Annotated in this window: 53 protein-coding genes (2 of these 53 cut by a window edge); 25 read left to right on the forward strand and 28 right to left on the reverse strand. The window is 63.2% G+C overall.

Annotated features, from left to right (window positions below):
• The 4 genes from FJ953_RS16550 to FJ953_RS16565 all read left to right on the forward strand — a co-directional run.
• Positions 1–1,038, forward strand: the final stretch of a protein-coding gene (locus tag FJ953_RS16550) for a peptidoglycan-binding protein (protein WP_140624812.1). The gene continues 2,967 nt to the left of window position 1, outside the view; 1,038 of the gene's 4,005 nt are visible here — the last part of the coding sequence; the start codon falls outside the window, past its left edge; its stop codon occupies positions 1,036–1,038.
• A gap of 192 nt (positions 1,039–1,230) precedes the next feature.
• Positions 1,231–2,154, forward strand: a complete 924-nt coding sequence (locus FJ953_RS16555; RefSeq protein WP_140560874.1) for a sulfite exporter TauE/SafE family protein — start codon at positions 1,231–1,233, stop codon at positions 2,152–2,154.
• On the forward strand, positions 2,154–2,942 hold the full coding sequence (locus FJ953_RS16560; RefSeq protein WP_140496681.1) for a TIGR02186 family protein: 789 nt from the start codon (positions 2,154–2,156) through the stop codon (positions 2,940–2,942). The genes FJ953_RS16555 and FJ953_RS16560 overlap by 1 nt, the downstream gene beginning before the upstream one ends.
• Before the next feature lie 179 nt (positions 2,943–3,121).
• Positions 3,122–4,378 (forward strand): Hsp70 family protein, encoded by a 1,257-nt coding sequence (locus FJ953_RS16565; protein WP_140624813.1) that lies wholly within the window; start codon positions 3,122–3,124, stop codon positions 4,376–4,378.
• Between the two features lie 12 nt (positions 4,379–4,390).
• Here FJ953_RS16565 and FJ953_RS16570 read toward each other — a convergent pair whose 3' ends face one another.
• Positions 4,391–5,293 (reverse strand): LysR family transcriptional regulator, encoded by a 903-nt coding sequence (locus FJ953_RS16570; protein ID WP_140496685.1) that lies wholly within the window; start codon positions 5,291–5,293, stop codon positions 4,391–4,393.
• 277 nt (positions 5,294–5,570) lie between these two features.
• On the opposite strand from FJ953_RS16570, the gene FJ953_RS16575 reads away from it, so the two are divergent.
• Genes FJ953_RS16575 through FJ953_RS16585 form a run of 3 tightly spaced genes read left to right on the forward strand, consistent with a single transcriptional unit; the run spans position 5,571 to position 10,173 of the window.
• Positions 5,571–8,501 carry a molybdopterin oxidoreductase family protein gene (locus FJ953_RS16575; protein ID WP_140624814.1) on the forward strand — a complete coding sequence of 977 codons (2,931 nt, stop codon included), beginning with the start codon at positions 5,571–5,573 and terminating at the stop codon, positions 8,499–8,501.
• On the forward strand, positions 8,498–9,232 hold the full coding sequence (locus FJ953_RS16580) for a 4Fe-4S dicluster domain-containing protein (RefSeq protein ID WP_140496689.1): 735 nt from the start codon (positions 8,498–8,500) through the stop codon (positions 9,230–9,232). Before FJ953_RS16575 ends, FJ953_RS16580 begins: the two co-directional genes overlap by 4 nt.
• Positions 9,233–9,237: 5 nt before the next feature.
• Positions 9,238–10,173, forward strand: coding sequence for a DmsC/YnfH family molybdoenzyme membrane anchor subunit (locus tag FJ953_RS16585; protein ID WP_140513222.1), 936 nt, complete (start codon positions 9,238–9,240; stop codon positions 10,171–10,173).
• 5 nt (positions 10,174–10,178) lie between these two features.
• Here the strand turns inward: FJ953_RS16585 and pdeM are convergent, their stop codons facing one another.
• The 5 genes from pdeM to FJ953_RS16610 form a co-directional block, all read right to left on the reverse strand.
• Complete coding sequence (gene pdeM, locus FJ953_RS16590; protein ID WP_140496693.1) at positions 10,179–10,895, reverse strand: ligase-associated DNA damage response endonuclease PdeM; 717 nt, start codon at positions 10,893–10,895, stop codon at positions 10,179–10,181.
• The gene (locus FJ953_RS16595) at positions 10,892–13,426 is read right to left on the reverse strand and encodes a ligase-associated DNA damage response DEXH box helicase (protein WP_140523913.1); all 2,535 of its coding nucleotides are present in this window, start codon (positions 13,424–13,426) and stop codon (positions 10,892–10,894) included. Before FJ953_RS16595 ends, pdeM begins: the two co-directional genes overlap by 4 nt.
• Positions 13,427–13,525: 99 nt before the next feature.
• Complete coding sequence (locus tag FJ953_RS16600; protein ID WP_140523910.1) at positions 13,526–14,386, reverse strand: NlpC/P60 family protein; 861 nt, start codon at positions 14,384–14,386, stop codon at positions 13,526–13,528.
• A gap of 29 nt (positions 14,387–14,415) precedes the next feature.
• On the reverse strand, positions 14,416–14,766 hold the full coding sequence (locus FJ953_RS16605) for a MarR family winged helix-turn-helix transcriptional regulator (protein ID WP_140513216.1): 351 nt from the start codon (positions 14,764–14,766) through the stop codon (positions 14,416–14,418).
• A 77-nt stretch (positions 14,767–14,843) separates the two neighbouring features.
• Complete coding sequence (locus FJ953_RS16610) at positions 14,844–16,208, reverse strand: leucyl aminopeptidase family protein (protein ID WP_140624815.1); 1,365 nt, start codon at positions 16,206–16,208, stop codon at positions 14,844–14,846.
• 130 nt (positions 16,209–16,338) lie between these two features.
• Between FJ953_RS16610 and FJ953_RS16615 the strand changes: the two genes are divergently transcribed.
• Entirely contained in the window at positions 16,339–17,160 is an 822-nt protein-coding gene (locus FJ953_RS16615; RefSeq protein ID WP_140624816.1) for a tetratricopeptide repeat protein, read from the forward strand.
• An 82-nt stretch (positions 17,161–17,242) separates the two neighbouring features.
• On the opposite strand, the gene FJ953_RS16620 is transcribed toward FJ953_RS16615, so the two are convergent.
• The 9 genes from FJ953_RS16620 to FJ953_RS16660 all read right to left on the reverse strand — a co-directional run bounded on the left by FJ953_RS16620 (position 17,243) and on the right by FJ953_RS16660 (position 26,316).
• Positions 17,243–18,259: a type II secretion system F family protein gene (locus FJ953_RS16620; protein WP_140496706.1), complete on the reverse strand. Its 1,017-nt coding sequence runs from the start codon at positions 18,257–18,259 to the stop codon at positions 17,243–17,245.
• 9 nt (positions 18,260–18,268) lie between these two features.
• Positions 18,269–19,282, reverse strand: coding sequence for a type II secretion system F family protein (locus FJ953_RS16625; protein ID WP_140624817.1), 1,014 nt, complete (start codon positions 19,280–19,282; stop codon positions 18,269–18,271).
• 29 nt (positions 19,283–19,311) lie between these two features.
• On the reverse strand, positions 19,312–20,820 hold the full coding sequence (locus tag FJ953_RS16630; protein WP_140496710.1) for a CpaF family protein: 1,509 nt from the start codon (positions 20,818–20,820) through the stop codon (positions 19,312–19,314).
• 29 nt (positions 20,821–20,849) lie between these two features.
• On the reverse strand, positions 20,850–22,139 hold the full coding sequence (locus FJ953_RS16635) for a CpaE family protein (protein ID WP_140496712.1): 1,290 nt from the start codon (positions 22,137–22,139) through the stop codon (positions 20,850–20,852).
• A gap of 34 nt (positions 22,140–22,173) precedes the next feature.
• Positions 22,174–22,911, reverse strand: coding sequence for a CpaD family pilus assembly protein (locus FJ953_RS16640; RefSeq protein WP_140496714.1), 738 nt, complete (start codon positions 22,909–22,911; stop codon positions 22,174–22,176).
• Positions 22,912–22,925: 14 nt separating this feature from the next.
• Positions 22,926–24,446, reverse strand: a complete 1,521-nt coding sequence (locus tag FJ953_RS16645; RefSeq protein WP_140513208.1) for a type II and III secretion system protein family protein — start codon at positions 24,444–24,446, stop codon at positions 22,926–22,928.
• Positions 24,443–25,255: a Flp pilus assembly protein CpaB gene (gene cpaB / locus FJ953_RS16650; RefSeq protein WP_140624818.1), complete on the reverse strand. Its 813-nt coding sequence runs from the start codon at positions 25,253–25,255 to the stop codon at positions 24,443–24,445. Before cpaB ends, FJ953_RS16645 begins: the two co-directional genes overlap by 4 nt.
• A gap of 201 nt (positions 25,256–25,456) precedes the next feature.
• Positions 25,457–25,975, reverse strand: coding sequence for a prepilin peptidase (locus tag FJ953_RS16655; RefSeq protein WP_140513204.1), 519 nt, complete (start codon positions 25,973–25,975; stop codon positions 25,457–25,459).
• Between the two features lie 161 nt (positions 25,976–26,136).
• Positions 26,137–26,316, reverse strand: coding sequence for a Flp family type IVb pilin (locus tag FJ953_RS16660; protein ID WP_140496730.1), 180 nt, complete (start codon positions 26,314–26,316; stop codon positions 26,137–26,139).
• A 320-nt stretch (positions 26,317–26,636) separates the two neighbouring features.
• Between FJ953_RS16660 and FJ953_RS16665 the strand changes: the two genes are divergently transcribed.
• From FJ953_RS16665 to FJ953_RS16675, 3 genes are all read left to right on the forward strand, one after another.
• A complete protein-coding gene (locus tag FJ953_RS16665) occupies positions 26,637–27,059 on the forward strand; it encodes a pilus assembly protein N-terminal domain-containing protein (protein WP_140496732.1) in 423 nt (140 codons plus the stop codon).
• A gap of 127 nt (positions 27,060–27,186) precedes the next feature.
• Positions 27,187–27,768: a TadE/TadG family type IV pilus assembly protein gene (locus FJ953_RS16670; protein ID WP_140513202.1), complete on the forward strand. Its 582-nt coding sequence runs from the start codon at positions 27,187–27,189 to the stop codon at positions 27,766–27,768.
• 38 nt (positions 27,769–27,806) lie between these two features.
• Positions 27,807–28,427, forward strand: a complete 621-nt coding sequence (locus tag FJ953_RS16675) for a TadE/TadG family type IV pilus assembly protein (protein ID WP_140624819.1) — start codon at positions 27,807–27,809, stop codon at positions 28,425–28,427.
• 5 nt (positions 28,428–28,432) lie between these two features.
• Here FJ953_RS16675 and FJ953_RS16680 read toward each other — a convergent pair whose 3' ends face one another.
• Entirely contained in the window at positions 28,433–29,350 is a 918-nt protein-coding gene (locus FJ953_RS16680; protein ID WP_140624820.1) for a PhnD/SsuA/transferrin family substrate-binding protein, read from the reverse strand.
• Between the two features lie 135 nt (positions 29,351–29,485).
• Here FJ953_RS16680 and FJ953_RS16685 point away from each other — a divergent pair, with 135 nt between their 5' ends.
• From FJ953_RS16685 to FJ953_RS16725, 9 genes are all read left to right on the forward strand, one after another.
• On the forward strand, positions 29,486–30,727 hold the full coding sequence (locus tag FJ953_RS16685; RefSeq protein ID WP_140557604.1) for a phosphopentomutase: 1,242 nt from the start codon (positions 29,486–29,488) through the stop codon (positions 30,725–30,727).
• Positions 30,720–31,610, forward strand: coding sequence for a bifunctional DNA-formamidopyrimidine glycosylase/DNA-(apurinic or apyrimidinic site) lyase (gene mutM, locus FJ953_RS16690; RefSeq protein ID WP_140496743.1), 891 nt, complete (start codon positions 30,720–30,722; stop codon positions 31,608–31,610). Before FJ953_RS16685 ends, mutM begins: the two co-directional genes overlap by 8 nt.
• A 41-nt stretch (positions 31,611–31,651) precedes the next feature.
• Positions 31,652–32,425: an enoyl-CoA hydratase gene (locus FJ953_RS16695; protein WP_140564841.1), complete on the forward strand. Its 774-nt coding sequence runs from the start codon at positions 31,652–31,654 to the stop codon at positions 32,423–32,425.
• 207 nt (positions 32,426–32,632) lie between these two features.
• Positions 32,633–32,899, forward strand: a complete 267-nt coding sequence (gene rpsT, locus FJ953_RS16700) for a 30S ribosomal protein S20 (RefSeq protein ID WP_140496747.1) — start codon at positions 32,633–32,635, stop codon at positions 32,897–32,899.
• Between the two features lie 848 nt (positions 32,900–33,747).
• Positions 33,748–35,292: a chromosomal replication initiator protein DnaA gene (dnaA, locus tag FJ953_RS16705; RefSeq protein ID WP_140496749.1), complete on the forward strand. Its 1,545-nt coding sequence runs from the start codon at positions 33,748–33,750 to the stop codon at positions 35,290–35,292.
• 200 nt (positions 35,293–35,492) lie between these two features.
• Positions 35,493–36,611: a DNA polymerase III subunit beta gene (gene dnaN, locus FJ953_RS16710; RefSeq protein WP_140496751.1), complete on the forward strand. Its 1,119-nt coding sequence runs from the start codon at positions 35,493–35,495 to the stop codon at positions 36,609–36,611.
• 11 nt (positions 36,612–36,622) lie between these two features.
• Complete coding sequence (recF, locus tag FJ953_RS16715) at positions 36,623–37,765, forward strand: DNA replication/repair protein RecF (RefSeq protein WP_140624821.1); 1,143 nt, start codon at positions 36,623–36,625, stop codon at positions 37,763–37,765.
• Between the two features lie 39 nt (positions 37,766–37,804).
• Complete coding sequence (locus FJ953_RS16720; RefSeq protein WP_140496755.1) at positions 37,805–38,563, forward strand: molybdopterin-synthase adenylyltransferase MoeB; 759 nt, start codon at positions 37,805–37,807, stop codon at positions 38,561–38,563.
• A 2-nt stretch (positions 38,564–38,565) separates the two neighbouring features.
• Positions 38,566–39,054: a GNAT family N-acetyltransferase gene (locus tag FJ953_RS16725; protein WP_140513188.1), complete on the forward strand. Its 489-nt coding sequence runs from the start codon at positions 38,566–38,568 to the stop codon at positions 39,052–39,054.
• A gap of 30 nt (positions 39,055–39,084) precedes the next feature.
• Here the strand turns inward: FJ953_RS16725 and FJ953_RS16730 are convergent, their stop codons facing one another.
• Positions 39,085–40,086, reverse strand: coding sequence for a D-glycerate dehydrogenase (locus FJ953_RS16730; protein WP_140496760.1), 1,002 nt, complete (start codon positions 40,084–40,086; stop codon positions 39,085–39,087).
• 148 nt (positions 40,087–40,234) lie between these two features.
• On the opposite strand from FJ953_RS16730, the gene FJ953_RS16735 reads away from it, so the two are divergent.
• Positions 40,235–40,795 carry an SH3 domain-containing protein gene (locus FJ953_RS16735; protein ID WP_140496762.1) on the forward strand — a complete coding sequence of 187 codons (561 nt, stop codon included), beginning with the start codon at positions 40,235–40,237 and terminating at the stop codon, positions 40,793–40,795.
• Between the two features lie 43 nt (positions 40,796–40,838).
• On the opposite strand, the gene FJ953_RS16740 is transcribed toward FJ953_RS16735, so the two are convergent.
• Positions 40,839–41,198, reverse strand: coding sequence for a DUF4260 domain-containing protein (locus FJ953_RS16740; protein WP_140513186.1), 360 nt, complete (start codon positions 41,196–41,198; stop codon positions 40,839–40,841).
• An 85-nt stretch (positions 41,199–41,283) separates the two neighbouring features.
• Positions 41,284–41,715: an iron response transcriptional regulator IrrA gene (gene irrA / locus FJ953_RS16745; RefSeq protein ID WP_181165297.1), complete on the reverse strand. Its 432-nt coding sequence runs from the start codon at positions 41,713–41,715 to the stop codon at positions 41,284–41,286.
• Positions 41,716–41,957: 242 nt separating this feature from the next.
• Between irrA and fabA the strand changes: the two genes are divergently transcribed.
• From fabA to FJ953_RS16765, 4 genes are all read left to right on the forward strand, one after another.
• A complete protein-coding gene (gene fabA / locus FJ953_RS16750; RefSeq protein WP_140496768.1) occupies positions 41,958–42,476 on the forward strand; it encodes a 3-hydroxyacyl-[acyl-carrier-protein] dehydratase FabA in 519 nt (172 codons plus the stop codon).
• 49 nt (positions 42,477–42,525) lie between these two features.
• On the forward strand, positions 42,526–43,746 hold the full coding sequence (gene fabB / locus FJ953_RS16755; RefSeq protein WP_140624822.1) for a beta-ketoacyl-ACP synthase I: 1,221 nt from the start codon (positions 42,526–42,528) through the stop codon (positions 43,744–43,746).
• Positions 43,747–43,777: 31 nt separating this feature from the next.
• The gene (fabI, locus tag FJ953_RS16760; RefSeq protein ID WP_140624823.1) at positions 43,778–44,590 is read left to right on the forward strand and encodes an enoyl-ACP reductase FabI; all 813 of its coding nucleotides are present in this window, start codon (positions 43,778–43,780) and stop codon (positions 44,588–44,590) included.
• Positions 44,591–44,716: 126 nt separating this feature from the next.
• The gene (locus FJ953_RS16765; RefSeq protein WP_140523885.1) at positions 44,717–46,261 is read left to right on the forward strand and encodes a bifunctional diguanylate cyclase/phosphodiesterase; all 1,545 of its coding nucleotides are present in this window, start codon (positions 44,717–44,719) and stop codon (positions 46,259–46,261) included.
• An 18-nt stretch (positions 46,262–46,279) separates the two neighbouring features.
• Here FJ953_RS16765 and FJ953_RS16770 read toward each other — a convergent pair whose 3' ends face one another.
• From FJ953_RS16770 to nusA, 9 genes are all read right to left on the reverse strand, one after another.
• Entirely contained in the window at positions 46,280–47,299 is a 1,020-nt protein-coding gene (locus tag FJ953_RS16770) for a class I SAM-dependent methyltransferase (RefSeq protein ID WP_140624824.1), read from the reverse strand.
• Positions 47,300–47,368: 69 nt separating this feature from the next.
• Positions 47,369–49,516, reverse strand: coding sequence for a polyribonucleotide nucleotidyltransferase (pnp, locus tag FJ953_RS16775; protein WP_140624825.1), 2,148 nt, complete (start codon positions 49,514–49,516; stop codon positions 47,369–47,371).
• Between the two features lie 413 nt (positions 49,517–49,929).
• Entirely contained in the window at positions 49,930–50,241 is a 312-nt protein-coding gene (gene rpsO / locus FJ953_RS16780) for a 30S ribosomal protein S15 (RefSeq protein ID WP_281405124.1), read from the reverse strand.
• A gap of 139 nt (positions 50,242–50,380) precedes the next feature.
• Positions 50,381–51,475, reverse strand: coding sequence for a magnesium/cobalt transporter CorA (gene corA, locus FJ953_RS16785; RefSeq protein WP_140513174.1), 1,095 nt, complete (start codon positions 51,473–51,475; stop codon positions 50,381–50,383).
• A gap of 44 nt (positions 51,476–51,519) precedes the next feature.
• On the reverse strand, positions 51,520–52,491 hold the full coding sequence (truB, locus tag FJ953_RS16790) for a tRNA pseudouridine(55) synthase TruB (RefSeq protein ID WP_140496784.1): 972 nt from the start codon (positions 52,489–52,491) through the stop codon (positions 51,520–51,522).
• On the reverse strand, positions 52,491–52,904 hold the full coding sequence (rbfA, locus tag FJ953_RS16795) for a 30S ribosome-binding factor RbfA (RefSeq protein WP_140496786.1): 414 nt from the start codon (positions 52,902–52,904) through the stop codon (positions 52,491–52,493). The genes truB and rbfA overlap by 1 nt, the downstream gene beginning before the upstream one ends.
• A gap of 114 nt (positions 52,905–53,018) precedes the next feature.
• Entirely contained in the window at positions 53,019–55,592 is a 2,574-nt protein-coding gene (gene infB, locus FJ953_RS16800; RefSeq protein ID WP_140513170.1) for a translation initiation factor IF-2, read from the reverse strand.
• Positions 55,589–56,239 carry an RNA-binding protein gene (locus tag FJ953_RS16805; RefSeq protein ID WP_140497289.1) on the reverse strand — a complete coding sequence of 217 codons (651 nt, stop codon included), beginning with the start codon at positions 56,237–56,239 and terminating at the stop codon, positions 55,589–55,591. Before FJ953_RS16805 ends, infB begins: the two co-directional genes overlap by 4 nt.
• Positions 56,240–56,277: 38 nt before the next feature.
• Positions 56,278–57,671: the 3' portion of a transcription termination factor NusA gene (nusA, locus tag FJ953_RS16810; protein WP_140496790.1), read on the reverse strand. It continues 202 nt past the right edge of the window; the window shows 1,394 of its 1,596 coding nt (coding positions 203–1,596); the start codon falls outside the window, past its right edge — the gene reads right to left on this strand; the stop codon is at positions 56,278–56,280.

The following is a 57,671-nucleotide window of genomic DNA, read 5'->3' on the forward strand; positions in this document are numbered from 1 at the left end:
ATGGCTTCGGCAGAACCCATTTCCGCCGGTCCAGCGGCTCCTTCTTCTCCGGCACCTTCCGCTGCTGCCGGCGGAACGCAAACGACGGACAGCGGTATCCAACCGACAGTGGCTGCACCGGCCATGCCCAATGACAGCACCGGCGCCGTCGTGCCCGCCGGCGCTCCCGCGGCCCCGGCCAAATTCGACATTCCCGCCGATGCAGGCCCGGTCGCCCTGCGCGACGCCGCAGCCACCGGCGACGCCAAGGCGCTGTTCGAGATCGGCTCGCGCTATTCCGAGGCGCGCGGCGTCAAGGAAGACATGGCGGCCGCGGCCAAATGGTATGAAAAGTCCGCGGAACTCGGCTTCGCTCCGGCCGAGTATCGCATCGGCAATTTCTACGAGAAGGGCATCGGCGTCCCGCGCGACATCAAGAAGTCGAAGACCTGGTACCAGCTCGCCGCCGAGCAGGGCAACGCCAGCGCAATGCACAATCTGGCAGTGCTGTTCGCCATGGCCGCGGACGGCGTGACCGACAATGAATCGGCCGCGCACTGGTTCCAGGAGGCCGCCGATCTCGGCGTGAAGGACAGCCAGTTCAATCTCGGCATCCTCGCCGCCAAGGGCGTCGGCATGAAGCAGAACCTGGAGGAGTCCTACAAATGGTTCGCGCTCGTCGCCAAGACCGGCGACAAGGACGCTGCCGCCAAGCGCGACGAGATCGCCAACGCGCTGCGTCCCGAGCAACTCGAGCGCGCCCGCGCCGCCACCGAATTGTGGAAGGCCAAGCCGCTCGATCAGGCCGCCAATTCGGCCGACATTCCCGAATCCTGGCAAGATGGCACACCGCAGACCACGGCCAGCATCGATATGAAGAAGGCGGTCAAGAATATCCAACTTATCCTCAACAAGAACGGCTACGACGCCGGCGGCGCCGACGGCGTCATGGGCGCGAAGACCAAGAATGCGATCGTCGCGTTCCAGACTGACAACAAGCTGCCCGCGACCGGTGCGGTCGACGAAAAGCTGGTCAAGGCGTTGCTGGCGCGCAAATAGCGGCAGGAGCGTCGTATCCGCGACGCCCCTGCCACACATTTGCCTGTTAACTGCTTGAGATGTTTTTTGTTTCGGCGCGGCGGCGGGGTTTGACCCTGCCGCCGCTTCGGCGCAAGGAAAAATTGGCTTTTCGGTGCGATACTATCCGCAACGGCGGTATTCGCCGACTGGCAAACTGATCGAGACCGACGGGTGGGCATCTATCTCCCGATTGCGGAAATTTCCGTCAACGTCTTCGTGCTGCTGGCCATGGGCGCTGCGGTGGGCTTTCTGTCGGGCATGTTCGGCGTCGGCGGCGGTTTTCTCATCACGCCGCTCCTGATCTTCTACAACATCCCACCGGCAATCGCGGTGGCGACCGGCGCCAACCAGGTCATCGCCTCATCCTTCTCCGGCGCGCTGTCGCATATGAAGCGCGGCACGCTCGACTTCAAGCTCGGCGGGGTGCTGCTTGCCGGCGGCATCGTCGGCTCCACCGGCGGCATCTATGTCTTCGCTTTCCTGCGCAGGCTGGGACAGCTCGACCTGTTCATCTCGCTGCTCTATGTCGTGCTTCTGGGCACCGTCGGCGGGCTGATGCTGGTCGAAAGCATCAACGCGCTACGCGCCACGCGCAGCGGCGCGGCACCGGTGATGAAGAAATCCGGCCAGCACAACTGGATCCACCGCCTGCCGCTGAAGATGCGGTTCAGGGCCTCGAAGCTGTTCGTCAGCGTCATCCCCGTGCTTGGGCTGGGCGCGGCCATCGGCTTCCTGTCTTCTATCATGGGTGTCGGCGGCGGCTTCATCATGGTGCCGGCTCTGATCTATCTCCTGAAAGTGCCGACCAACGTCGTCATCGGCACCTCGCTGTTCCAGATCATCTTTACCTCGGCCTACACCACTCTGGTCCACGCCACCACCAACCAGACGGTCGACGTGATGCTGGCCTTTCTTTTGATGGCCGGTGGTGTCGCCGGCGCGCAATATGGCGCCAAGGCCGGCCAGCGGCTGCGCGGCGAGCAGTTGAGAGCGCTGCTGGCGATGTTGGTGCTGGCGGTGGCGATAAGGCTTGCCATCGACCTCTTCGTCACACCGCCCAATCTTTATTCGCTGTCCGGCGCGGGCTTCAACTGATGAATGGCCTGAAAGCGCTCGCAACCGCCGCTCTTCTGTCATTGATCGCCGCCGCACCCGCGAAGGCGCAGACGCCGCCGACCGAAAGCATCCAGATCGGCCTTTCCACCGACAAAGTCTCGATCACCGCCGGCTTTTCCGGCGCCGACCTGACCATTTTCGGCTCGCTGGAAAATCCCGATCCGCTGGTGGCGCGCCAAGGCCGCTACGATATCATCGTCGTGCTCGAAGGCCCACCCAAGCCGGTGGTGGTGCGCCGCAAGGACCGGGTGCTCGGCGTCTGGGTCAACCTGGAATCCGAGACCTTCGAAAACGTGCCGGTGTCCTATTCGGTGGCGACGACGCGGCCGTTGCAGGACATCACCGAGCCGAACAGCTACAGGCAATTGTCGCTCGGCGCCTCCAATCTCTACATGCAGCCGGCCGATGCCGGCGACAGCCCGGCCACGATCGAGGAATTCACCGCGGCGTTGCGCGAACGCAAGGCCGCAACCGGCCTCTACAGCGAGAATGTCGGCGGCGTGCAGTTCCTGTCACAGAACCTGTTCCGCGCCACGGTGCGGCTGGCGCCGAACGTTCCGGTCGGCACCCACAAGGCGCGCGCGTTCCTGTTCAAGAGCGGCCTGTTCATCAAGGAGAGCTCGGCCCAGCTCGAGATCCGCAAATCCGGTTTCGAACAGTCGATCTTCCGTGTCGCCCACGACTATTCCTTCCTCTACGGCGTCTTCGCCATATCGCTGGCCATGGTGACGGGCTGGCTCGGAAGGTTGATCTTCCGCAAGGACTAAAGCGGCTACAAAGGGGTTTTTCTTTCCCGGATCATGCTATAGACCGCCACCTCCCGGTCTACCGGGCAACACGCACAATTCAATTCGGCAGAGCGGTCCGATCACCCCGGACGACAGAGAGCGCACGCTTCACAGACGGCGCCGAACCGCTGCCTTAGCAGAGATGACAGGAGGCTGCGATGCGACCAGCATTCGCCGGCATCGATTTTGGCACTTCCAACTCCACCGTCGGCGTGGTCAGGAGCGGCCAGCCGCACCTCGTCGCGCTGGAAGGCGGCGAGGTCACGCTGCCAAGCGCCGTGTTCTTCAACTTCGAGGACAACCGTACCTGTTTTGGCCGCCACGCAATCGCCAATTACACCGACAGCGTCGAAGGTCGGCTGATGCGCTCGCTGAAGAGCGTGCTCGGCAGCGCGCTCGCGCAGGAAAAGACGCGCATCAAGGCGCGATCGATCGGCTTCATGGAGATCGTCGGCCTGTTCCTCGGCCATCTGCGAAAAAGACTGGAGGACGATGCCGGCAGCGCCGTCGAGAGCGTGGTACTCGGCCGGCCGGTGCAGTTCGTCGACGACCACGCCGAGGCCGATGCCAGGGCACAAAGCGAGCTCGAAGGAGCCGCCCGCGCCCAGGGCTTCAAGCATATCGCCTTCCAGTTCGAACCGATCGCGGCGGCCCTCGACTACGAGCAGAAGGTGACGCGCGAGGAACTGGCGCTGATCATCGACATGGGTGGCGGCACGTCGGACTTCTCGATCGTAAGGGTCTCGCCGCAGCGTGCCCGCTCGCTTGACCGCAAGGACGATATCCTGGCCAGCCGCGGCATCCATATCGGCGGCACCGACTTCGACCGATTGCTCAGCATCGCGCATGTGATGCCGGAACTCGGCTACCTCAGCCCGACCAAGGACGGCAAGCGCAACCTGCCGGCCAGCTACTTCATCGATCTTGCCACATGGCAACGCATCAACCTGGTCTACACGGCCAAGGCGATGACGCATCTGCGTCAGATCCGCTACGAGGCCGAGCGCGCCGATCTCGTCGACCGCTTCATCCATATCGTCGAGCACCGGTACGGGCACGCGCTGGCCGCTCTTGTCGAAAGGGCCAAGATCGAGCTGACCGACAAGGTCTCGGCCGATGTCGAGGTGAGGCTGCCGGAAGTCCAGTTCGCCGCCGAGATCACCCGAAAGGCGCTGGACGCCACGATCGCCAGGGACATCGAGCGCGTTGCCGCCACGGTCGGCCAGACCATCGGCGACGCCGGAGTCAAGTCGTCCGACATCACCGCCGTGTTCCTGACCGGAGGATCCACCGCGATCCCGCTGGCGAGACAAAAAATCCTGTCGCTGGTGCCTCAGGCTTCGGTCATCGAGGGCGACATGTTCGGCTCGGTCGGACTTGGCCTTGCGCTGGACGCGCAGCGAAAGTTCGGCTGATACCCGGACAATTCACGAACGCGCGGACGCCTTCTCGTCGGCCCCCAAATGCGCCTTGAGCGCCATCTGGGCCAGGCTTGCCTGGCGGTCGCGATGTGTGATCATGGCGAAGTCGCGTTTCGGCAGTTCTAGCGGCACAGACCGCAGGCTGCCTTCGGCGACGGCGCGCCCAACGACGAGCTCCGAAATGATGGTGGCGCCGGCACCGGCCTCGACCGCCTGGCGAACCGCCTCGTTGCTCGGCAGCACCAGAAATATCTGCAGGTCGTCAAGCGAAATCCCTTCGCGGCGCGCCAGATCCTCCAGCACCTCCCGCGTGCCGGAACCGCCCTCGCGGATGATCCAGCGCAGCCCTTTTATGTCGGGGCGGCCCGGCGCGATTTCGGCGATCTCGGGATGAGAACCGGCAACCACCAGCATCAACCGGTCGATATCGACCTTGGCGCGGCGCAATATGTCAGACTCGGTGCGCCCCTCGACCAGGCCGAGATCGGCGGTTCCATCCAGCACGCTGGCTTCGACCTGCCTGGTGTTGCCTATGCTGACGCTCAGCCTGACCGCAGGATAGGCTTCGTGGAAGGACGCCAGCCGGCGCGGCAGCCAATAGCTGGCGATCGTCAGGCTGGCGGCGATGGAGAGGCTGCCGGCAACCGTCTGCGAGACATGTTCCAGCACATTGCGTGCGGCGGCGGCTCGTTCCAGTACGGCCTTGGCTTCTGGCAGGAACCGGTGACCGGTCTGGGCAAGCTCGATGTTGCGGCCGACGCGGTTGAACAGATGGACGCCATGCTGCTCCTCAAGCGCGCGGATGGCGGCCGACGCGGCCGATTGGGAGATGCCCAGCAGCTCCGCCGCCTTGGTCATGTGGCCGCGCTCGGCGACGGCGACAAATATCCGCAACTGGTCAAGTGTCATAAGGCATTAAGAACCAATATCGATCGAATTTACAAGAACAACTGATTAGACGGGTTGATAGCTTTATTCTAAGTTTTCCATCGAAGTTAGAAAAAATTCGCTACCGATTGACAGAGAATGAAATGATCGGGCGGTTCAAGTCCCTGTTCGCGCACTGGACCCGCGGCCTGCGGCGGCGGCTGGCCGGCGATCGCTATCATCCGGAAGAGCATTACATGCGCGGTCCCGGGCCGAAAACCAGGGCCAAAGCCGCGAACCGCAGAAGCGCTCGGGGATCATGACCCAAGGATCTCCGCGCGGCGCGAATTCCGCCCCGTCCCAACGCCCGCTCGCCTACACGAACGCACCCGACGAGAACGATGGCGTCGACACCTCGCCCGCCGTCTCCGACCGCATCGCCAAGACCACATGCTATATGTGCGCCTGCCGCTGCGGCATCGACGTGCACATCAAGGACGGCAAGGTCCGCTACATCAACGGCAACAAGGATCATCCGGTCAATCGCGGCGTGATCTGCGGTAAGGGCAGCTCCGGCATCATGCAGCATTACAGCCCTGCCCGGCTGAAAAAGCCGCTGCTGCGCACCGGCTCGCGCGGCTCGGGAGAATTCCGCGAGATCGAGTGGGAAGAAGCGCTGACGATCGCCGCGGAGCGGCTTTCGTCCATCCGCCGCAGCGACCCGAAGAAACTCGCCTTCTTTACCGGCCGCGACCAATCGCAATCCCTGACCGGCTGGTGGGCAAGCCAGTTCGGCACGCCGAACTTCGCCGCGCATGGCGGTTTCTGTTCGGTGAACATGGCCGCAGGCGGGCTTTATACGATCGGCGGCTCGTTCTGGGAGTTCGGCGAACCCGACTGGGACAATACCCGGTATTTCATGCTTTTCGGCGTCGCCGAGGACCATGATTCCAACCCGATCAAGATCGGCCTCGGCAAGCTGAAGGCGCGCGGCGCCAAGGTGGTGTCGATCAACCCATGTCGCACTGGCTACAACGCCATCGCCGACGACTGGATCGGCATCCGGCCGGGCACCGACGGCCTGTTCGTGTTCGCCCTCATCCACGAGCTCTTGAAGGCAGGCCGCGTCGATCTCGACTATCTCCTGCGCTACACCAACGCCCATGTGCTCGTCATCCAGGATCCGGGTGCGGCCAATGACGGGCTGTTTGTCCGCGACAGCGCCGGCAACCTGCTCGCCTGGGACAGGGTGGCGAAGGTGCCTGTCCGCGCCACCGACGCCAGCGCCAAACCGGCATTGACCGGCAGCTTCACCGTCGACGGTCGTCGCTGCGTTCCGGTGTTCCAGCTGATCGCCGATCGATACCTCAATGAGAGTTATTCGCCCGATGCGGTCGCGGAGCGCTGCGGCATTGCCGCCGATACGATCCGCAGGATCGCCGCCGAGCTCGCTCATGTCGCCTTTGAGCAGACGATCGAACTGCCGGTGGCGTGGACCGACTGGGCCGGCCGCCGCCACGAGACGATTACGGGACGGCCTGTGTCGATGCACGCGATGCGCGGCATCTCAGCCCATTCCAACGGTTTTCATTCTTGCCGAGCCATTCATCTTCTGCAGGTGCTGCTCGGAACGGTGGACGTCCCGGGCGGCTTCCGCTTCAAACCGCCTTATCCGCGTTGCGCGCCGCCAGGACCGAAGCCTGCCGGCAAGAACGTCCGGCCGATGACGCCACTGGACGGCATTCCGCTCGGCTTCGTCTGCGGGCCTGACGACCTTCTGGTCGATGAGGCAGGGGTGCCGATCCGCATAGACAAGGCCTATTCCTGGGAGGCGCCGCTCGCTGCGCACGGCTTGATGCACACCGTCATCCGCAACGCCTGGGCCGGCGATCCATACAAGATCGACACGCTGATGATGTACATGTCGAACATGGCCTGGAATTCCTCGATGAACACCGTCGAGACGATTCGTATGCTGACCGACCTCGACGAGGCGGGCAATTACAAGATCCCTTTCATCATCTATTCCGACGCCTATTATTCCGAGACCGTGCCGTTCGCTGACCTCGTGCTGCCCGACACAACCTATCTCGAACGGCACGACTGCATCAGCCTGCTCGACCGGCCGATCAGCCATGCCGACGGACCGGGCGATGCTATACGCCATCCCGTGGTCGAGCCGGACCGGGACGTGCGCCCGTTCCAATCGGTGCTGATCGAGCTCGGCGCGCGCCTCGGCCTGCCGGGTTTCGTCAGAGAAGACGGGGCGGCCAAATATGCCGACTATGCCGACTACATCGTCAATCACGAGCGCACGCCCGGTATCGGCCCGCTTGCCGGCTGGCGCGGCAAGGACGGCAATTCGACCGGCAAGGGCGAGCCAAACCCGGACCAGTTGCAGCGCTACATCGACAATGGCGGCTTCTGGCACCACGATTTCGCTGAGGACCAGCGCTACTACAAGATGGCCAACCGGTCCTATCTCGATTTCGCGGTGCAGATGGGCTTCATCCCGAAGGCCGAACCAGTCGTCTTCCAGCTCTATTCCGAACCCTTGCAGCGCTTTCGTCTTGCCGCGCGCGGCCATGGTCGGGCCGTGCCGCCCGAGAGCGAACGCCAGCGCATCGAGACCTACATGGACCCGCTACCCTTCTGGTACGTGCCGTTCGAGGAAGCGGCCGTCGACCAGCAGAAATATCCGTTGCATGCGCTGACGCAGCGGCCGATGCACATGTACCATTCCTGGGGTTCGCAGAATGCGTGGCTGAGGCAGATCACCAGCCAAAACCGGCTGTTCGTGCATGAGAGGACCGCCGCAGGTCTCGGCCTTGCCGACGACGACTGGGTGTGGATCGAAAGCATCAATGGCAAGGTCAAGGGACAGATCAAGCTGGTCGAGGGCGTGAACCAAAGCACGGTCTGGACCTGGAACGCCATCGGCAAAAGGCGCGGCAGCTGGGGGCTGAAGGACGATGCCGCCGAGAGCAATCGCGGCTTCCTGCTCAACCACATCATCGGCGACCAGACCACGGCAGACACCAACGGCAGGCGGTATTCGAATTCCGATCCGGTGACCGGCCAGGCGGCATGGTTCGATCTCAAGGTGCGCATCGTCAAATGCGCGGCGGAGGAAGCCGGTTTCACCGAGCCGCAATTCGAGCGTTTCCACCAGCCGCCGCAATTCCAGCCATCGCCGGACACACTTCGCTTTGGCGCCGAATTCCGCATGAACAGGGAAGCCGCCAAATGACCTGCGTCCCCGCCCACACGGGCAAAAAACTAGGCCTGGTCATAGACCTCGACACCTGCGTCGGTTGTCAGGCCTGCGTCACCGCCTGCAAGGAATGGAACACCGGCGGCCACATGGCGCCGCTGACCGACATCGACCCCTATGGCGGCCATGTCGACGGCGTCTGGTTCAATCGCGTGCACAGCTACGAGCACACCACCGCGATGGGCGGCCGCACGGTGAACTTCCCGCGCTCGTGCCTGCATTGCGAGACGCCGGCCTGCGTCACTGTGTGTCCGACCGGCGCCTCCTACAAACGAGCCTCGGACGGCATCGTGCTGGTCGATGAGGACAAGTGCATCGGCTGCAAGCTATGCAGTTGGGCCTGCCCCTATGGCGCGCGCGAATTCGACACCGATGTCGGCGTGATGAAGAAATGCACGCTCTGCGTCGACCGCATCTACAATGACAATCTGGCCGAGGAGGACCGCGTGCCGGCCTGCGTCGCGGCCTGTCCGACCAGCGCACGGCATTTCGGCGATCTCGGCGACCCCGCCTCGGCGGTGTCGCAACTGGTTGAGGAGCGTGGCGGCGTCGACCTGATGCCGGAACTCGGCTACCGCCCGACCAACAAATACCTGCCGCCGCGCGCGCATACCGAACGCGCCGCAAAGATTTCTGCGCCAACCCTGGAGCCGGTGAGGGCCGAGGGTGGGTTCCTCGGCTGGGTCGACCGCATGCTCTCGAACTAAACCCCATGCATCCAGCCTTCTCGGTCGTCTTCTTCACCACCGCCACCGGCGCCGGCTACGGCCTGCTGGCGCTGCTCGGCGTGCTGGCGCCACTTGGCGTCATCGCACCCGATTTCTGGCTGGGCTTCATCGGCATGGGACTGGCGCTCGGGCTGATCACCGCCGGCCTGTTGTCCTCGACCGGACATCTCGGCCGCCCCGAACGCGCCTGGCGTGCGTTCTCGCAATGGCGCAGTTCCTGGCTGTCGCGCGAAGGCGTCGCCTCGGTCGCCACCTTCGTCCCGGCCGGACTGTTCGGCATTGGCTGGGTCATTCTTGGCCGCACCGATGGCTGGGTCGCCGCCGCCGGACTTCTGGCAACGATCGGCGCCGTCATCACCGTCTGCATGACCGGCATGATCTATGCCTCGCTGAAACCCATCGCTCAGTGGCACAGCCCTTACACCTTGCCCGGCTATCTCATTTTCTCGGCTATGAGCGGCAGTGTGCTTCTGGCCGCGCTATGCCAAGGCTTTGCCGTCGGTTCCAAAATGCTTCTGGCAGCCTGCGTACTGCTGACCCTGCTCGGTTGGGCCTGGAAGCTTGCGACCTGGCGGTACAACGACCAATTGGAAATCCCCACCAACGCCAACACCGCAACCGGGCTTGCCGGGGGGACGGTTAGATCGCTGGAATGGCCGCATACCGAGGAAAATTATTTGCTCAAGGAAATGGGTTTTCGCATCGCGCGCAAGCACAGCGCAAAGCTGCGGCGGATCACCCAGCTCCTGGGTTTCGCGCTGCCCGCCTTGCTGCTGATTACGGCCTTCGCCTTGCCGTCACCTTTCGCGGCGCTCGCATCGGTGTTCGCCGCGGTCGCACAGTTTGTCGGCATGCTGGTCGAACGTTGGCTGTTCTTCGCCGAAGCGAAGCACACGGTCACTCTCTACTACGGGAAATAGCGGCTTCAGCCGGGTCGCAGCATCGAGCCTGAAATCGCAAAGATGCGGTCCGTGCCGAGCATATACGCCATCAGCGATTCCAGGCGGAACAGGCCGGCATAGGCGCGGTCGAGCACGTTGAGTGAGCCGGTATAGGCGCCGAAGGCGGGCATGATCATGCGGCCGCCATCGCCGGCGAAGCAGCGCCGCCGCACCGAACGGCCCTGCTGGACGATGCGGGCGCAGGGATGGAGATGGCCCGATATCTCGCCCTCGACGCGCAGCTTCGACGGCTCGTGCCGGAACAGCAACGAGCCGATGGCGAGTTCGCGCACCGTATCGCCCGGCAGGTCGGCCGGCGCCTCCGGGTCATGGTTGCCGGCCACCCAGAACCAGTCGCGGCCCGCCATCAGCGCCTCCAGCCGTTCGCGGAAACTTCGATGCATGCGCTCGGCGCCGCCGCCATCATGGAAGGAATCGCCCAGGCTGATGACGATTGCCGGCTGGTAGTCTGAGATGACGGCCTGCAATCGCAGCAAGGTCGCGCCGGTGTCATAGGGCGGGAGCAGCATGCCGCGCCTTGCCAGCGATGAGCCTTTTTCCAGATGCAGATCGGAAACGGCCAGAAGCTTGAGCTCGGGAAAGTAGAGCACGCCGCGCGGATCGCAGACCGCACGTTCGCCGGCGATGCCGACCAGATCGGCGTCGGCGATCAACGATGCACGCGCCAGCGAAAAATTCATTCCTCAGCCATCTCCGGCCCCATGGCTTCCTCAACCAGCGTGGCCGCATCCATCAGCAGCGTTTCATCGGCTTCGCCGTGCACCGGCATCTTGCCGATCTCGAGCATGATCGGCACGGCGAGCGGCGATATCTGTTCGAGGTTCTTATGCATGATTCGACCTTGAATGCGCGAGAGCATGTCCGCAAGTCTGCTGACATCGAGCAGGCCCGCCGCCGCGTCCGCGCGCGTCGCCTGGAGCAATATGTGATCCGGCTCATGGCTGCGCAGGACGTCATAAATAAGGTCTGTCGAGACAGTCACCTGACGGCCACTCTTCTCCTTGCCGGGATGACGCTTTTCGATCAGCCCTGAAATCAGCGCGCAATTGCGAAAAGTGCGCTTGAGAAGCCAGCTGTCTGCCAGCCAGGCCTCGAGATCGTCGCCAAGCATGTCCTCATCGAAAAGCGCGCCGAGCGAGGGTTTTCCGGCTTTGAACATCGCCCCCATGTCGCCCAGCGACCAAATGGCCAAGGCATAGTCGGTGGCGACGAAGCCAAGCGGCCTGGCGCCCGTCCTGTCCAGACGGCGGGTAAGCAGCATGCCGAGCGTCTGGTGGGCCAGCCTGCCCTCGAAGGGGTAGGCGACCAGATAGTGGCGGTTGCCGCGCGGAAAGGTCTCGATCAGCAGGTCATCGCGTTTGGGCAGCACCGATTTGTCGACCTGGAAGCGCAGCCAGTCGGCCACCTGCTCGGGCAGTTTCTTCCACCGCTGCGGATCGTCCAGCATGGCGCGGACCTGTTCGGCGAGATAGGTCGAAAGCGGGAACTTGCCGCCGCCATAGTAAGGCACCTTCGCATCGCTGCCGGGCGCGTTCGAGACGAAGCACTCATTCTCGCGAATGCCTTCGAAGCGAAGAACTTTGCCGGCGAACATGAAGGTGTCGCCATGCGTCAGCGTCTCGAGGAAAGCCTCCTCGATCTTGCCTAAAACCCTGCCGCCGCGCGACACGGAACCCTTGCTGCCGGCCTGGACATAACGCACGTTGAGCGCCGGCACCTCGATGATAGTGCCGACGTTCAGCCTGTATTGCTGGGCCACGCGCGGATTGGATACCCGCCACAATCCCTCCTTGTTGAGGCGGATGCGGGCGTATCGCTCATAGCTCTTCAAGGCGTAGCCACCCGTGGCGACGAAATCGACGACGCGGTCGAATGTCGGCCGATCGAGGCCGGCATAGGGGGCCGCCGACCGCACCTCCTCGTAAAGATCATCCGCGCGGAACGGTGCGCCGCAGGCGCAGCCAAGGACATGTTGCGCCAGCACGTCGAGCCCGCCATCGACCAGTGGAGGCGTATCCTGCGCGCCGAGATAGTTGGCGTCCAGCGCTGCCCGGCATTCGAGCACCTCGAAGCGGTTGGCCGGGATGAGGATGGCTTTGGACGGTTCGTCCATGCGGTGGTTGGCGCGGCCGATGCGCTGTGCCAGCCGGCTCGCTCCTTTCGGTGCGCCGACATGCACGACAAGGTCGACGTCGCCCCAGTCGATGCCGAGGTCGAGCGTCGAGGTGGCGACGATGGCGCGCAGCGCATTGTCGCCCATCGCCTTCTCGACCCGCCGCCGCTGCGCGACATCGAGCGATCCGTGATGCAGCGCGATCGGCAAGGTATCTTCGTTGACGCGCCACAATTCCTGGAACAGCAACTCCGCCTGGCTGCGCGTATTGACGAACAGCAGGGTCGTCTTGTGGCGCTTGATCTCGCGGTAGATCTCGGGCGTCGCGTAGCGGGCCGAATGTCCGGCCCAGGGCACGCGCTCTTCCGAGTCAAGGATGGATATTTCGGGCTTTGCGCCGCCGGTAACGACGATCAGTTCGGCCATATCGCCGGGTGGATTCTGGCCGACCAGCCAGCGGCGCAATTCGTCCGGTTCGGCCACCGTGGCGGAAAGTCCGATGGTCTGAACCTCGGGCATGAACTGGCGCAGCCGCGCCAGACCAAGCGCTAGGAGATGACCGCGCTTCGAAATCACCAGCGAATGCAACTCGTCGAGCACGACATAGCGCAGGTCTTCGAAGAAACGCCTGGCATCGGGTGCCGCGATCAGCAGCGCAAGCTGCTCGGGCGTGGTGAGCAGGATGTCGGGCGGCACCAGCTTCTGCCGCTGGCGCTTGTGCGCCGGCGTGTCGCCGGTGCGGGTCTCGATGGTGAGGGAGAGCCCGATCTCCTCCACCGGTTTGCCGAGGTTGCGCTCGATGTCGACAGCCAGCGCCTTCAGCGGCGAGATGTAGAGCGTGTGGATGCCGCGGCGGGCCTGTCCCGGTTTTCGCCTGGCCCTGACGGCCAGTTCGGTCAGCGAAGGCAGGAACCCGGCCAGCGTCTTGCCGGCGCCGGTCGGTGCAATCAGCAGCACCGACTGCCCTGCTTGAGCCCTCGCCAGCAATTCGATCTGGTGGGCGCGCGGCGACCAGCCTTTCTCGCCAAACCATCTCAGGAATGGCTCGGGCAGGACAACGGCGGCATTCTGGTCGGCAAGGCGCGGCTTCTGTGTCACGCGTCAGAGGTAGCGCGACGGCGTGCGAACGCCAAGAACAATCGGAACAAAAGGTGATCGAGCAGTTTTTCTCTCCCCCGGAAGAAGGGAGGATCGGCGCTATGGCCGCCGGAACTCCGTCGGCCCGCCGTAGAGATAGCCGATGCGGGCGACGGCTTCCTTCAGACCTTCGCGCGATACCAGCATGGTGTGGCCGTTGGCGTGGATCATGGTCTCGGCATCGGTCATGATGGCGACATGGCCTTTCCAGAAAACGAGATCGCCGCGGCGCAGGCCGGAATAATCGGGGCCCGGATCGAGCGGCTCGCCGATGCTCTGCGCCTGCATGTCGGAATCGCGCAGGACATCGGCGCCGGCCATGCGCATCGCCAGTTGCACGAGGCCGGAGCAATCGATGCCGAAGCCGGAGACACCGCCCCAGAGATAAGGGGTGCCAAGGAACGTCTCGGCCACCGAAACATAGTCGGCGGCCACATTACTGAGCGGCCGCAGGTGACCCGCTATGATTGCCTCACCGGAGGGCAGGACGGCATAGTGGGTGCCGCGCGTTTCGGCGGACCCGGTCACCGTGACGGTGGACCCCATCGACAGCTGTCCCGCGATCGGAAGGCGCAGATCCGGGCCGGGATAGAGGAAAGTTCGGGGCACGGAGACGATATGGGTGAGCGCATGATCCCGCCCGCCCAACATGGCGTCGGCGACATAGCCGACATAACCGTCCCGTTCGGCCTGGATCCAGGCCCAGCCCTCTCTGTCCTCGAAAACGAGCACGTCATCGCCGAACAGGGCTTGCGTGTTGACACCAGCGTCTGGACGCGGAGCCTTGCGGATATCGGCAACCGGGATCGAAATCCGCGCCGGCCGGCCGGCGACAAAGCGGTCGGCAGCGACCTCTCCTTTCAATCTCGCATCGGCAAGATCGGGCCGAAAGGCGTGGAGGCGGGCATCCCTGGCGGTCAAATCAGTTTATCCATTGAAGCGGCTGATCGTCAGATGGGCAGCTCTTGTGCCTTGGCGATGATACCATCGCCGAAGCGCTCGACAAAGAGGGCGCCTTCGACCGTGCGCTTGATCAGCACATTGCGCTTGTCGAGCTCGTCGCGATGGCGCGACACCAGTTTGAGCGCACCCATTGTATCCAACGCGCGGGTGATGACCGGTTTGGTGACGTTGAGACGGGCCGCCAGCCCGCGCACCGTGTGCGGCGGCGGATCGAGATAGATGGTGAACAGGATAGCCGTCTGGCGCATGGTGAGGTCGGGCGCGTCGTCGCGCACCTGCGACAGCATCACTTGCTGCCACAATCGCAAGGCCTGGCTCGGGCGCATCGAAATCGACATCGCACGAGAATGACGGCAAATTGTTTCGGTTCCGTTTCAGTTTCGGCAACCTGCCGGCCCTGAAAGTCGCCGCCACCTCAGCCAAAACGCTTCGAGATGACGCGCTCCAGTGCCCGGATGCCTTGCGCCTCGCCGCCGGCAGGTCCGTGCGGACGATCGGCGGGGTTCCAGGCGAATATGTCGAAATGCGCCCAGCTTGGCGTCTTCTCGACAAAGCGCTTGAGAAACAGCGCCGCGGTGATGGAACCGGCGAACCCATCCGTGGTGACATTGTTGATGTCGGCGATCTTCGACGACAGCTTCGCATCATAGGGCCGCCACAGCGGCATGCGCCACAGCGGATCCTCGACCGCCAGCGAGGCTGTCGTCAGTTCCGAGGCTAGTGCCTCGTCGCTGGTGTAGAAGGGCGGCAGGTCCGGACCTAGCGCGACACGAGCAGCCCCGGTGAGCGTCGCCATGTCGACAAGCAATTGCGGCTCCTCCTCGTCGGCCAGCGCCAGCGCATCACCCAGAACCAGTCTTCCCTCGGCATCGGTGTTGCCAATCTCGACTGACATGCCCTTGCGGCTCGCCAACACGTCGCCAGGCCTGAAGGCGTTGCCGGCGATCGAATTCTCGACGGCCGGGATCAGCACGCGCAGCCGCACGTTCAATCCGGAGGCCATGATCATCGAGGCCAGACCCAGCACATTGGCGGCGCCCCCCATGTCCTTCTTCATCAACAGCATGCCGGACGACGGCTTGATATCGAGGCCGCCAGTGTCGAAACAGACGCCCTTGCCGACTAACGTCACTTTCGGCGCGCTCCTTGGCCCCCAGCCCATGTCGATAAGACGCGGTGCGCTGGACGAAGCCCGGCCGACGGCATGGATCATCGGGAAATTCTGCTTGATGAGATCGTCGCCCTTGATGACCGACACCTCGGCCTTGTGAATTTCGGCCAGGGCTCGAACCGCCTTCTCCAGCTCGTCCGGCCCCATGTCGCTGGTCGGCGTGTTGACAAGATCGCGCGTCAGGAAGACGCCTTCGACGATGCGGCGAACGCGTTTTGCCTCTACGCCGGCCGGCAATTCGAAGCGCAGCGCCTTGCCCGGTTTCTTGCCATAGCGGGTAAAGACATAGCCGCCGAGGGCCAGCGCGATCGCCGCCAGCTCCGGCTCGGCCGGCGCGGAGGTGAAATGCCAGTCGCCCTCCGCCAGGCTTTTCGCCAGCGCGCCGACGGCCAGCGCGCCCTCGCCGTCGCCAATGCCGAACAAGGCACCGCCGAGCGCGCCGTTTTCCGCAGGCACGATGAGCGTCCTGCCCGCTTCGCCGGAGAAGCCGTTGGCCCTGGCCCACGCCACGGCTGATGACGTCAGACCGGCCGTCTCCAGACCGTCCTTAGCCACTAGATGGACAGGAAGCGGGTTGTTCAGCTTGTTCTCGACCAGTTCCACTGACATTCGATGTTCTCCTGCCGACGTCCGTCGATTCGGCGCTTCTTAACTGTCCGTTAGGGTTAACAGAATATTTCTTCGAGAGGGAAGATGGCCACGCAATGGCCACGCGCACGAATGGAGGCCCAGGGTGCCGATGTCGACGAACCGCACGATGAACGCCAGCGGAAAGCGGCTCATCACCACGGCCTTCATGCTCGCCCTTTCCGCAGGCGTTGCCGGCTGCGGAACCGACAAGATCAGCACAGGCTCGATCGGACGCACCAGCGGCAAGCCGCTGGAGACGATGTCGGCGGGAGAATTGCACAATGCGACGGCAGCGCTTGGCCAGTCCTATTCCAGGAATCCCAACGATAAGCGGATAGCGACCAACTTCGCTGCGGCGCTGCAGATGGATGGCGATGCCGACCAGTCGCTTGCCGTGATGCGCAAGCTGGCGATCGCCTATCCCAAGGATCGCGACGTGCTTGCCGCCTACGGCAAGGCGCTTGCCGCCAACGGCCAGTTCGAGGCGGCGCTTGACGCCGTGCGCCGGGCGCAGACGCCGGAATATCCCGACTGGAGGCTGGTGTCGGCGGAAGCGGCCATTCTCGACCAGCTCGGCCAGAAGGATGACGCGCGCCAGCTCTACCGCAAGGCGCTGGAGCTCAAGCCGAACGAACCTTCGGTGCTTTCCAACCTTGGCATGTCCTATGTGCTGGGAGGCGACCTGCGCACCGCCGAAACCTATATGCGCTCGGCCGCACAGCAGCCGAATGCCGACAGCCGCGTGCGCCAGAACCTGGCGCTGGTCGTCGGCCTGCAGGGCCGCTTCGACGAAGCCGAGAAGATCGCCTCGCAGGAGCTGTCACCCGAACAGGCGGAGGCCAATGTCGCTTATCTCAGGCAGATGCTGGCTCAGCAAAATGCCTGGAGCCAGCTCAAGGACCAGGACAAGGCGAAAGCCGCAACCAACTGAGCGGCACGCGGCCACCGAACCCTGCATAAGAGAACCGCGCTGCGTCAGCCGCGCGGTTTTTCTTTGGATCGGTCAGATTCACCTACTGGCTGCTGGTTTCGTGCGCCTGGCCGAAGATGCCGCGCTGGCTGACCTGGATGCCGGCAGGGCCGAGGATGATGGCGAACAGCACCGGCAGGAAAAACAGGATCATCGGCACGGTGAGCTTGGGCGGCAAGGCGGCGGCCTTCTTCTCGGCAGCGTTCATGCGTTGGTCCCGGCTTTCACCCGCGAGCACGCGCAACGCATGCGCCACAGGGGTGCCGTAACGCTCGGCCTGGACGAGTGCCTGCGACACCGACTTGACGGATTCCAGGCCGGTGCGGCTGGCGAGATTCTCATAGGCCTGCTTGCGCTCCTGCAGATAAGAGAGCTCGGCGTTCGTCAGGATGAATTCTTCCGCAAGGGCCACCGATTGGGCGCCGATCTCGTCGGCGACCTTGCGCAACGCCGCTTCCACCGACATGCCAGACTCGACGCAGATCAGCATCAGGTCAAGCGCGTCCGGCCATGCCATCTGGATCGATTGCTTGCGCTTGGTGGCGCGGTTGTTGACATAGACGACCGGTGCGTAGAAGCCGCCATAGGCAACGAGGACGCAGACGAACAGCCGGATGAACAGTGGCTGCTGCGGCAGTCCTCCGAGCACGAATATGTAGATAACGCCCAGTGCGAAGCCGACAAACGGAAGCACGAGGCGGAAGAAGAGGAACCGCGTCAGCGGGTTCTGCCCACGAAAGCCGGCAACCTTGAGCTTCTGCAAAGTACCCTCGTCGGCGAGGGCGCGCCGCAGGTCGAGCCTGTCGACGATGTTGCGCATGCCGATCGACTGTTCTTCGCGCAGGCCCTTGCGGCGGCGATCCGCCTCGCTTGCAAGCCGCGCGCGCTGCTTGGCGCGCAATTCGTCGCGTTCCAGCGCGACCGACTTCATGCGCGCCTTGAGCTGGTTTCCGCCAAATGCCGGCAGCAAGGTGAAGACCGTCGCGAACACGGCAATGCCGACCAGCAGCGCGATCAGGAGGCCGGGATCCGTCAGTGATTTGACGACTTGTTCGGTCATGCCGCGGCCCTAGACTTCGAAGTTCATCATCTTGCGCATCACGAAGATGCCGATCGACATCCAGACGGCCGAAACTCCCAGGATCAGGTTACCGATGCTCGTGGTGAACAGCGGCATCAGGTAGTTGGGGCTGGAGAGATAGACGAGAAACGCGACGATGAAAGGCAGCGCGCCGATGATGGCGGCGGACGCCTTGGCTTCCATCGACAGCGCCTGGACCTTGGCCTTCATCTTCTTGCGGTCGCGAAGCACGCGCGAAAGATTGCCCAGCGCCTCGGAGAGATTGCCGCCGGCCTGCGACTGGATCTGAATGACGATGCCGAAAAAGCTCGCCTCGGTGCATGGCATGGTTTCGGGCATGCGCAAGGTGGCATCCGGGATCGACAGGCCCATCTGCTGCGAATCGACGATGCGGCGAAACTCGGCCTTGACGGGCTCGGGAGATTCATTGGCGATCAGGCGCACCGCATCGTTCAGCGGCAGGCCGGATTTGACCGCGCGCACGATGATGTCGAGCGCGTTGGGAAATTCGTTGAGGAATGCCTTGACCCGCCTCGCGCGGCGAAATGAGACGAACCAGCGCGGAAGGCCCAGCGCACCGGCCAGCAGCACACCAGGCAAAACAAAAAGCGGCGCCCCCACCACAAAGGCGATGATCGTCAGGGCTAGGCCGCAAATGGCGGAATAGATGTAGAAGCGTTCGATGGAAACCTTCAGGCCGGCTTGGCGCAGTTGGGCCTTCAGCGGCGGTTTCTTGACCGCGCTGTCCTTGGATTTCTGCTTCTCGTCGAGTTCCTTCAAGGAATCCTGGACCGACTTGCGTCTTTTGGCCGCCTCCGCCACGCGATCGCGCGAGGCCTTGACGACGGAGCGATCCGTCTCCGCGGTCTTGATCGTTTCCAGCCGCTTGCCGGCCTGCTTTTCGTTGCTGATCCGGGTGAACAGGAATGCATAGGCGACCGCGCCGGCGCTGAAGCCGGCGAGCAGGACAAACGCCAATACGGTGCCGTCAATTCCAAACATCGACCAGAACCCTTACGCCTGCAGCAGCGTCAGTCAGCGCGTTTCTCCATCGCCTCAAGCGCTATTGCGAGGCGCTGCTCCTCGCCATAGTAACGGGCGCGGTCCCAGAAATGCGGGCGACCGATGCCGGTCGATACATGCTCTCCCAGCAGCCGCCCATTCGCGTCCTCGCCCTTGATGTTGTAGAGGACGATGTCCTGCGTGATGATGACGTCGCCTTCCATTCCGATCACCTCGGTGATGTGAGTGATGCGGCGCGATCCGTCGCGCAGGCGTGCCGCCTGGATAATCACGTCGATGGAGCCGACGACGATTTCGCGCACGGTCTTCTGCGGCAGCGAAAAACCGCCCATTGCGATCATGGATTCGATACGATTCAGGCATTCGCGCGGGCTGTTCGAGTGGATCGTTCCCATCGAGCCGTCATGGCCGGTGTTCATCGCCTGCAGAAGGTCGAACACTTCGGGTCCGCGCACTTCGCCGACGATGATGCGCTCGGGCCGCATGCGCAGGCAGTTCTTGACCAGATCCCGCATCGTCACCTCGCCTTCGCCTTCGAGGTTGGGCGGGCGGGTTTCCAGACGGACAACATGCGGCTGCTGTAGTTGCAGTTCGGCCGAGTCCTCGCAGGTGATGACGCGTTCCTCGCGATCGATGTAGTTGGTCAGGCAGTTGAGCAGCGTCGTCTTGCCCGAGCCGGTGCCGCCGGAGATGACGATGTTGCAGCGAACACGGCCGATGATCTTGAGAACCTCGGCTCCTTGCGGCGAGATGGCGCCGAACTTCACCAGCTGATCGAGCGTCAGCTTGTCCTTCTTGAATTTGCGGATGGTGAGCGCGGTGCCGTCGATGGCGAGCGGCGGCGCGATGACGTTGACGCGGGAGCCGTCGGGAAGACGCGCATCGCAGATCGGGCTGGATTCATCGACGCGGCGGCCGACCTGGCTGACGATGCGCTGGCAGATGTTGAGAAGCTGCTGGTTGTCACGAAAACGAATGCCGGTCTGTTCGACCTTGCCGTTGACTTCGATGTAGACGTTCTTGGAGCCGTTGACCATGATGTCGGCGATGTCGTCGCGGGCGAGCAATGGCTCGAGCGGCCCATAGCCAAGCACGTCGTTGCAGATATCCTCGAGCAGTTCTTCCTGTTCGGCGATCGACATCGCGAAATTCTTGATCGCGATGATGTCGTTGACGATGTCGCGGATTTCCTCGCGCGCGCTTTCGGGATCGAGCTTGGCGAGTTGCGACAGGTCGATCGTGTCGATCAGGGCGGCGAAGACCTGGCTCTTGGTGTCGTAATAGGTTTCGCTCTTTTCGCGCGCCGCCCGCTTCGGCTCCGGAGCTATCGGCGGCGCCTCGACCGCGCGGCGGGCCGGCGGTGCAACAGGAGCGCTCGACGCAGGTGCGGCCGCCGGCCTCGCAAGAACCGCCGTATCGGCCGAATCCGCGACGGCTGGCGCGGTCGGCGCCGGTGCCGGCTGGCGGAATTCCGGCTTGAACCGGTTGCCGTCGTCGCTGCCTCTCTTACCAAACATGATCCACTACCGATTCCACTGAAGAAGCATCATTTCTTGTTGCGCGAAAGCTTGCCGAGCAGATTTCCGAGACCCGCTTTTTTCTTCACCCGGATTTCGCTGCGACCGGTCAGCACATGGGCAATTTCGTTGATCGTGGCGACAACCGGGTTCTTGGCGTCCATTTCACCAAGCATACGTCCGTTGTTGGCGGCATTGCCGAACAGCAGCGGGTCAAAGCCGATGATCGCCATCGCGGCCAGGCCGAGCGGCTCGGCGAAATCGGACGGGGAAATCTCCGGACGTTTGGGCACGCCGGCCTGATTGATGATGAGTTTGGGCGGCGAGTCGTTGGGACGAAGCCGTTTGAGCATGTCGACCAAATTCTTGGTATTGCGCAAATTGGCCAGTTCCGGCGTCGCCGTGATGACGATTTCATCGGCCTTGATCAGGGTGTTCTTGGTCCAACCCGTCCAGACATGGGGAACGTCGAGCACCAGGAGCGGCACGGTGCGCTGCGCGGTGTCGACAAGCTGCGTAAAGGCGTCGGGATCGAAATCATAGACGCGTTCGAGCGTCGAGGGCGCGGCGAGCAGCGAAAGGTGTTCGGCGCACTGGGTCAGCAGCCGGTCGAGATAGACTTCATCGATGCGCTCGGGCGAAAACACCGCTTCGGCGATGCCTTGCGCGGGATCCTGGTCGAAATTGATGTTGGCGGTGCCGAAAGCGAGGTCGAGGTCTGCGACGACCACCTCGGATTTGAACAGGGAGGACATCGCCCAAGCCACGTTATGGGCGATGGTGGAAGAGCCGACGCCACCCTTGGCGCCGACGAAGGCGATCGAGCGGCCGAGCGGCTCGGCTTCCGGATCGACAAAGATCGACGATATGACGCTGACGATGTCGGCCATCGACACCGGCGCGATGACATATTCGGAAATGCCGGAGCGGATGAGCTCGCGATAGAGGCCGACATCGTTGTAGTGGCCGATTACCACCACTTTGGAAGACGGGTCGCAATATTCCGAGAGCTGCGCGAGCTGTTCCAGCAGCTGTTTGGGTTCGCTGCGCGACTCCAGCAGGATCAGGTTCGGCGTCGGCGCCGACTGGTAGAATTCGATGGCCGTGGGGACGCCGCCCATATGGACCTTGAGATGGGCCTTGGTCATGCGGCGGTCCTCGCCGGCGCGCTCGACTGGATTGGCGACACCCTCGGTCTCGCAGAATGCCTGGATCGAGATGCGGGGAACCGGCCGCAGCGCCTGCATCGCGGCGATGTCCTGCGGCGAGGTCTCACCGCCGTCCATGGGGGCGTCATAGGCAAGGTTGCTCATGGTCATCTTTCCGTGACTTCTCTTTTCCTTAGGGCGCGGCTCAGTACGTCACTTCAGAATTGCCGAGGAACTCGTCCGAAATACCCCTGCTGCGGTAGACATCGATCACCGCGCCACGATTTTCCGCGTCGATGGTGGTCTGCTTGCGCGGCCCGATCAGGTCGGCCGGATTGGCCATCTGGGCGGCGAGATTGTTTTGATAGGAGCAGCCGAAATCGGCATAGTGTTTGTTCTCAGACGTCTCCAGCAGGTCATCTGGCCATCGTCCGCATTTGTCGGTCTGGGCCTTCACGGCGATATAGGCGACCCGGATCGGGGCGGATGTCTCGCTCGAGGCAGCCTGATAGGAGACGACCACGATCCGGTTGCGCTTGACGCCCGCGGCAATCGCGAGCCGGGCGAAATCGCGCGCTGCTGCGGCGGCGGCGACCTCGTTGGCCGAGCCGCTCGGAACCTGGATCGTCAGCGTCGGGGCAGCACTCTTGTCATAGCCGTCGAGGAAACCCAGGAGCGTATCGCGCTGCGAGCCGGTCATGCCGCGGTCACCTGCACCGACAGGTAGATCTATCTTTTGGTTCTTCTCGGCGATCACGATCGGATGGTTGGTGCGGTAGTCGTCTGGAATGGCGCCGACGGTGACACTGTCGCGCTGGGCGCAGCCGGCCAGCAATGCCGCCATCGCCACCGCCAGGGCAGGAATGGCGCGCCGGAGAATTCGCGAACGGCCGGAGCGCGTGGTCATGGCGATGGTCCTTGCCTGCAATGCTGACTGAGACATGTCCGCTTCCCCGTTCACTTGTAGATGAAGCCGACGACGCCGTGATAACGGCCGCTGGGCTTGTCCGTCTGCATTGTGCCGTAGACACGATTGACTCGGCCCAGGAACATACCGGCGCCATCGCTGGCGGCGTTGAAATTGTCGTCAGGTTTGGCGAGGTCGTTTCGTGCCACCGGTTTCACCAGATAGGGCGTGATGATGATCACCAGTTCGGTCTCGTTGCGCACGAAGTCTCTGCTTCGGAACAGTGTGCCGAGCACCGGGATCTTTGTCAGCCCGGGCAGGCCGGCGACAGCCTGCCTGACGTCATCGCGGACGAGGCCGGCGATCATCATAGAACCACCTGACGGCAATTCGACGGTCGTGTCGGCAAGTCTCTTGCGGATAGACAACAACGTGGTTCCGGGCAACCTGCCTGCAGCTTCCAGCGTGGTGGCGCCTTCGGCAGTAGGCTCCGACACGGACGTCCGGACCTTGAGGCTGATCCGACCGGCCGACAGCACAACCGGCTGAAACTCCAGGCCGATGCCGTATTCGAGTTTGTCGTTGGTGTATGTGACCTGCCCTGTCTTGTTCTCGTCTGAAACATTGTTCGTACGGCTGGTGATGAGATTGAACTCGCCACCGACCCTGAATGTCGCCTTCTCACCCGACACGGCGGTGAGGGTCGGCTCCGCCAGCGTCTTCATGACGCCACCTTGCTCCATTGCGTTTAGATACGCCTGAAGCGCCGAGGTGCCGATCGAAGCTCCCGAGAATTGCGACAGCGGTTTCCCAAGCCCGTATGCCGGGGTGCTCATCGCGTCATAGCTGATGCCGTTGCTACCGCCGCTGCCCACCATGTTGACGCCAAGCTGCTTCATCACGGAGCGGCTGACTTCGGCGACCGTCACCTTGAGCGTGACCTGGTCGTCGCCGATGATCTGCAAAAGATTGACGATTTTCGAGACGCGGCGTTCCTGGTCCGGATTGTTGATGTCGACACCACTCTGGGCCGAGCCGCCGGCCGCGGTCTGCGAATATTGTCCCGTCGTCGCTTCACCGCCCGAGACGAAGATCGTCGCCAGGTCGACGGCGCGTTTGGCGTCCAGCGGCGTGTCGACGGTTCCCGTCAGGACGACGTTGTCGTTCAGCAGTTCGACCTTGATGGACGATGTCGGGATGAAGCGCTTGATATAATCCTCCAGGCCTGCGACGTCGCGTTCGACGGCCAGATCGAGGCTGACGATCTGTTCGCCATTCGGCCCGAACACAAAGATGTTGGTCTCGCCAACCGCCTTGCCGAACAGGTAGATGCGCCTCGCGGTGCGGGTCACCGCATCGGCGACGGTCGGATTGGCGACAAGAATGTCGTAGGCATCACTCGGCAGGTCGATGACCACCGACTTGTTGAGGCCGAGCTTGACGCGCTGGGTGGCCGCCGAAGCCGAAACCTGTGCACTCTTGGCCTCGACAACGCTCTGCACGTTTGTCCCAATGAGCAGCAGGCCGAAAGCCGCTGCCATGATCGCCGGCAGTTTACCGCTTAGCCTCATTTCCTTGCCCCCACTTCGGAAACTTCGCCCGACTTGATCAGCCTGACCGTTCCCTTGCGGCCATTGCCGGAAACGAGATAGTCGGCCTCATCCAAATTCTTTTCCTGGGTGTCCGTGATCGCGCGCAGCGCGAGCGTCAGGCGATCCGCCATCTGCTGGGCGACGGTGATGATCTCCGCCTGCTTGGGCGTCAGTTCCAGCGTGGCGGTCTGGCCTACCCTGGTCTTCTTACCTTCCTCGTCCTCCTGGATGGTCTGGTCGATCGCCAGGACGCGGATGTTCTTGAGGATGGTTTCGGTGTTGAAGCCGGAGCCGCCGCTGTTGGCATCGGCCCGGCGGGTCATGATGACGTCGACGAAATCATTCGGAAGGATGAAGCCGCCGGCAGAGGTGTCGGCCGATATCGTCGTGGCGACCGCCCGCATGCCGGAAGGCAGGATCGACGACATGAAGCTTTGCCCCTCGCCGATCAGCTTGGAACGCCGCACCGGCTCGCCCGCGTACATTGGCACACGGGCTATGGACGCCTTCAGTTTCTCCAGGGCATCGGGAGCAGTGGCCTTGGTGATGAAATTGGCGTTGATGCCGTCAGCCGGCCAGGATTGCCAGGCAATGTTGTTCTCGAGCGGGCTGCCCATGGTGACATCGCCCGACAGGACAAGCACGTCCTGCAATGCCACGGCGGGAGCCGCTGGACCGGACTCGACGATCTGCGGTGGCGGCGCGGCGACCATGTTCTTCGCGACATAGCCAGCACCACCCGCCGCGGCGACCGCCACGCTCAGAATAATCAATCGGGATGCTGGCATCTGTCCGAACCCTCGCCTTGGCAAACCACCTAGCCAGGCCGGACTTTGCAGCGGCAATCGTCAAAACAAGGTTAATGTAATGCTTACGATCGTGATTAATTTAAGGTTTACATAAATTAGCTGTATTGCGCAGCCACGGACAAACAGCCAGCCCCGCTCCGCGGAGCCAGCCGCAACACAGCCAAGGAATGATCGGTAAGGTCAGGCCGCCAGCCTGGCCAGCGCCCAGACCATCAGGGGCGAATCCGGGTAGGTCAGCAATCCGCCCAAACCGAGCGCGATGCCGTAGGGAACCCCGGTCGTCTCGTCCGCGAAGTGACGCAGGAACGGATTGCGGCCGGTAAAAACCGCAAGCGGCGACTTCCGGTAGACGAGAATGGCAAGCGTCAGCAAGCCGCCTATGAAGGTCGAGACCACGAGATACTCGACGAGCTGGATGTTGAGTCCCATCCACACGGCGGTCGCGGCCAGCAGCTTGGCATCACCGCCGCCCATGCCGCCCATTGCAAAGAGGCCGAACGTTGCGGCAAGAACCAGCGCGCCGGCGGCGAAATGCCAGCCATAGGCCGCCCATTCCATGCCGGTCAGCGGCGCAACCAGCGCGAAGACGACGACGAGCAGCACCGGCACGCGATTGGCGATCGTCATCGACAGCATGTCGGAGATCGCGGCGAACAGCATGCAGAACGGGAAGACGACGAAGATCAGGGCTTCAAGCATCGGCGCTATGCCTATTATCGGATTAAGCCGCACTCAATCTAAGCATGTTCGATTAACGATTGATGAGGCCCAGGGCAAAAAGACATTGAATAGAACAAGGGCCGCCAGGTGGCGGCCCTTGTCCAGAACGCAATCCGAGCGCTCAATATACTTGACGTCGTTCAGGGCGTCGGGACGTTGTTCAGGGACGTTCCGATAGCTTCGAACTTGGCGTTGATGGCGTTGCCAAGCGCGCCGGCGCCGACGATGATGGCGAGCGCGATGAGGGCGGCGATCAGACCATATTCGATAGCGGTCGCGCCGGATTCGTCCTTTACGAAACGTGCAATGAGATTAGACATTCGAGAGCTCCTACTCCACGTGTTACAGCACTTCCGTCAACTTCTGTGATGGTTGATCGGATGCTGCCAATCTAGGGAGAAGCTCTTTCGATCGACTTAATAAACAGCCTTACCGATTCCTTTCCCGGTTGGAACATATTGCGTGGTTAACTATGGGCTAAGCGCCGGCCGAGGCGCAATTCCCAGGCAAGCAGCCGCAAAAGAAACAGCTCCGCGGCGCGTATGACGATCGCGGCATATGGCGCCCGGGCCTGCTTAACCGTTGGTTCACCAATCTCGTTCATGTTCCGTTGAACAGTCCGCCCGCCTGGAGCGCGTCAATGGCCGAGCCGAAATCGTCGATCCTGATTGCCGTGCTTCTTGCCGCCGTGAGCTTTGTCATGCCCGCCAGGGCCGACACCGGCATCGAGGTCACCATGAACCAGGCCAAGATCGTCAAACTGTCGCGCCCCGCCGACACGATCGTGGTCGGCAACCCGGCAATCGCCGACGCGTCCGTGCAGGACGCCTCGACGATCGTGCTGACTGGCAAGGGCTTCGGCGTCACCAACCTCGTCGTCCTCGACCAGGATGGCAGCCCGATCATCGATGAACAGATCACCGTCGTGCGGCAGGCGGCCTCGTCGGTGCGCATCTACCGGCGCGCTGAAGTTCAGACCATGTCCTGCACGCCCTATTGCGAAAGCTCCTACAAGAGCGAAGCCGAAAAATCCTCAGAAGCCGAGATGAGCGTCAGCCGGTAGGCACGCGGTCCAGGTTAGCGGGTGGTTAAGGCGCCCGCGGCGACTTTAACGATCATTCAAACCGGACTTCAACTGGTTTGCACTAGTACACCTGCCGAGACCGTCTGGGGATGGGCAGGATCAGAGCATGAGCATCGAATTCGTCTCGACAAGCGACCGCAAGGCAAGACGGGCACGGCTTTTCGCACGCTTCGCCGGCGACCGCCGCGGCAGTACGGCACTGGAATTCGCGCTGCTCGCATTGCCGTTCGCGGTTCTTGTCTTCGCCATCCTGGAAAGCTGCATCTCATTTGCCGGCCAGGAAGTTATGGCCAACATCACCGACGACATCGCGCGCAAATTGCGCACCGGGCAGTTGAGACCGGCCGACGTCGCCGGGGACAAGTTGAAGACCATGATCTGCGACAAACTGAAGATCATCGTCTCGCAGGATTGCCCAAATCAGCTGGACGTGGACCTTCGCGCATATACCACGTTCGCCGACGCGGCCACGGCCAGCTTCAAGATCGAGAATGGCGAGATCATCTTGATGCAAGGCGCCAACTCGCAGCCCTTCGCGACCACGCCGGGCCTGGCAGAATCGAAGAACATGCTGCGGGTCTTCTACAAATGGCCCGTCATGACCGATCTTCTGGCTCAGTCGATGGGCGGTAACAAAACACTGCATTTTGCATCGGTGACCTGGCAGAACGAGCCATTCGACAACTGAGTTCGCGGCGAAAGCAAAGCCAAGAAAAAGGGACGGGCATGATGCGTGCGGGGGCACATCCAGAAATTGCAGGACGCTGGGGGAAGTGGGTCGGTTTCATACGCGATCGCCGCGGCATCGCGGCGGTCGAGTTCGCTCTCATCGTGCCAATCCTGCTGATCATGTATTTCATCACCATGGAGGCTTCGCAGGCCATCGAGACCAGCAAGAAGGTCAGCCGCATCGGCAGCATGGTCGCGGATCTGGTCACGCAGCAACCGACCATCGTCAAGGCGGATCTGGATGCCATCATGAAGATCGGCACCTCCACCTTGCAGCCGTACAATCGCTCGAAGCCGGATATCACCATCACGGCAATACAGGTCACAACCGACACGCCGCCCAGGGTGAACGTGGTGTGGTCGCGCAAGGTGGTCAATGGTGCTTACAGTATCGGCACCGCCCTGCCCGCAACCACTACGGTTCCGGCAACGCTCAGGGTCGCAGGCACCTTTCTCATTCGTGTCGAAAGCAAACTTGGTTACAAACCGATCATCACCTGGTCCGCAGACAGCTCACAGACGGCCGGATTGACGACGGTCTTCAACCACATATCGATGGGCGAGACCTATTATCTGCGTCCGCGCAGGAGCCTGACGATACCCTGCGGCGACTGCTGACGACCCTATCGCCGCACGCCACCGTCCGACACCAGACGCACGATGGCGTGCGCCATCTCGTAATCCTTGGGAACCACGGTGGCGAAACCGCCGGAATGCCTCGATTCCAGCAGGTCGTAGATGTCGGGCGTCGTCGATTTGAGATTGGTCAGGAAAACCGCCAACCGGCGCTTGGCTTCCGGGTCGAGATCGCTACGCACCGCGTGAGGACCGTATCTCAGCAAACCCGACGTCCATACGACTTGAAGGGCGGTCGCCGAAAGCCCGGCGGCTTCGATCCTTGCCTGCGTGCCCGATAGTCTTGGCTCGCCGTCGGCCGCCGCCGTCGCCCAGCCGAACAAGGCATCGGCCTGGCCATCGACCAGCATTCCTTCCGCGGCCGAGGCGGAACCGGCGTGAACCAGAAACGATGCGTCCTCTGCGATCTTGACGTGCTCGGCGGCCAGTCCGGCCAATGGCAAAAGAGAACCAATGCTGTCCGCCGGCGGCATGGCGATCCGGTGGGTTTCCATCGCGGCCAGGCTGGGCACCTTGCCATCCTTCGTCAGCAGCACGGCGCGGATGCCGACCGCGCCATCGGAATCGACCGGTGCCACAAGCGGTTCGACGCACTCGCAGCGTCTTGACGCCGTTGCATAGGCGGTCGCCGAGTAGACGGCATATTCGATGCGGGCATTGGCCTGCGCATCGATCAGCGCGGCATAGTCACGGGCAACGACGAACTCCACCTTCATGCCCAGCGCGTTGGTAAAGGCCTCGGTCAACCGCGCCAGGCCTGGAACGGTGTTGGCGGCGCCGGGTTCGGCGACGATGCCGATGCGAAACGTGCCGATATCGTCACGCCAGTCGGCGTGCGCCGAGCCGGACCAGACCGCGCCTTGCGCGATCATGAGAGCGGCGCATGTCTTCAGGGCAGCTTTCATGGGAGACCCGGTCCTGCGATCCGTCAATGAATTGGTTCCGGACTATCGCGCCGAGCGGTTGCCGTTTGGTTTCCGAATTGCCAATGCCGCCGTGGAACCCTATGTCTGGGTGCTCAAACCGGCAATAATGACCTCATGGCGCGTGCTTTCCTCTTCGTCCTGGATTCCTTCGGCATAGGCGGCGCCGCCGACGCCGAACGCTACGGAGATGCCGGTGCCAACACCTTCGCCCATATCACCGAGGCCTGTGCGGAAGGCCGCGCCGATCGCGAAGGACTTCGCCAAGGGCCGTTGTTTGTTCCCAACATGGCGTCGCTCGGACTTGGCAAGGCTGCCGAGACCGCGACGGGGCTGGGCTTTGCCGCTTTCGGGACGGATCTCGTCGACAATGCCTTCCACGGTGCCGCCCAGGAGGTTTCGAGCGGCAAGGACACGCCATCCGGTCATTGGGAGATAGCCGGCCTGCCGGTGCGTTTCGACTGGGGTTATTTTCCCGACACGATCCCAGCCTTTCCCGCCGAACTGACCGAGGCGATCATCCGCGAGGGCAAGGTGCCGGGCATTCTCGGCAACTGCCATGCGCCTGGTACCGAGGTCATCGAACGGTTCGGCGAGGAGCACATCCGCACGGGCAAGCCGATCTGCTACACCTCGGTGGACTCAGTCCTGCAAGTCGCCGCGCACGAGGTCCATTTCGGACTGGAGCGGCTCTACGAATTCTGCAAGGTGGTGCGTCGCCTGGTTGATCCGTTGAGGATCGGAAGGGTGATCGCGCGACCGTTCGTCGGCGAGACGGCAGCCACTTTCGAGCGGACCTACAACCGACACGACTACGCCGTGCCGCCACCCGAGCCGACATTGCTCGACCGGCTGACGGCGCGTGGCAGCCGCGTCATCGCCGTGGGCAAGATCGGCGACATCTTTGCCCATCGGGGGATTTCGGAAGTGCGCAAAGCCGCGGGCAACATGGCCATGTTCGACCAGGCGCTTGATGCAATGGATGCGGCCCGCGACGGCGATCTCGTCTTCGCCAATTTCGTCGATTTCGACACCGAGTTCGGCCATCGCCGCGATGTTGCAGGTTATGCCGCCGCGCTCGAGGCCTTCGACCGGCGACTGCCGGAAGCATTCGCGAGATTGCGACAGGGCGATCTGCTGATCCTGACGGCCGACCACGGCAACGACCCGACCTGGCGCGGCACCGACCACACACGCGAACGCATTCCGGTGATCGGCATCGGACCAGGTCTGACGGGCGGCGACATCGGGCTGAGAACGACATTCTGCGACATTGGTGAAACCGTGGCCGAACATCTCGGGTTGGCGCACGGCCGCTACGGCACTTCCTTTTACCCGGATATGGGCGGCCATGCCTGAATTGCCCGAGGTCGAGACGGTCCGGCGCGGGCTGGAGCCGGTTCTGGAGGGTGCCCGCATCATCCGCGCCGAGGCACGCCGGCCGGACCTGCGTTTTCCATTCCCCGAAAAATTCGCCGAGCGGCTGACCGGCAAGACGATCACGGCGCTCGGACGCCGAGCCAAATATCTGACGATGGATCTCGAAGGCGGTCCCGCCCTGATCTGCCATCTCGGCATGTCGGGCTCGTTTCGCATCGAGACGGCCGACGCTGCCGAAATGCCCGGCGTGTTCCATCACGAGCGGTCGAAGAGTTCGACGCACGACCATGTCATCTTCGACGTCGCCTCTCGGGACGGCACCCGCTCGCGCGTGGTTTTCAACGATCCGCGTCGCTTCGGCTTCATGCTGTTTTGCGAAGGGCCGCCGGACACCCATCCGATGCTGGCGGGGCTCGGCGTCGAACCCACCGGCAATGCGCTTGACGGAGTGCTGCTGGCCTCACTGCTGAAGGGCCGGAAATCGCCGCTGAAGGCCGCTCTTCTCGACCAGAGATTGATAGCCGGGCTCGGCAACATCTATGTCTCGGAGGCGCTATGGCGCGCCGGGCTGTCGCCGCTGCGCGAGGCGGGCACGATAGCCAAAGCCGGCAAGAAAGCGGGTGAGCAAAGCCGGGGGCTTGCCGTGGCGGTCCGCTCGGTCATCGCAGATGCCATTGCGGCCGGCGGATCGTCGCTGCGCGACTACATGCAGACCGACGGTTCGCTGGGCTATTTCCAGCACTCCTTCGCGGTGTATGACCGGGAGGGCGAACCCTGCTCCAAGCCTGGCTGCGGCGGCCATATCGAGCGCATCACGCAGAGCGGCCGCTCGACCTTCTATTGCCGGACCTGTCAGCGGTGAGCTAGATCGATCTTCAATTGCCTGGAAGAGGAGCCGAAGCCATGGCCTATGAAACGATCGTCGTTGAAACCAGGGGCAAGGTCGGGCTGATCACCTTGAACCGGCCGAAGGCGCTCAATGCGCTGAATTCCCAGGTCATGGCGGAATTGGTGGCCGCGGTAAACGTGTTCGGGGCAGATGACGGCATCGGCGCGATGGTCGTCACTGGTTCCGAGAAGGCCTTCGCCGCAGGCGCCGATATCAAGGAAATGCTGTCGATTTCCTACGTCGATGCCTACATCAAGGACTTTTTCGTCGGCTGGGAAGAGTTGACCCGGGCGCGCAAGCCGATCATCGCGGCGGTGGCGGGCTATGCGCTGGGCGGCGGCTGCGAACTGGCGATGATGTGCGACTTCATCATCGCCGCCGACACGGCAAAATTCGGCCAGCCCGAAATCACGCTCGGCGTCATTCCCGGCATGGGCGGCTCACAACGCCTGACCCGGTTCGTCGGCAAGTCGAAGGCGATGGACATGTGCCTGACCGGGCGGATGATGGATGCCGCGGAGGCCGAGCGTTCCGGGCTGGTCTCGCGCGTCGTGCCTGCCGGCGAGCTTGTCGAGGAGGCCGTCAAGGCGGCGGCCAAGATCGCCGATTTTTCGCTGCCGTCGGTGATGATGGCAAAGGAAGCCGTCAACCGAGCCTATGAAACGACGCTCGCCGAGGGGCTGCGGTTCGAACGTCGACTGTTCCATTCGCTGTTTGCGCTCGACGACCAGAAGGAAGGCATGGCGGCCTTCGCCGAGAAGCGCAAGCCGAATTTCACCAATCGCTGACAGCGCACCTCCGGGGCGCGAAATGCTTCGGCGTGGCTGAAAAAATGCTCCGGCGCGACGACAGCCAAAAAGAACGCCAGCCAGCGTTGACGCGCCGGGAAAGCTGAACTATAAGCCGCACCAACCGAGGCGGCCCTGTGGCTGCCCGTTTGTTTTTTGTGCCCTGCGGCATGCCGCATGCGCCGACCAGATCAGAAGAGAGGCATCATGGCCAATACATCCTCGGCCAAAAAGGCAACGCGCAAGATCGTCCGCCGCGCGGCGATCAATAAAAACCGCCGCTCGCGCGTCCGCACTTATGTGCGCCAGGTCGAGGAGGCGCTCGCCTCCGGCGACAAGGCCGCCGCGCAGGCGGCGTTCAAGGCCGCCGAGCCGGAATTGATGCGTGCCGCGACAAAGGGCGTGATCCACAAGAACACCGCGGCCCGCAAGGTTTCACGGCTGGCCCAGCGCCTCAAGGTGCTGTCGGCCTGACGTCCCTTTCCGGACTGATCTTCTGAGAACCCGGCCGATAGTGCCGGGTTTTTTCGTTTGCCGGCAAGCACTTAAAAAGAATACTCGGAAACGGCGTCGAAAGCGGAGTTTGCGGTCCGAAATGCTTTGCCGGCATATGCGTGCCGGCTGATGGTCCAGATACTTGAAAAGTGTCGGCTAAAAAATTCTCCCTCCGCAGAAATAATCAATATTTCCCAGCTAGTTACAGATAGTCATCCACACGTTGTCCACAGCGCGGCGAAGCGCCAGGAGAACAACTGGCTGTCAAGCGATTTATTTCACAAAATTTCGCGCCAGCCCGGCTTTTTCATATTCGCCGGAAAAGGGTTTGAATCACAATGGCTTTGTCAAACTATAGTGCTGCCGCATGGCGCTTCGGCGCGCCGGACCTAACCAGATTCCTTAAAAATCCGTTAGACGTGGCCTTGCCCTATCCACAGCGATTTCGGTAATGTCGGTCCATCGAAAGGGATGGGCCGGGTGGCCCTGACCCAGCCTGAATGGGCCAGCTTAAATTGGCGGGGTTTGTGGCGCGGATCAAGTCCGCGAACAGGTTTGGTTTGCTCTTTTTCGATACGGTAGGGGACTGGCGTAACTATACATGGCAGGTCGACAGCGCCGGCGATTTTCGCCGGACGGTGTTGCATTGCCCTGACATACCCAACACGGACTGGCTTCCATGGGCCGGCACCGGTTCCCTGGACAATGGGCGACGTTCATCTGCCGGCGGCGGCAGCGGGCGTCGTAGCAAAGCGCAGTCGCTGGAACACGGATGCAGGAGGCGCATCCCCGGCGGAAAAACAGGTACAGAGACAAGGAACTCGATCATGCAGAGCGGCGTCGAAAGGGAGCTTACCAATGACATCCCATTTTCAGGAAATCTGATCGGAGCTGATGAGATGGCGGCTTCCAGCGACGCGGAACAGAAGTTCGACCGGGTCAAGGCCCAGTTGAAGGCGCGGTTGGGAACCGAAGTCTATTCGAGCTGGTTCGGGCGCATGAAGGTCGCGGAGGCTTCAAAGGGCATCGTTCGCATTTCGGTGCCCACTGCCTTCCTGCGCTCGTGGATCAACGGCCACTATCTCGACCTTATCTGCGAGCTTTGGAAGCACGAGGATCCGGAGATCCTCAAGATCGAGATCATCGTGCGCACAGCCACCCGCCAGGGGCGCAGCCATGCCGAACCGGAATTGGCGCCGGCGCGCAAGATGACGCGACAAACGCAGACGGCGCTGGCCGCCGGCACCGTAAGCCCCGGCAGGCTGGAGCGGGCTCCGGCGCCGCGCCCGGGCATGCCGGCCGAGAGCGAGTTCCGCCACAATGTGCTGGGATCGCCGCTCGATCCGCGTTACACGTTCGCCTCTTTCATCGAAGGGCCGTCGAACCGGGTGGCCTTCGCCGCGGCCAAGGCCGTGGCGGAATCGCAGTCGAGCGCGGTGCGCTTCAACCCGCTCTTCCTTCATGCGACGGTCGGCCTCGGCAAGACCCATTTGTTGCAGGCTATCGCCGCGGAATCGCTGAAGCAGAACCCGAAATCGCGCGTCGTCTACCTGACGGCGGAATATTTCATGTGGCGCTTCGCCACCGCGATCCGCGACAACAATGCCTTGACGCTCAAGGAACAGCTTCGCGATATCGACCTGCTCATCATCGACGACATGCAATTCCTGCAGGGCAAGTCGATCCAGCACGAATTCTGCCATCTGATCAACATGCTGCTCGACAGCGCCAAGCAGGTCGTCGTCGCCGCCGACCGGCCCCCGTCGGAACTGGAATCCCTCGAACCGCGGGTCCGCTCGCGCCTCAATGGCGGCGTCGCGCTCGAAATGTCGGCCCCCGATTTCGCCATGCGCCTGGGCATGCTCAAGCTGCGCCTCGCCACCGCCAGGCACGACGACGCTTCCCTCGACATCTCCGACGAGATCCTCAATCACGTCGCCCGCACGGTGACCGGCAGCGGCCGCGAACTGGAAGGCGCCTTCAATCAACTCCTGTTCCGCCAGTCGTTCGAGCCGCAGATCACCATCGATCGCATCGACGAGATCCTCGGCCATATCTACCGCACCGGCGAGCCGAAGCGGGTCCGTATCGAGGATATTCAGCGCATCGTCGCGCGGCACTACAATGTGTCGAAGACCGAGTTGCTGTCCAACAGGCGCACGCGCACCATCGTCAAGCCGAGGCAGGTCGCCATGTATCTGTCCAAGGTGATGACGCCGCGCTCGCTGCCCGAGATCGGGCGGCGCTTCGGCGGCCGCGACCACACAACGGTGCTGCACGCAGTGCGCAAGATCGAGGATCTTTCCGGCGGCGACAACACGCTGGCGCAGGAACTGGAACTGTTGAGACGGTTGATCAACGACCAGGCCTGAGCCGTTCGAAAACGCCTGGCGGCGTGCTTCGCCGCCTTTATCCCCAGAAAGCCCGCGTAGCCGGCCCGAACCGGTCGCGCGGGCTTGCGTTTGCTGGTTTTTTCCTGTCAGTTTACGCAGATTCTGAAGCCTGTTCAGACCTTTCGCGGGACGCCGCCAGCCGGAGACCCGCTCATTCATTCAAGCGAGCCTGGTTCGTCATGCGTGTTATCCTGGAACGGTCAAATCTCCTGAAGTCGCTCAACCACGTCCACCGCGTGGTCGAGCGGCGCAACACCATACCGATCCTGTCCAACGTGCTGCTCAGCGCCGAAGGCGCCAGCCTGGAAATGAAGGCCACCGACCTCGACCTGGAGGTGACGGAAGCGACGCCGGCCAAGGTCGAGCGGGGTGGCGCGACAACGGTTCCGGCGCATCTGCTCTACGACATCGTGCGCAAGCTTTCCGACGGTGCCGAGGTGATGCTGAAGACGGACGAGGACGGCAACGCCATGACGGTGACCTCCGGCCGCTCGAGCTTCCGACTGCAATGCCTGCCGCAATCGGACTTCCCCGAGCTTTCGGCCGGATCCTTCTCGCATATCTTCCGGCTCGACTCGGTCGCGCTCAAGGGGCTGATCGAGAAGACCCAGTTCGCCATCTCCACCGAGGAGACGCGCTATTATCTCAACGGCATCTATCTTCACACACATGAGGTCGGCGGCAAGCTGAAGCTGCGCTCGGTGGCGACCGACGGCCATCGCCTGGCGCGCGCCGAGATCGACGCGCCGGCGGGTTCCGAAGGCATGCCGGGCATCATCATACCGCGCAAGACGGTCAGCGAATTGCAGAAGCTGGTCGATGATCCCGACGTGGCGGTCACCACCGAGTTGTCGGACACCAAGATCCGCTTCACCATCGGCAGCGTCATCCTGACTTCCAAGCTGATCGACGGCACATTCCCCGATTATCAGCGGGTCATTCCCACCGGCAACGACAAGAAGCTGATCATCGACCGCCAGAGCTTCGCGGCCGCCGTCGACCGCGTCTCGACCATCTCCTCCGAACGCGGGCGCGCGGTGAAGCTTTCGATCAGTGAGGGCCAGGTGACGCTTGCGGTCAACAATCCGGATTCGGGCAGCGCCACCGAGGAGTTGGCCGCCGACTATTCAGCCGACCCGATCGAGATCGGCTTCAACGCCAAGTACCTGCTCGACGTTGCCGCACAATTGACCGGTTCAGAGGCCCGGTTCATGTTGGCCGACGCCGGTTCGCCAACGCTGATCCACGACATGGCCGATGAAACCGCGCTTTATGTGCTGATGCCGATGCGGGTGTAGAGCAGTAGCGGTTGCCGGCACAAACCCATATAAGTAAGCTTACACTTACCAATTTCCGCAACTATGCGGCGCTGTCGGTCGAGCTTGAGCCGGGCGCGGTGGTGTTTTCCGGTGACAATGGCGCTGGCAAAACCAATCTGCTGGAAGCGATTTCCCTGTTGACGCCGGGCCGCGGCCTGCGCCGCGCGCCTTACGCGGACGTCGCGCGTGAGGGCGGTGACGGCGGCTTTGCGCTGCACGCACGGCTCGACGGACCTGACGGCCAAGTCGAGATAGGGACGGGCATTTCGAGTGGCGACAGTCTTGGCGAGGGCGGCAGGCGGGTGCGTATCAACGGCGCCACGGCGCGATCGGCCGAAGACATGCTGGAATGGCTGCGCGTCGTGTGGCTGACGCCGTCCATGGACGCTCTGTTCACCGGACCGGCCGCGGACCGCCGGCGCTTTCTCGACCGGCTGGTGCTGGCGATCGATCCAGGCCACGGACAGCGCGCCCTCGACTATGAAAAGGCGATGCGCGGCCGCAACCGGCTGCTGACGGAAGGTTCGCGGAATTTGAGCTGGTTCGAGGCGATCGAGACGCAGATGGCCGAGACAGGCGTGGCGATCGCCGCGGCGCGCGCCGAAATGGTGCGCCTTCTGGCCGCCATGATCGACAGGCTGCCCGACAGCGGCCCGTTTCCGCAGGCCGATATCGGCCTGTCGGGCGATCTGGAAGCCGAGATCGCCAACACGCCGGCTGTCGACGTCGAGGAGCGGTTCCGCCGCACGCTCGCCGGGGGCCGCGACCGCGACCGCGCCGCCGGGCGCACGCTCGAGGGCCCGCACCGCTCCGATCTCGTGGTCCGGCACCGACCCAAGGCGATGCCGGCGGCGCTGTGTTCGACCGGCGAACAGAAAGCCTTGCTTGTCGGCATTGTCCTGTCGCATGCCAGATTGACCGGCGAGATGTCCGGCTTGACGCCAATCCTGCTGCTCGACGAGATCGCGGCACATCTCGATGGTGGCCGGCGTGCGGCGCTGTTCTCGATCCTGGAGGAATTGAACTGCCAGGCTTTCATGACGGGAACCGATGCTGCGCTGTTTTCCAGCCTGGCGGGCCGGGCGCAGTTCCTGATCGTGGATCACGGCACGGTCGCGCCGATGGCTGTGTGAGCACCTGACAAGGTTTTTCTCCCGCTATATGATCGAGCCATGATCGCCACCGCCCTCACCGACGAAGAACTCGAACGCTATGCCCGCCACATCGTGCTGCCCGAAATTGGCGGCGCCGGCCAGCAGCGCCTGAAGCGAGCGCGGGTGCTGGTCATCGGCGCCGGCGGATTGGGCGCACCAGTGCTTGAATATCTTGCCGCAGCCGGCGTCGGTACGCTCGGCGTGATCGACGACGACACGGTTTCGCTCTCCAACCTGCAGCGGCAGGTGATTCACGGCACGAACACTGTCGGCATGCTGAAAACCCACAGCGCCAAGGCGGCAATTGCCCGCATCAATCCCAACACCGCTGTCGAAATCCACACATTGCGCCTGACCGCGGACAATGCCCAAGCCCTCGTCGCCCGTTACGACGTGGTCGTCGACGGGTCCGACAATTTCGAGACGCGCTATGTCGTGGCCGATGCCTGCGCGGCGGAGGGAAAGCCGCTGGTGCACGCCGCCGTGGGCCGTTTCGATGGCTCCGTGACCGTGCTGATGCCGTTCCAAGCCGATAGGGACGGCACCTCCAACCCCGGCTACCGCGACCTCTTCCCGGAGGCCCCGCCGCCGGGTCTGGTGCCGTCCTGCGCCGAGGCCGGGGTGCTTGGCGTGCTGACTGGGGTCATCGGCACGTTGCAGGCGATGGAAGCCATCAAGCTGATCACCGGCATTGGCGAGCCGCTGATCGGACGACTGCTGCTCTATGACGCGCTAGCCGCGCGTTTCGAGACCATCCGCTACAAGAGACGAAACTGACGTTGACGCGCACTGCCGATATCGTCATCACCCGGATTCCGGCCGATTTCGACCGCTGGAACGAAGTGCTCGCCCTGATCCTGCGCGCATTCGCCTTCATGGACGGCATCATCGACCCGCCGTCCTCGGCGCACCTGCTCACTGCGGAAACCTTGCGCGACAAAGCCCGCCGCGAGACCGGCATGCTGGCGCTCAGCGGCAACAGGATCGTCGGCTGCATCTTCGCCCTGGAACGAACCGACCACCTCTATGTCGGCAAGCTCGCCGTCACGCCGGACTGTCAGGGCCAGGGCATCGGCAGGTTGTTGATGCAAGCCGTCCAGGATTTTGCCCGCAGCCGCGGCAAGGCCGCAATCGAGCTGCAGACGCGAATCGAGCTGGCTGGGAACCAGGCAGCCTTTGCCCGGCTCGGTTTTCGCGAGACCGTGAGAACGGCGCATGAAGGTTATGCGCGACCGACTTCGGTCACCATGCGCAAGACTGTTTCGTAAGTTTCCACTTACATTATGTTGCGAAGCCGCTCAGGTCCTGAGCGGCAGCACGCGATCCGGCGGGCGGTGGCCGTCGACGAAGGCGCGGATGTTGATGATCACCTTCTCGCCCATGTCGATGCGGCCCTCGAGCGTCGCCGACCCCATATGCGGCAAAAGCACGACCTTGCCCTTGGTCGCGAGCTTGAGCAGTTTTCCGTTCAATGCGGGCTCGTGCTCGTAGACGTCGAGTCCGGCGCCGGCGATCCTGCCATCCTGAATCAGCTTGACCAGCGCCTCCTCGTCGATGATGTCGCCGCGCGCAGTGTTGACGATATAGGCGGTGGGCTGAAGCAGCGCCAGCCGCCGCGCCGAAAGCAGATGGAACGTCGCCGGCGTCGAGGGGCAGTTGACCGAGATGATGTCCATGCGGGCCAGCATCTGATCGAGGCTTTCCCAATAGGTCGCCTCCAGCCCGTCCTCGACCGCCTGCAGCACGCGATGGCGGTTGTGATAGTGGATGGAGAGGCCGAAGGCCTTGGCACGCCTGGCAACGGCGGTGCCGATACGCCCCATACCGACAATACCGAGCCGTTTGCCCCAGATGCGCCGGCCAAGCATCCATGTCGGCGACCAGCCAGCCCATTTCTTGTCGCCGGTGAGTACATTGGCGCCCTCCGCCAGCCGGCGCGGCACCGCCAGCATCAGCGCCATCGTCATGTCGGCCGTGTCCTCGGTCAGCACGTTGGGCGTGTTGGTGACGGTGATGCCTTTCTTGGCCGCGGCCGCCACGTCGATCTTGTCGACGCCATTGCCGAAATTGGCGATCAGCTTGAGGTTTTCGCCGGCCTGGGCGATCAATGCCGCGTCGATGCGGTCGGTGACCGTCGGCACCAGCACGTCGGCCTCCTTGACCGCCGCGACCAGTTCCGGCTGCGTCATCGGCCTGTCCTCGACGTTCAGCCTTGCGTCGAACAGCTCGCGCATGCGGGTCTCGACAGGGTCGGGCAGTTTTCGCGTGATGACCACGAGAGGCTTCTTTTTGCCTGCCATTGTTTCCCTCGTTGAGACCTCTTTAACCAAGACCGGCGAAACTGGAAGCCGGTCGCGGTAGCCGATTTACCCATGTACCAAGCGGTGCCGCCGAAGACAAAGAAAAAGGGGCGCCGGGGCCGGCAGGCCAGCGCCGAAAGGAACGAAAGTGTCTGGTTTCGCGTCGCTTCGCCTGACCCTCAGCGCAGCATTTCTCGGCGCTCTGCTCTATTCACCCCAACTGTGCGCGCAAGGTGCAGCAGCCCCCGCCCAGAGCGTCGTCACGCTCGGGCCGAGCGGCCTGCCGCTGCCACGATTCGTCAGCCTGAAATCCGGCCGCGTCAATTCGCGTGTCGGGCCGGGCGCCAACTACTCGGTCGACTGGATGTATCTGAAGGCAGGCCTGCCGATGGAGATCATCCAGGAATTCGACACATGGCGCCGCGTGCGCGACGCCGACGGTTCGGAAGGTTGGATCAACCAGTCGCTGCTTTCGGGCCGGCGCACGGCGATCGTGGCGCCGTGGCAGCGCGGCAAGGGCGCCCAGATCAATCTCCTCAGGAGCCCCGAAAAGGACGCCAGCGTGGTGGCGATCGTCGAGCCGGGCGTCATGGGCACGATCAAATCCTGCGACGGCCAGTGGTGCGAAATGACGCTCGATGGCCACACCGGCTGGCTCGCCCAATCCGTCGTCTGGGGCGCCTATCCCGGCGAACGGGTCAAGGACTGATTTTTGGCCTTGCCCGACTCGTTTGAACCGCAGGCCGGACCGTTTAGCGGCCGATGCGGCCGAGATGGGTATCCTGAAAGCTGCTCGACAGCTTCAAGCCGTAGCCCAGCGCACGATCGATAGCGATGTGGGCGATCCAGATCAATGCAACCGCTATAGCGGCTGCATTGCCGAACAGGCTGCCGGCAAGCACCAAAAGCATTGGCGGGACCAAGATGTGGAAGGCATTGTAGCACGCGGCGCCGACGCGCGGCCCGGCGAGATAGCCGAACATGGACAGATCAGGCGCCAGGATCAACAAGGCGAACAACCACCAGGACGCACCGGCGAGTGCATAAAAGACGATAGCGGACACCGCGACAGCGGCCCATTCCAGCCGGATAGCCAGATCGAGCGGCTTCATTCCTGGCCGTTCACACGTGCCTGGCCGTTCATACGTGCCCAGCCGTTCATACGTGCCCGGCCGTGCATACGTGCCTGGCCCCCGGTCATTCGGCGCGTTTGGGGCGCAGCCTCACCACGATGTCGACATTGGCGATCTCCATCCCCTCGGGTGGTTCCGGTAGGTTGGTGACGGTGACCGGACCATTGGCGATGTCGAAAATCCGGTTTTCGCCTTCGATATAGAAATGGTGATGATCGGAGGTGTTGGTGTCGAAATAGGTTTTGGCGCCCTCGACAGCGAGAATGCGCAGCAGTCCCGCCTGGGTGAACTGGTGAAGGGCGTTGTAGACGGTGGCCAGCGACACCGGCACGCCGGCGGCGACGGCCTCCTCGTGCAGTTCCTCGGCCGACAGATGGCGGTCGCCCTTGGCGAAAAGCAGGTCGGCAAGCGCAATGCGCTGCCGTGTCGGCCTCAGGCCGGCTTCACGAACCCGCTTGTCCACAGCGACATTTTCCTTCCGGCAGCCCCGGTCCATCTGGTCGTCCAAGCTCACAGTTCCGCCTCAAGACACGTCCAGAATGGCAAAAAAATGGATGTCTGCCGAAACCGGACCCCTTTCGACATATATTCTGTCGTCCGGATGCGATCAATAGCGCGCATTGACCCGGCAAGACTGGCGGGTTAAGCGCAAACGCCGGTTTCCGGCCTGAAACAGATTGTGTTAGGACACCAACGACAAGGGCGCGCCAGCGCCTGGGACATATGGGAACGAGATTGATGGCGGGTTCGAAATCCAGCTACGACTACGAAGAATTGCTGGCCTGCGCCCGCGGCGAGCTGTTCGGACCGGGCAATGCCCAGTTGCCTTACCCGCCGATGCTGATGTTTGACCGCATCACCGAGATCAGCGAAACGGGCGGGGCTTTCGACAAGGGCTTCATCCGCGCCGAATTCGACATCAAGCCGGACCTGTGGTTCTTTGCCTGCCATTTCATCGGCAATCCCATCATGCCTGGATGCCTGGGCCTCGATGCCTTGTGGCAGCTGACGGGTTTTTATCTCGGCTGGCTGGGGGAACCCGGCAAAGGCATGGCGCTGTCGACCGGCGAGGTCAAGTTCAAGGGAATGGTCACGCCCTCGGTTAAAAAGGTCGAGTATGGCGTGGAATTCAAACGTGTGATGCGTGGCCGGCTGGTGCTGGGCATCGCCGATGGTTGGCTAAAGGCGGACGGCGAACCCATATACGCGGCAACGGACCTGAAAGTCGGTCTGTCCAAGCAGTCGGCGGTCGCTTGACCGTCGCCCTGGCCGACCTCGTGGCCAGCATTCCTGGAAGGAGTTGCGAATGAGACGTGTCGTAGTCACAGGCCTCGGCATCGTGTCGTCGATCGGCAACAATGCCAACGAGGTGCAAGCCTCGCTGCATGACGCCAAATCCGGCATCAGCTTCTCCGACTCCTTCGCCGAGCACGGCTTCCGCTGCCAGGTCTGGGGCGCGCCGACGCTCGATCCCAGCGCCATGATCGATCGGCGCGCAATGCGCTTCCTGAGCCAGGGAGCGGCCTGGAACCATGTCGCCATGGACCAGGCGATCGCCGATGCCGGCCTTGGCGAGAGCGACATCACCAATGAGCGCACCGGCATCGTCATGGGCTCGGGCGGGCCTTCCACCCGCACCATCGTCGAGGCGGCCGAAACCACGCTCAAGAACGGCAGCCCCAAGCGCATCGGCCCGTTCGCGGTGCCGAAGGCGATGTCGTCGACCGCGTCGGCGACGCTGGCCACCTGGTTCAAGATCCACGGCGTCAACTATTCGATCTCGTCGGCCTGTTCGACCTCGGCGCATTGCATCGGCAATGGCTACGAACTGATCCAGTGGGGCAAGCAGGACATGGTGTTCGCCGGCGGCCACGAAGATCTCGACTGGACGATGTCGGACCTGTTCGATGCCATGGGCGCCATGTCGTCGAAGTACAATGACAGGGCATCTGCCGCTTCCCGCGCCTATGACCTCGATCGCGACGGCTTCGTCATCGCCGGCGGCGCCGGCGTGCTGGTGCTCGAGGAACTGGAGCATGCCAAGGCGCGCGGCGCCAAGATCTATGCAGAGATCGTCGGCTACGGCGCCACCTCGGACGGCTTCGACATGGTTGCGCCCTCGGGCGAAGGCGCGGTCCGCTGCATGCGGCAGGCGCTGGCGACCGTCACCACCCCGGTCGACTACATCAACACCCATGGGACCTCGACGCCGGTGGGGGATTCCCGCGAAATGGGCGCGATCCGCGAGGTGTTCGGCGAGAAGATGCCCTTCATCACCTCGACCAAATCGCTGACGGGCCATTCGCTGGGCGCGGCCGGCGTGCAGGAATCCATCTATTCGATCCTGATGATGCAAGGCGGTTTCATCGGCGAAAGCGCCCATATCGAGACTCTCGACCCCGAATTCGAGGGCATGCCGGTGGTGCGAAAGCGCATCGACAACGCCAGGATCGACACCGTTTTGTCCAATTCCTTCGGCTTTGGTGGCACCAACGCAACGCTGGTTTTCCAGCGCTATTCCGCATAAGGCCACGTTTTTTCCACGAGGATTGGCGATCATGGACGGATTGATGAAGGGCAAGCGCGGGCTTGTCATGGGCGTCGCCAACGATCATTCGATCGCCTGGGGCATCGCCCGGAAACTGTCCGAACATGGGGCCGAACTTGCCTTCACCTACCAGGGTGACGCCTTCGGCCGCCGGGTCAAGCCGCTCGCCGACAAGCTCGGCGCGGCGCTGGTGGTTCCCTGCGATGTCGAGGACAGCGCCTCGGTCCGCGCCACCTTCGAGACCTTGGGCAAGGCCTGGGGCGGGCTCGACTTCGTGGTCCATGCCATCGGCTTTTCAGACAAGAATGAGCTGAAGGGCCTCTACGCCGACACCAGCCGCGACAATTTCGTCCGCACCATGGTCATCTCCTGCTATTCCTTCACCGAGGTCGCGCGCCACGCCGCGGCCCTGATGCAGGATGGCGGATCGATGATCACCCTGACCTATGCCGGTTCGGTGCGCGTCATGCCGAACTATAACGTCATGGGCGTCGCCAAGGCCGGTCTCGAGGCCAGCGTGCGCTATCTCGCCAACGATTACGGCCCGCGCGGCATCAGGGTGAACGGCATATCGGCCGGACCGGTGCGAACGCTTGCCGGCGCCGGGATTTCCGACGCGCGCCACATGTTCTCTTACCAGCAGCGCAATTCTCCGCTGCGCCGCACCGTGACCATCGACGAGGTCGGCGGCTCGGCACTCTATCTCCTGTCCGACCTCGCTTCCGGCGTCACCGGCGAAATCCACTATGTCGATTCCGGCTATCATATCGTTTCCATGCCGACGCTCGAGGAGCTGAAGCAGACGGATCGCGCGAGCGAATAGGCCATTTCGCGAAATAGTCTTTTCTCCTGCGAAGAAATAATTCCCTTCCAATAAAATTGGATGCATTCGCGGAAACTCATTTTAAGGGCCTATCGGCTATAGAGTCCCGCAATTTGGGGACTTTCAATGCCTGCCGTCAGCAACCCGAACCGCACACCGGTGTTCCGGCTGATCACCATAGCCAGTTCGGGCATTGGCAGTTTCATTCTCGGCATCTGGGGGCTGAAGCACGCGCTTGGCGACGGCTTTGCCGGCATGCCGGCGGACGTGATGGTGGCGATCATGGCTGCCCTTTGCGCATTGGCGGCGGCGGGAGCCGCGATGTCTTTCTTCGCCGGCGTCGATGAATCGGCTGATTTCGTCTTCAACGAAACCCAGTTCGACAAGCTGACCGGATTGCTGGCGCGTCCGGCGATGGTCGGCAAGATCGCCGAGGCAGCCTGCGCGACGAGCCGCACCGGGGCCCCGATGTTCCTCATCGACATCGACATCGACCGGTTCAAGCAGATCAACGACGCGATCGGCTACAGCCAGGGCGACGAACTGATCCGCGCCTTCACCAAGCGGCTGCAGGCCTGCGTAACCGAGCGCGTGCAGATCGGGCGCATCGGCGCCGGCGAGTTCGCGGTGCTGCTTCCCGATCATCAGATTCAGGGAACGATGGAAGCTATGGTGGAGAGGCTCATCGACGAGATGATGGAGCCCTATGAGCTCAGCAGCCACCAGCAATCGGTGAGCCTGTCGGTGGGCATCGTGGCGATGCCCAAGGACGGCGTCGACCCGGTCCTCATCCTGCGCCGCTCCAACCTGGCGCTGCAAAATGCGCGCGCCAGGGGAGTCGGCAACTGGTCGGTCTTCGATACCGAGATGGGGCGGGTCGCCGATCATCGCCAATGGGTCGAATCCGAGCTGCACATCGCATTCGAGCGCGGTGATTTCGACCTTCACTATCAGCCGCAGCTGGACCTGCCGAGCGGCCGCATCGTCGGCTATGAAGCGCTGATCCGCTGGAACCATCCAGAACGCGGCATGATCCCACCTCTGGAGTTCATCCAGATCGCCGAGGAAACCGGCATGATCAATCCGATCGGCGAATGGGTTCTGCGCAAGGCATGCAGCGACGCCCGCCATTTACCCGACGACTGCTTCGTCGCCGTCAACATCTCGCCGGTCCAGTTCATGACCAAGGACTTCATCGGCCTCGTGCGCGACACGATGCGGACCACCGGCATCAAGCCGTCGCGGCTGGAGCTGGAAGTCACCGAGACGGCCATGATGCAGGACCGCGACCGCGCCGCCGCCATCCTGAAAGAGCTTGCCGATATGGGCATCTCGGTTGCCGTCGACGATTTCGGCACCGGCTATTCCAATCTCAGCTACCTGATCGATTTTTCCTTCGGCAAGCTGAAGATCGACCGCTCCTTCGTCAGCCGCATCGATACGGATTCGAGCTCCGGCGCCGTCGTATCGACCATTGTCGGCCTCTCGCGAGCACTCGGCGTCAGTATCATTGCCGAGGGTGTCGAGACAGAGGACCAGGCGACACTGCTCAGGGCAGCCGGTTGCGAGGTGGTGCAAGGTTATCTGTTCGGCCGGCCGGCGCCGCTTGCGGTCATGGCCGGCGAGGGACATGTCATCGAGGATTCGAGGCGCGTCGCCAATCTGCACTGAGTGTCACGCCGTTGCGTGTCAGCGACGCGCGGAAAGAACCTTGAACATGCCGTCACGGGCGAGCTCGGCATGGCTGGAGAAGGCGGCGGCCAGTACCGGCTCGTAGGGCAGCTGGCGGTTCGCCACCATGTACAGCCGTGCTCCCGGCTTCAGCGCCTTTGCCGCAGCCCGGATCAGGCCGGCGCCGATCTCCGGTTCGGCCGCGCGGCTGCGATGAAAAGGCGGGTTCATGATGACCGCGTCGTAGCGACGCTCGACCGGCTCCCCCTGCAGGTCCGTCCAGAAGAAACCTTTCGCAACCGACTGGCTGGCCGTGGCAAGATTGGCTTTGGCGGCTTCGAGAGAAGCGAAATCCGCCTCATAGAGATCAAGTGCCGAGATGCCGAGCGAACGCGCTTCCATCTCCGCCGCCAGATAGCCCCAGCCGGCGCAGAAATCGGCGACATGGCCGCGCAGGTCGGCCGGAAGATGGTCCGCCAGCAACTTCGAACCGGCATCGACACGATCGAAGGAAAACATGCCGGGCGCCGTGCTGAAGCGGCCGTCGACCAGCCCGGCGGGATTGGCGGCACGCAGCGCTGCTGCCGTCTCCGTCCCGGCCGGCCGGCGAAGCCAGAAGGCGATGCCGTGATATTTGGGCAGATGGCCTTCGAGCGGCACAAGCTCGTCCATGCGCTTGCGCAGGCTGGCGATGCCATCATCCTTGCCGCCGGCAATGACGATCAATCCGCCCTCGGCGACGCGCTCCAGCGCATCCGCGATGCGCAGCTCGTTCTGGCCGCGATGGCGGCCCGCGAGCACCAGCGCGGCGTCAAAGCCATCGCCTTGCGTTTGCGGGGTGACAGTGAAGCCCGCGGCTTGCAGCGCGCGAAAATGCGGCCGAAAGCCTTGCACCACGTGCAGCTCGGCGTCGAAGTCCCGCGGTGTCCGCAAGCCGGATTCGGCCCCGAGAAAAAGCGCCCGTTCGCCCTTGCCTGGCAAAGCGACCGCCTCGGCCTCGAATGGATGGAAAAGTGTCTTCAGCGGTTCGGCAGACATGCCTTTGCTCCATAAACGAAAGCGGGCGCGACATGAGCCGCGCCCGCTTCGATTTTTCGGTCAGGCCGTTCAGGCGGCGTTTTCTTCGCTCTCAGCCTTCTTGTCGCGAACGATTTCCTTGCCGGTGGTCTGGTCGACGACCTTCATCGACAGGCGGACCTTGCCGCGCTCATCGAAGCCCATCAGCTTGACCCAAACCTTGTCGCCTTCCTTGACGACGTCCGAAGTCTTGGCGACCCGGTCGTTGGCAAGCTGCGAGATGTGGACGAGGCCGTCACGCGGGCCGAAGAAGTTGACGAAAGCGCCGAAGTCGGCGGTCTTGACGACCGTGCCTTCGTAGATTTCGCCGACTTCCGGCTCGGCGACGATGGTGTGGATCCACTTCTTCGCCGCCTCGATCTCCTTGGCGTTCGCCGAAGCGATCTTGACCGTGCCGTCATCCTCGATGTTGATCTTGGCGCCGGTCTTCTCGACGATCTCGCGGATGACCTTGCCACCGGAACCGATCACGTCGCGGATCTTGTCGGTCGGGATGTGCATGACCTCGATGCGCGGCGCGAACTCGCCGAGCTCGGCGCGCGCGCCGGACAGCGCGTGGCCCATTTCGCCGAGAATATGCTGACGACCGTCCTTGGCCTGGTCGAGAGCGATCTTCATGATCTCCTCGGTGATGCCCTCGATCTTGATGTCCATCTGCAAGGAGGTGATGCCGTTGGCGGTGCCGGCGACCTTGAAATCCATGTCGCCGAGGTGATCCTCGTCGCCCAGGATGTCGGAGAGCACGGCGAAGCGCTCACCTTCCTTGATCAGGCCCATGGCGATACCGGCGACCGGCTTGGCCAGCGGCACGCCGGCATCCATCAGCGCCAGCGAGGTGCCGCAGACGGTTGCCATCGACGACGAGCCGTTGGACTCGGTGATCTCCGAGACCACGCGCAGCGTGTAGGGGAACTGGTCTGATGTCGGCAGCATCGGGCGGATGGCGCGCCAGGCGAGCTTGCCGTGGCCGATCTCGCGGCGGCCGGGCGAGCCCATGCGGCCGGTCTCGCCGACGGAATAGGGAGGGAAGTTGTAGTGGAGGAGGAACTTCTCCTTGTACATGCCGGTCAGCGAATCGACATACTGCTCGTCCTCGCCGGTGCCCAGCGTGGCGACGACCAGCGCCTGGGTCTCGCCGCGGGTGAACAGCGCCGAACCGTGGGTGCGCGGCAGGACGCCGACCTCGGACACGATCTTGCGCACGGTCTTCAGGTCACGGCCGTCAATGCGCGAACCGGTGTCGAGAATGTTCCAGCGCACGACCTTGGCCTGGAGCTCCTTGAACACGCTGCCGATCTGCTCGGAGGAATATTTCGGCTCTTCGCCTTCGGCCGGAGCGAAGGCCGCCTTGACCTTGGCCTTGACGGCGTCGACGGCGGCATAGCGCTTCTGCTTGTCGGTGATCTTGTAGGCGTCGCGAAGCTCGTCGCCGACGATCTTCAGCATCTCGGCTTCGAGAGCGGAATAGTCCGGCGCGGTGAAGTCGCGCGGGTCCTTGGCGGCGACTTCGGCCAGCTTGATGATCGCGTCGATCACCGGCTGGAAACCGCGATGGCCGAACATGACCGCGCCGAGCATCAGGTCTTCGCCGAGCTCCTTGGCTTCGGACTCGACCATCAGTACGGCGTCGGCGGTGCCGGCGACGATCAGGTCGAGCTTGGATTCCTGCATCTCGTCGACATGCGGGTTGAGCACGTATTCGCCGTTGATGTAGCCGACGCGGGCGCCGCCGATCGGGCCCATGAAGGGCACGCCCGACAGGGTCAGGGCCGCCGAGGTGGCGACGATCGACAGGATGTCCGGATCATTCTCGAGATCATGCTGGACGACGGTGACGACGATCTGCGTGTCGTTCTTGTAGCCGTCGGCAAAGAGTGGGCGGATCGGGCGGTCGATGAGGCGCGAAACCAGCGTTTCCTTTTCGCTCGGACGGCCTTCACGCTTGAAATAGCCGCCCGGGATCTTGCCGGCTGCGTAGGTCTTTTCCTGGTAGTTGACGGTCAGCGGAAAGAAGTCGAGGCCCGGCTTGGGCTCCTTCATCGAAACGACCGTGGCGAGAACCTTGGTCTCGCCGTAGGTGGCGAGCACGGCGCCGTCGGCCTGGCGCGCGATCTTGCCGGTTTCGAGGATGAGCGGGCGACCGCCCCATTCGATTTCCACTTTGTGGTGATTGAACATGTCTTGTCCTTCATATGAGGAAAGGGCCGCGCCGTTTCAGCGTGCGCGGGTGCCCTTTCCCCTGGCTTCCTTTCTCGGGCAGCCACGGGCAAGACAACGGGAAGCTCGATCCATGTCGGCCGGATGGCCGCGCGAGCGTCCTGCAATCCTGCCCCATGACCGTCCATGGGGTGGCTTCGAGGGGGCCCTCTGCACGCTCGAAACCGGATTTGGCCAATCGATCCGACTGGCCCTGCGCATGACCCCACAAGCAGCGGCTTGTGGAATGCGTCACGCGCAAACTCAACTTGTTGGAGCGTCCGTCCGGCATCCGGATGGGTGCGCGGCGCTCCAGTACCTGCATTCGAGATCGGATTGGTCCGGTGCTCAAATGCGCGACCGGCGGGCCCTTGTGAGGCCCGCCGGTCAATTCGTCAACGGCGCAGGCCGAGCTTCTCGATCAGCGTCTGGTAGCGCGTGTCGTCCTTGCGCTTGAGATAATCAAGCAGGCTTCGGCGCTGGGAGACGAGAGCGAGCAGACCACGGCGGGAATGGTTATCCTTCTTGTGGTCCTTGAAATGGTCGGTCAGGTTCTTGATGCGCTCGGAAAGGATGGCTACCTGAACTTCCGGAGACCCGGTGTCGCCCTTGGCGGTTGCGAATTCAGTCATCAATTCCTGTTTGCGCTCGGCAGTAATCGACATCGTGTTTTTCCTTATCTGTTCGAGGAAACGGGTCGCCCTCAGCCGGGATGTCGTCCAGCAGGGGCCGGTGCAAGCAGAGCGTCATAGCGCTAAGCTGCGGCGCATATAGTGCAATTCCCAAGAAAACACCAGCCCAATTCACGAAGCCGGCTTTTCACGCCAAAACGGCAAGTTATCCCTGTCAAAGCCATTTTTTCCATTTGAAGAAGGCAATCAGCCCAACCGCGACCACGGCCATGAACAGCAGCGACAAGGGATAGCCGTAATAGGCCTTCAGCTCAGGCATGTTCCAGGGCGACGTCTCCGGATCGAAATTCATGCCCCACACGCCGACCAGAAACGTGAGCGGCATGAAGATGACCGAGACGATCGTCAGATAGGAAATGACGTCGTTGGTGCGTGCCTGGCTCAGCGACAGATGCATCTCGATCAGGCCGGTCAGCATGTCGCGCTGGTTCTCGACCAGCTCGATCAGCCGCAGCGCGTGGTCGAGCGTATCGTTGAGGAAGACCTTGGTTTCGGCCTTCACATAGGACACGTCGTTGCGGATCAGCGTCGCCAGCGCATCGCGCACCGGCCACAGCACCCCCTTCAGCACATTGGCGTCGTGCCGCAATCCATGAAGCTGCTGCATCTGATGCTTGTGCGGTGCGTGCAGCATCTGGTCCTCGATGCTGTCGACGAGTTCGCCGGCCGCCTCGATCGGCGGAAAGTAGCTGTCGACGATGGCGTCGATCAGCGCATAGGCGAGATAGTCGGCGCCACGGGCGCGCAGCCGGTTCGGCGCCGAGCTTTCGATGCGCTTGCGCACCGGATCGAACGGATCGCCTTCGCGCTCCTGGAAGGTGACGACGAAATTCTTGCCAAGGAAAACGGCGATCTGCTCGTAGCGGTGCGAGGCGACGTCGTCGATCATCCGCACGACCACGAAAGCATGGTCTTCGTAGAAATCCACCTTCGGCCGCTGGCCCGTGTTGACGACGTCCTCCAGCGCCAGCGGATGCAGGCTGAAGATGCGGCCGATCTCCTTGATCAGCTCGATATTGGCCAGGCCGGTGCAGTCCAGCCAGATGACCGGCCACTTTTCGCAATTGGCATTGACGTCGTCGATGCTGGCATTGTCGATCGTTTTGGACTTTTGCGGCGAGATCAGGGTGAGCCGCAGTTCCGAGCGTCGCGCCGCGGGATCGGCGATCAGCGTTCCGGGCGATGCACCGACCGGCGGCCGCCTGGCCCTGAGCGGCGCCCGCGTCTTGATCGCCTCAACCTTTGCCATGCGGTCCCTCGGATAGATGTCGCATGGAGATTAGACGAGGGCCCTCACCCGGCAAAGACCCGTTTGGGCTTGAACATGCCCTGCTCGACGGCGCCGATGGCCACCAGCTTGCCGCGCGCGGTCGCGCAGGCTTCCTCGGCCTCCACCGGCGCGTCGCGGCCCCGGATGATGACGGGATTGCCGAGGCGGATCTTCGTCGCCGCATCGTCGCTGATGGCGATCTGCGGCAGGCAGTCGAGTGCCGCCGAGGTGTCGACAAGCAGCGCGTCGATCGCGCCAAAATCGATCGGCGCTTCTATCGAATCGGGGGACGGTTGCTGCGTGCCATGACCCTGCTCGCCGAAGCGCGCCGCCTCCAGTTCGGCGACGGTGACGAAATCCTCGGCGGTGAACGGCTCGACCTCGATCCGGCGCAGTTCAGAAATATGGCCGAAGCAGCCGAGATCGCGGCCCATGTCGCGGGCCAGCGAGCGCACATAGGTACCCTTGCCGCATTCGACCTCGAAAACCGTGTGATCGGCCCCGTGCTCGACGATGTCGAGGCGGCCGATTTCGATCTCGCGCGCGGGAATGTCGACCGTCTCGCCGTCGCGGGCGAGATCATAGGCGCGTTCGCCCGCGATCTTGATGGCCGAGAATTGCGGCGGCGTCTGCATGATGACGCCGGTGTATTTCGACAGCAGCGCCTGCACTTCGGCCTCCACGGGGCGCCGATCGGAGTCCCGCGTCACCGGACCTTCGAGGTCGTCGGTCGAGCGCTCCTGCCCCCAGGCGACGGTGAAGCGGTAGATCTTGGCGCCGTCCTGGACGTAGGGCACGGTCTTGGTGGCTTCGCCGAGCGCGATCGGCAGCATGCCGGAAGCGAGCGGATCGAGCGTGCCGGCGTGGCCGGCCTTCTCCGCCTGGAACAGCCACTTGATCTTGGAGACGGCCTCGGTCGAGCCCATGCCGACCGGCTTGTCCAGCACCACCCAGCCCGAGACCGGCCGGCCCTTCTTCTTGCCGCGGCGCGCCATTATTCGCTGTCCTTATCGTCGTCGTCCGCATCCAGATCGCGCGCCACTTCCGGCGATTTCAGGAGATCGTTGATCCTGGCGAAATTGTCGAAGGAGGTGTCGAGCCGGAAGCGAAACTCGGGCATGTACTTCATCTGCCGCAGCGCGCCGGAGACACGGCCGCGGATGAACTTGGCATGCTTGTTGAGCGCCTCGACCACCGCGCCGGCGTCCGTGGCGCCGAGCGGCGAGATGAAGGCGGTTGCGATCTTGAGGTCGGGCGACATGCGCACTTCCGACACCGAAACCACGGCATTCTCGACCAGCGGATCGATGATCTCGCCGCGCTGCAAGGTTTCGGACAGCGCATGGCGCACCTGCTCGCCGACGCGCAGCATGCGCTGGGATGGGCCTGATGTGGTCGAACGGGGCATTTTTTCTCGATCCTGAAAGCGTGGGGCGCGGGATAGGACCGTGCCTCATGTCTCAAATGTTTGCCAGGCGGCGGCCTCTCGGCCACCGCCTGGCATGACGGACGTCACACGAACTCAGAGCGTGCGGGTTACCATCTCGACGCGGAAGCACTCGATGATGTCGCCGACGCGCATGTCCTCGTAGTTCTGGAAGGCCATGCCGCATTCCTGGCCGCCCGGGACTTCCGAAACCTCGTCCTTGAAGCGCTTCAGCGTCTTCAGCGTGCCTTCGTGGATGACGACGTTGTCGCGGATCAGGCGCACGCCCGCGCCACGCTCGACCTTGCCTTCGGTGACACGGCAGCCGGCGATCTTGCCGACCTTGGTGATGTCGAATATCTCGAGTATCTGCGCATTGCCGATGAAGGTCTCGCGACGCTCCGGCGAGAGCATACCCGACAGAGCCGCCTTCACGTCATCCACGAGGTTGTAGATGATCGAGTAGTAGCGGATCTCGATGCCAGCGGCCGCGGCAGCGGCGCGTGCCTGCACATTGGCGCGGACGTTGAAGCCGATGATCGCCGCGCCCGACGTCTCCGCCAGTGACACGTCGCTTTCGGTGATGGCGCCGGCGCCGGCATGGACGATGCGCGCACGCACCTCGTCGGTGCCGAGCTTGTCGAGCGCTGCGTTGATCGCCTCGATCGAACCCTGCACGTCACCCTTGATGACCAGCGGGAACTCCTTCAGTCCGCTCGTCTGCAGCTGCGACATCATCTGTTCGAGCGAACCGCGCTGGCCGGCATGACGGGCAACCGCCTTCTCGCGGGCCAGACGCTGGCGGTACTCGGTGATCTCGCGGGCGCGGGCCTCGTTGTTGACCACGGCGAAGCGGTCGCCGGCCTGCGGCGTGCCCTGGAGGCCGAGCACCTCGACCGGCATCGCCGGCGGCGCTTCCTTGACGTGTTCGCCACGATCGTCGACCAGCGCGCGCACCCGGCCCCATTCATTGCCGGCGACAAGGATGTCGCCCGGCATCAGCGTGCCGGTCTGCACCAGCACGGTGGCGACGGGGCCACGGCCCTTGTCGAGCTGCGCCTCGATGACGACGCCCTCGGCGGTGCGGTCCGGATTGGCCTTGAGGTCGAGGATTTCGGCCTGCAGCAGGATCGCTTCGAGCAGCTTGTCGAGATTGGTGCCCTTGGTCGCCGACACTTCGACGTCCAGCACCTCGCCGCCCATCGATTCCACGAACACTTCGTGGCGCAACAGCTCGGAGCGCACTTTCTGCGGATCGGCGTCATGCTTGTCGATCTTGTTGATCGCCACGATGATCGGAACGCCGGCCGCCTTGGCATGGCTGATCGATTCGATCGTCTGCGGCATCACGCTGTCGTCGGCCGCCACCACCAGGATGGCAATGTCGGTGGCCTGGGCGCCGCGGGCGCGCATGGCCGTGAAGGCGGCGTGGCCGGGCGTGTCGATGAAGGTGATCTTCTGACCGTTCTTCTCGACCTGATAGGCGCCGATATGCTGGGTGATGCCGCCGGCCTCGCCGGAGACGACATTGGCGTTGCGGATCGCGTCGAGCAGCGAGGTCTTGCCGTGGTCGACATGCCCCATGATGGTCACGACAGGCGGCCGCGACACCAGGTCTTCCGGACGGTCGGCGATGTTGAACAGGCCTTCCTCGATGTCGGACTCGGCGACGCGGCGGACCGTGTGGCCGAATTCGGTGGCGACCAGTTCCGCCGTGTCGGCGTCGATGACGTCGCCCGGCTTCAGGATCTGGCCCTGCTTCATGAAGAACTTGACCACATCGACGGCGCGCTCGGACATGCGCTGCGCCAGTTCCTGGATAGTGATGGTTTCGGGCAGGATCACTTCGCGCATAACCTTCTCGCGCGGCTCATTGTGCATCGCGCGCTTGAACTTTTCCTGGCGGCGGCGCATCGACGACAGCGAACGGGCCCGCGCATCCTCGTCGGAAAGCGCGGAGTTCAAAGTCAGCTTGCCGCGACGGCGGTCTTCCTCGCCCTTGGTCGGCTTGGCCGGACGCGCCACTTCGGGCGTCACCAGACGGCGCACCGGCGCACCGGCGCCAGTCCGCTTCGGCTTGACCTCTTCTTCCTCGTCGGCGGTCGCCAGTTCGGCGGCCTGCGGCGCGCGGCGACGCGCCTCTTCCTCGGCGCGGCGGCGGGATTCGGCCTCGGCCTGCAACCGCGCTTCTTCCTCGGCCTGGCGGCGTGCGGATTCCTCGCGCTCGCGCTTGCGGCGCTCCTCATCCTCGGCGCGGCGCTTGGCTTCCTCGACGGCGCGCTGGCGGTCCTCGACCTCGCGCGCTTTGGAGCCTTCGAGCGCCCTGCGGCGCGCTTCCATTTCGCTGCGCGACAGTTCGTTCAACACCATGCCGCTGCGCTCGACCGGTGCCGGCGGAGGTGGAGGCGGCGCCTTGGGTGCCTCCTGCACGACGGGAGCCGCCGCGACCGCCGGCTTCGGGGTGAACACGGGTGCCGCCACCGCCGGCTCCGGCTTGTCGCCGGGCAGCGAGAATTTGCGCTTCTTGGTCTCGACCACGACCGACTTGGTGCGGCCGTGCGAGAAGTTCTGGCGCACGGTGCCCTGTTCCATGCCGGGGCGCTTCAGCGTCAAGGTCTTCTTCGGCGTAACACTCAACGTCTTGTCGTCGCCCGATTTCGTATCGCTCATTCCATATCCTCTGCGGCCTCATCTTCGTCAGCAACGGCCGCAAGCATTGCCAGATCGTCCGGGGTACCGCCCCGATATCGGTCGAGCGCAACCATGCGCTTCTGGACCGCCTTACCCGCGTCTCCCGCGAGGACGGCAGCATGTATCACATTTGTACCCCCCAATGCCAAGCTCAACTCGGCCTCGGAGAAAAGTTTGTAGGCAAGGATGGAGGGGCCGCCAATATGGACGGTCGCCCGCCGCGCCTGGCTGATCTTGCGCACGCCATCGTCTGAGGCTTCGGTCGCGTGGAGCACGAAAAGCGCCAATCCACCGCGCACCGCGCTCTCCACCTTGGTGGCGCCCAGCGCGATCGCCCCTGCCTTGCGAGCGAGACCCAGCATGCCAAGGGCGGATCTGGAAAGCAGCCCATCGACCATGCCGCCGAGATCGGGCGGCACGACCACCTGTGCCTTAAAGGCGCGGCTAAAAAGGTTCTTGGCCGCCGCCTTGTCGATATGTAGGCGGTCGGCGCTCACCCAGCAACCACGGCCGGGCAGATTTCTCTTGAGATCCGGAACGACGGCCGAATCCGGGCCGACGACGAACCGGATCAGTTCATCCGGTTCGGCCTGCTTGCGGGTGACGATGCAGGTGCGATCGTTCATCTCGTCCAAGGGCGGTTTCTGTGCGATGCGGTTTCACCTCACGCACCAACGGCTTCGTCAGCCGGCGCTTCTTCGGCTGCAAGCTCGTCTTCGGAAATCCAGCCGGCCTTGAGACGGGCCGCGAGCACCATCTGCTCGGCATCGGCGCGCGAAACGCCATGATCGGCCAGCACGCCCGGATACACCTTGGTCTCGCCGTCCTTGCGTTCCTTCCAGCCGGTGAGGTCGTCGGCGGCATAGCCGGCGAAATCCTCGATCGTCTTCACGCCGTCCTCGCCGAGCGTCACCATCATGGCGGTGGTGATGCCGGGGATTTCGCGCAGCTCGTCCTTGACGCCCAGCGCCTTGCGCTTTTCGTCGTGCTCGGCTTCGATCTTCTCCAGATATTCGCGGGCCCGGGTCTGGATCTCCGAGGCGGTATCCTCATCGAAGCCGTCGATCGAGGCGATTTCGCCGGCATCGACATAGGCGACTTCCTCGACGCTGGTGAAGCCTTCGGAGGCGAGCACCTGGCCGACCATCTCGTCGACGTCGAGAGCTTCCATGAACAGCGCCGAGCGCTCGACGAATTCCTTCTGGCGGCGCTCGGATTCCTCGGCCTCGGTCAGGATGTCGATATCCCAGCCGGTGAGCTGCGAAGCGAGGCGCACATTCTGGCCGCGGCGGCCGATGGCCAGCGACAGCTGGTCGTCCGGCACCACCACTTCGATGCGCTCGGCGTCTTCGTCGAGCACGACCTTGGCGACTTCCGCCGGCTGCAACGCATTGACGATGAAGGATGCGGCCGAGGGCGACCACGGAATGATGTCGATCTTCTCGCCCTGCAATTCGGCGACGACCGCCTGGACGCGGCTGCCGCGCATGCCGACGCAGGCGCCGACCGGATCGATCGAGCTGTCGCGCGAGATGACGGCGATCTTGGCGCGCGAACCGGGATCGCGGGCGACCGACTTGATCTCGATAATGCCGTCATAGATCTCCGGCACTTCCATGGTGAAGAGCTTGGCCATGAACTGCGGATGGGTGCGCGACAGGAAGATCTGCGGGCCGCGCTGCTCACGGCGCACGTCGTAGACATAGGCGCGGACGCGATCGCCATATTTGTAGTTTTCGCGCGGGATCAGCTCGTCGCGGCGGATGATCGCTTCGCCACGGCCGAGATCGACGATGACATTGCCGTATTCGACGCGCTTGACGGTTCCGTTGACGATCTCGCCGATGCGGTCCTTGTATTCGTCATACTGGCGGTCGCGCTCGGCCTCGCGCACCTTCTGCACGATGACCTGCTTGGCCGACTGGGCGGCGATGCGGCCGAAATCCATCGGCGGCAGCTGTTCGGCGATGAAGTCGCCGAGCTGGGCGTCGGGATTGCGCTCGCGCGCCGAGGAAATGGCGATCTGCGTGGCATAGTCGTCGACCTTCTCGACCACTT

The sequence above is a fragment of the Mesorhizobium sp. B2-3-6 genome (genome assembly GCF_006442305.1).
Classification (GTDB): Bacteria; Pseudomonadota; Alphaproteobacteria; order Rhizobiales; family Rhizobiaceae; genus Mesorhizobium.

Bases quoted from the DNA above. Each gene is read 5' to 3' on its own strand.
- FJ953_RS16560 (WP_140496681.1), top strand. From the start codon at position 2,154: ATGAATGGCCTGAAAGCGCTCGCAACCGCCGCTCTTCTGTCATTGATC.
- FJ953_RS16565 (WP_140624813.1), top strand. From the start codon at position 3,122: ATGCGACCAGCATTCGCCGGCATCGATTTTGGCACTTCCAACTCCACC.
- FJ953_RS16570 (WP_140496685.1), bottom strand. From the start codon at position 5,293: ATGACACTTGACCAGTTGCGGATATTTGTCGCCGTCGCCGAGCGCGGC.
- FJ953_RS16575 (WP_140624814.1), top strand. From the start codon at position 5,571: ATGACCCAAGGATCTCCGCGCGGCGCGAATTCCGCCCCGTCCCAACGC.
- FJ953_RS16580 (WP_140496689.1), top strand. From the start codon at position 8,498: ATGACCTGCGTCCCCGCCCACACGGGCAAAAAACTAGGCCTGGTCATA.
- FJ953_RS16585 (WP_140513222.1), top strand. From the start codon at position 9,238: ATGCATCCAGCCTTCTCGGTCGTCTTCTTCACCACCGCCACCGGCGCC.
- pdeM (WP_140496693.1), bottom strand. From the start codon at position 10,895: ATGAATTTTTCGCTGGCGCGTGCATCGTTGATCGCCGACGCCGATCTG.
- FJ953_RS16605 (WP_140513216.1), bottom strand. From the start codon at position 14,766: ATGTCGATTTCGATGCGCCCGAGCCAGGCCTTGCGATTGTGGCAGCAA.
- FJ953_RS16610 (WP_140624815.1), bottom strand. From the start codon at position 16,208: ATGTCAGTGGAACTGGTCGAGAACAAGCTGAACAACCCGCTTCCTGTC.
- FJ953_RS16615 (WP_140624816.1), top strand. From the start codon at position 16,339: ATGTCGACGAACCGCACGATGAACGCCAGCGGAAAGCGGCTCATCACC.
- FJ953_RS16620 (WP_140496706.1), bottom strand. From the start codon at position 18,259: ATGACCGAACAAGTCGTCAAATCACTGACGGATCCCGGCCTCCTGATC.
- FJ953_RS16625 (WP_140624817.1), bottom strand. From the start codon at position 19,282: ATGTTTGGAATTGACGGCACCGTATTGGCGTTTGTCCTGCTCGCCGGC.
- FJ953_RS16630 (WP_140496710.1), bottom strand. From the start codon at position 20,820: ATGTTTGGTAAGAGAGGCAGCGACGACGGCAACCGGTTCAAGCCGGAA.
- FJ953_RS16635 (WP_140496712.1), bottom strand. From the start codon at position 22,139: ATGACCATGAGCAACCTTGCCTATGACGCCCCCATGGACGGCGGTGAG.
- FJ953_RS16640 (WP_140496714.1), bottom strand. From the start codon at position 22,911: ATGTCTCAGTCAGCATTGCAGGCAAGGACCATCGCCATGACCACGCGC.
- FJ953_RS16645 (WP_140513208.1), bottom strand. From the start codon at position 24,446: ATGAGGCTAAGCGGTAAACTGCCGGCGATCATGGCAGCGGCTTTCGGC.
- cpaB (WP_140624818.1), bottom strand. From the start codon at position 25,255: ATGCCAGCATCCCGATTGATTATTCTGAGCGTGGCGGTCGCCGCGGCG.
- FJ953_RS16655 (WP_140513204.1), bottom strand. From the start codon at position 25,975: ATGCTTGAAGCCCTGATCTTCGTCGTCTTCCCGTTCTGCATGCTGTTC.
- FJ953_RS16660 (WP_140496730.1), bottom strand. From the start codon at position 26,316: ATGTCTAATCTCATTGCACGTTTCGTAAAGGACGAATCCGGCGCGACC.
- FJ953_RS16665 (WP_140496732.1), top strand. From the start codon at position 26,637: ATGGCCGAGCCGAAATCGTCGATCCTGATTGCCGTGCTTCTTGCCGCC.
- FJ953_RS16670 (WP_140513202.1), top strand. From the start codon at position 27,187: ATGAGCATCGAATTCGTCTCGACAAGCGACCGCAAGGCAAGACGGGCA.
- FJ953_RS16675 (WP_140624819.1), top strand. From the start codon at position 27,807: ATGATGCGTGCGGGGGCACATCCAGAAATTGCAGGACGCTGGGGGAAG.
- FJ953_RS16680 (WP_140624820.1), bottom strand. From the start codon at position 29,350: ATGAAAGCTGCCCTGAAGACATGCGCCGCTCTCATGATCGCGCAAGGC.
- FJ953_RS16685 (WP_140557604.1), top strand. From the start codon at position 29,486: ATGGCGCGTGCTTTCCTCTTCGTCCTGGATTCCTTCGGCATAGGCGGC.
- mutM (WP_140496743.1), top strand. From the start codon at position 30,720: ATGCCTGAATTGCCCGAGGTCGAGACGGTCCGGCGCGGGCTGGAGCCG.
- FJ953_RS16695 (WP_140564841.1), top strand. From the start codon at position 31,652: ATGGCCTATGAAACGATCGTCGTTGAAACCAGGGGCAAGGTCGGGCTG.
- rpsT (WP_140496747.1), top strand. From the start codon at position 32,633: ATGGCCAATACATCCTCGGCCAAAAAGGCAACGCGCAAGATCGTCCGC.
- dnaA (WP_140496749.1), top strand. From the start codon at position 33,748: ATGCAGAGCGGCGTCGAAAGGGAGCTTACCAATGACATCCCATTTTCA.
- dnaN (WP_140496751.1), top strand. From the start codon at position 35,493: ATGCGTGTTATCCTGGAACGGTCAAATCTCCTGAAGTCGCTCAACCAC.
- FJ953_RS16720 (WP_140496755.1), top strand. From the start codon at position 37,805: ATGATCGCCACCGCCCTCACCGACGAAGAACTCGAACGCTATGCCCGC.
- FJ953_RS16730 (WP_140496760.1), bottom strand. From the start codon at position 40,086: ATGGCAGGCAAAAAGAAGCCTCTCGTGGTCATCACGCGAAAACTGCCC.
- FJ953_RS16740 (WP_140513186.1), bottom strand. From the start codon at position 41,198: ATGAAGCCGCTCGATCTGGCTATCCGGCTGGAATGGGCCGCTGTCGCG.
- irrA (WP_181165297.1), bottom strand. From the start codon at position 41,715: ATGGACCGGGGCTGCCGGAAGGAAAATGTCGCTGTGGACAAGCGGGTT.
- fabA (WP_140496768.1), top strand. From the start codon at position 41,958: ATGGCGGGTTCGAAATCCAGCTACGACTACGAAGAATTGCTGGCCTGC.
- fabB (WP_140624822.1), top strand. From the start codon at position 42,526: ATGAGACGTGTCGTAGTCACAGGCCTCGGCATCGTGTCGTCGATCGGC.
- fabI (WP_140624823.1), top strand. From the start codon at position 43,778: ATGGACGGATTGATGAAGGGCAAGCGCGGGCTTGTCATGGGCGTCGCC.
- FJ953_RS16765 (WP_140523885.1), top strand. From the start codon at position 44,717: ATGCCTGCCGTCAGCAACCCGAACCGCACACCGGTGTTCCGGCTGATC.
- FJ953_RS16770 (WP_140624824.1), bottom strand. From the start codon at position 47,299: ATGTCTGCCGAACCGCTGAAGACACTTTTCCATCCATTCGAGGCCGAG.
- pnp (WP_140624825.1), bottom strand. From the start codon at position 49,516: ATGTTCAATCACCACAAAGTGGAAATCGAATGGGGCGGTCGCCCGCTC.
- corA (WP_140513174.1), bottom strand. From the start codon at position 51,475: ATGGCAAAGGTTGAGGCGATCAAGACGCGGGCGCCGCTCAGGGCCAGG.
- truB (WP_140496784.1), bottom strand. From the start codon at position 52,491: ATGGCGCGCCGCGGCAAGAAGAAGGGCCGGCCGGTCTCGGGCTGGGTG.
- rbfA (WP_140496786.1), bottom strand. From the start codon at position 52,904: ATGCCCCGTTCGACCACATCAGGCCCATCCCAGCGCATGCTGCGCGTC.
- infB (WP_140513170.1), bottom strand. From the start codon at position 55,592: ATGAGCGATACGAAATCGGGCGACGACAAGACGTTGAGTGTTACGCCG.
- FJ953_RS16805 (WP_140497289.1), bottom strand. From the start codon at position 56,239: ATGAACGATCGCACCTGCATCGTCACCCGCAAGCAGGCCGAACCGGAT.